The sequence below is a fragment of the Pseudoalteromonas sp. TAE79 genome, assembly GCF_000498015.1.
Classification (GTDB): Bacteria; Pseudomonadota; Gammaproteobacteria; order Enterobacterales; family Alteromonadaceae; genus Pseudoalteromonas.
Window position 1 is genome coordinate 1 of sequence record NZ_AUTL01000119.1, and the last position, 57,671, is coordinate 57,671.

Annotated in this window: 63 protein-coding genes (1 of these 63 running past the window's edge); 39 read left to right on the forward strand and 24 right to left on the reverse strand. The window is 36.4% G+C overall.

The features are described 5' to 3' along the window. Nucleotides 1-22: 22 nt before the first annotated feature. From L655_RS0107150 to L655_RS01000000125285, 3 genes are all read right to left on the reverse strand, one after another. Nucleotides 23-1,549 (reverse strand): IS66 family transposase, encoded by a 1,527-nt coding sequence (locus L655_RS0107150; RefSeq protein ID WP_024603932.1) that lies wholly within the window; start codon nt 1,547-1,549, stop codon nt 23-25. Between the two features lie 70 nt (nt 1,550-1,619). Beyond that, nucleotides 1,620-1,973: an IS66 family insertion sequence element accessory protein TnpB gene (gene tnpB, locus L655_RS0107155; RefSeq protein WP_024596033.1), complete on the reverse strand. Its 354-nt coding sequence runs from the start codon at nt 1,971-1,973 to the stop codon at nt 1,620-1,622. Further along, nucleotides 1,970-2,266, reverse strand: a complete 297-nt coding sequence (locus tag L655_RS01000000125285; protein ID WP_024596032.1) for a hypothetical protein — start codon at nt 2,264-2,266, stop codon at nt 1,970-1,972. The genes tnpB and L655_RS01000000125285 overlap by 4 nt, the downstream gene beginning before the upstream one ends. A 177-nt stretch (nt 2,267-2,443) precedes the next feature. Between L655_RS01000000125285 and L655_RS0107165 the strand changes: the two genes are divergently transcribed. Next, nucleotides 2,444-2,647, forward strand: a complete 204-nt coding sequence (locus tag L655_RS0107165) for a helix-turn-helix transcriptional regulator (protein WP_024604571.1) — start codon at nt 2,444-2,446, stop codon at nt 2,645-2,647. 22 nt (nt 2,648-2,669) lie between these two features. Here L655_RS0107165 and L655_RS0107170 read toward each other — a convergent pair whose 3' ends face one another. The 4 genes from L655_RS0107170 to L655_RS0107185 are packed head-to-tail and all read right to left on the reverse strand — an operon-like array spanning nt 2,670 to nt 8,236. After that, a complete protein-coding gene (locus tag L655_RS0107170) occupies nt 2,670-3,128 on the reverse strand; it encodes a hypothetical protein (protein WP_024604572.1) in 459 nt (152 codons plus the stop codon). Then, nucleotides 3,125-5,170, reverse strand: a complete 2,046-nt coding sequence (locus L655_RS0107175) for a hypothetical protein (RefSeq protein ID WP_024604573.1) — start codon at nt 5,168-5,170, stop codon at nt 3,125-3,127. Before L655_RS0107175 ends, L655_RS0107170 begins: the two co-directional genes overlap by 4 nt. After that, on the reverse strand, nt 5,170-6,918 hold the full coding sequence (locus tag L655_RS0107180; RefSeq protein ID WP_024604574.1) for a hypothetical protein: 1,749 nt from the start codon (nt 6,916-6,918) through the stop codon (nt 5,170-5,172). The genes L655_RS0107175 and L655_RS0107180 overlap by 1 nt, the downstream gene beginning before the upstream one ends. Beyond that, nucleotides 6,911-8,236 carry a site-specific integrase gene (locus L655_RS0107185; protein WP_024604575.1) on the reverse strand — a complete coding sequence of 442 codons (1,326 nt, stop codon included), beginning with the start codon at nt 8,234-8,236 and terminating at the stop codon, nt 6,911-6,913. Before L655_RS0107185 ends, L655_RS0107180 begins: the two co-directional genes overlap by 8 nt. Before the next feature lie 311 nt (nt 8,237-8,547). Between L655_RS0107185 and L655_RS0107190 the strand changes: the two genes are divergently transcribed. The 25 genes from L655_RS0107190 (at nt 8,548) to L655_RS0107320 (ending at nt 30,781) form a co-directional block, all read left to right on the forward strand. Continuing rightward, nucleotides 8,548-10,404 carry an ATP-dependent helicase gene (locus L655_RS0107190; RefSeq protein WP_024604576.1) on the forward strand — a complete coding sequence of 619 codons (1,857 nt, stop codon included), beginning with the start codon at nt 8,548-8,550 and terminating at the stop codon, nt 10,402-10,404. 385 nt (nt 10,405-10,789) lie between these two features. Then, complete coding sequence (locus L655_RS0107195) at nt 10,790-11,104, forward strand: hypothetical protein (RefSeq protein WP_024604577.1); 315 nt, start codon at nt 10,790-10,792, stop codon at nt 11,102-11,104. A gap of 999 nt (nt 11,105-12,103) precedes the next feature. Then, nucleotides 12,104-12,733, forward strand: coding sequence for a hypothetical protein (locus L655_RS0107205; RefSeq protein WP_024604579.1), 630 nt, complete (start codon nt 12,104-12,106; stop codon nt 12,731-12,733). 121 nt (nt 12,734-12,854) lie between these two features. Then, entirely contained in the window at nt 12,855-13,043 is a 189-nt protein-coding gene (locus L655_RS0107210) for a hypothetical protein (protein WP_024604580.1), read from the forward strand. Nucleotides 13,044-13,052: 9 nt separating this feature from the next. Continuing rightward, entirely contained in the window at nt 13,053-13,310 is a 258-nt protein-coding gene (locus L655_RS0107215; protein WP_024604581.1) for a hypothetical protein, read from the forward strand. 250 nt (nt 13,311-13,560) lie between these two features. Next, nucleotides 13,561-14,211, forward strand: a complete 651-nt coding sequence (locus L655_RS0107220; protein ID WP_125825544.1) for a hypothetical protein — start codon at nt 13,561-13,563, stop codon at nt 14,209-14,211. Nucleotides 14,212-14,313: 102 nt separating this feature from the next. Beyond that, nucleotides 14,314-15,492 (forward strand): AAA family ATPase, encoded by a 1,179-nt coding sequence (locus L655_RS0107225; RefSeq protein WP_024604583.1) that lies wholly within the window; start codon nt 14,314-14,316, stop codon nt 15,490-15,492. Nucleotides 15,493-15,927: 435 nt separating this feature from the next. Next, complete coding sequence (locus L655_RS0107230; protein ID WP_024604584.1) at nt 15,928-17,307, forward strand: DUF3150 domain-containing protein; 1,380 nt, start codon at nt 15,928-15,930, stop codon at nt 17,305-17,307. A 95-nt stretch (nt 17,308-17,402) separates the two neighbouring features. Continuing rightward, on the forward strand, nt 17,403-19,397 hold the full coding sequence (locus L655_RS0107235) for a VWA domain-containing protein (RefSeq protein WP_024604585.1): 1,995 nt from the start codon (nt 17,403-17,405) through the stop codon (nt 19,395-19,397). Between the two features lie 105 nt (nt 19,398-19,502). After that, on the forward strand, nt 19,503-19,766 hold the full coding sequence (locus L655_RS0107240; RefSeq protein WP_024604586.1) for a hypothetical protein: 264 nt from the start codon (nt 19,503-19,505) through the stop codon (nt 19,764-19,766). A 102-nt stretch (nt 19,767-19,868) separates the two neighbouring features. Further along, nucleotides 19,869-21,029: a toprim domain-containing protein gene (locus L655_RS0107245; protein WP_024604587.1), complete on the forward strand. Its 1,161-nt coding sequence runs from the start codon at nt 19,869-19,871 to the stop codon at nt 21,027-21,029. Nucleotides 21,030-21,932: 903 nt separating this feature from the next. Further along, entirely contained in the window at nt 21,933-22,418 is a 486-nt protein-coding gene (locus L655_RS0107255) for a hypothetical protein (protein ID WP_024604589.1), read from the forward strand. A gap of 82 nt (nt 22,419-22,500) precedes the next feature. Continuing rightward, the gene (locus tag L655_RS0107260; protein ID WP_024604590.1) at nt 22,501-22,824 is read left to right on the forward strand and encodes a hypothetical protein; all 324 of its coding nucleotides are present in this window, start codon (nt 22,501-22,503) and stop codon (nt 22,822-22,824) included. A gap of 16 nt (nt 22,825-22,840) precedes the next feature. Next, on the forward strand, nt 22,841-23,125 hold the full coding sequence (locus L655_RS0107265) for a hypothetical protein (protein ID WP_024604591.1): 285 nt from the start codon (nt 22,841-22,843) through the stop codon (nt 23,123-23,125). After that, nucleotides 23,118-23,591 carry a hypothetical protein gene (locus tag L655_RS0107270; protein WP_024604592.1) on the forward strand — a complete coding sequence of 158 codons (474 nt, stop codon included), beginning with the start codon at nt 23,118-23,120 and terminating at the stop codon, nt 23,589-23,591. The genes L655_RS0107265 and L655_RS0107270 overlap by 8 nt, the downstream gene beginning before the upstream one ends. 316 nt (nt 23,592-23,907) lie before the next feature. Beyond that, a complete protein-coding gene (locus L655_RS0107275) occupies nt 23,908-24,468 on the forward strand; it encodes a hypothetical protein (RefSeq protein WP_024604593.1) in 561 nt (186 codons plus the stop codon). Between the two features lie 512 nt (nt 24,469-24,980). Further along, complete coding sequence (locus L655_RS0107280; RefSeq protein WP_024604594.1) at nt 24,981-25,301, forward strand: hypothetical protein; 321 nt, start codon at nt 24,981-24,983, stop codon at nt 25,299-25,301. A gap of 74 nt (nt 25,302-25,375) precedes the next feature. Then, a complete protein-coding gene (locus tag L655_RS0107285; RefSeq protein WP_024604595.1) occupies nt 25,376-26,098 on the forward strand; it encodes a hypothetical protein in 723 nt (240 codons plus the stop codon). A gap of 74 nt (nt 26,099-26,172) precedes the next feature. Further along, nucleotides 26,173-26,970, forward strand: coding sequence for a hypothetical protein (locus tag L655_RS0107290; protein WP_024604596.1), 798 nt, complete (start codon nt 26,173-26,175; stop codon nt 26,968-26,970). Between the two features lie 105 nt (nt 26,971-27,075). After that, nucleotides 27,076-27,618: a hypothetical protein gene (locus L655_RS1000000126235; RefSeq protein ID WP_024604597.1), complete on the forward strand. Its 543-nt coding sequence runs from the start codon at nt 27,076-27,078 to the stop codon at nt 27,616-27,618. A gap of 77 nt (nt 27,619-27,695) precedes the next feature. Further along, the gene (locus L655_RS0107300) at nt 27,696-28,538 is read left to right on the forward strand and encodes a hypothetical protein (RefSeq protein WP_024604598.1); all 843 of its coding nucleotides are present in this window, start codon (nt 27,696-27,698) and stop codon (nt 28,536-28,538) included. 271 nt (nt 28,539-28,809) lie between these two features. Further along, the gene (locus L655_RS0107305; protein WP_024604599.1) at nt 28,810-29,283 is read left to right on the forward strand and encodes a hypothetical protein; all 474 of its coding nucleotides are present in this window, start codon (nt 28,810-28,812) and stop codon (nt 29,281-29,283) included. Nucleotides 29,284-29,357: 74 nt separating this feature from the next. Next, entirely contained in the window at nt 29,358-29,795 is a 438-nt protein-coding gene (locus tag L655_RS0107310) for a hypothetical protein (RefSeq protein WP_024604600.1), read from the forward strand. A gap of 251 nt (nt 29,796-30,046) precedes the next feature. Continuing rightward, the gene (locus L655_RS0107315) at nt 30,047-30,433 is read left to right on the forward strand and encodes a hypothetical protein (protein WP_024604601.1); all 387 of its coding nucleotides are present in this window, start codon (nt 30,047-30,049) and stop codon (nt 30,431-30,433) included. 84 nt (nt 30,434-30,517) lie between these two features. After that, nucleotides 30,518-30,781 carry a hypothetical protein gene (locus L655_RS0107320; protein WP_024604602.1) on the forward strand — a complete coding sequence of 88 codons (264 nt, stop codon included), beginning with the start codon at nt 30,518-30,520 and terminating at the stop codon, nt 30,779-30,781. A 69-nt stretch (nt 30,782-30,850) separates the two neighbouring features. Here the strand turns inward: L655_RS0107320 and torS are convergent, their stop codons facing one another. The 3 genes from torS to L655_RS0107335 all read right to left on the reverse strand — a co-directional run bounded on the left by torS (nt 30,851) and on the right by L655_RS0107335 (nt 35,273). Further along, complete coding sequence (gene torS, locus L655_RS1000000126240; protein WP_024604603.1) at nt 30,851-33,706, reverse strand: TMAO reductase system sensor histidine kinase/response regulator TorS; 2,856 nt, start codon at nt 33,704-33,706, stop codon at nt 30,851-30,853. Between the two features lie 17 nt (nt 33,707-33,723). After that, nucleotides 33,724-34,455 (reverse strand): two-component system response regulator TorR, encoded by a 732-nt coding sequence (torR, locus tag L655_RS0107330; protein ID WP_024604604.1) that lies wholly within the window; start codon nt 34,453-34,455, stop codon nt 33,724-33,726. Between the two features lie 125 nt (nt 34,456-34,580). Beyond that, on the reverse strand, nt 34,581-35,273 hold the full coding sequence (locus L655_RS0107335) for a DUF2913 family protein (RefSeq protein WP_024604605.1): 693 nt from the start codon (nt 35,271-35,273) through the stop codon (nt 34,581-34,583). 110 nt (nt 35,274-35,383) lie between these two features. Here L655_RS0107335 and L655_RS0107340 point away from each other — a divergent pair, with 110 nt between their 5' ends. Further along, a complete protein-coding gene (locus L655_RS0107340; RefSeq protein ID WP_024604606.1) occupies nt 35,384-35,635 on the forward strand; it encodes a hypothetical protein in 252 nt (83 codons plus the stop codon). 3 nt (nt 35,636-35,638) lie between these two features. Here L655_RS0107340 and L655_RS0107345 read toward each other — a convergent pair whose 3' ends face one another. The 4 genes from L655_RS0107345 to L655_RS1000000126245 form a co-directional block, all read right to left on the reverse strand. Next, entirely contained in the window at nt 35,639-36,184 is a 546-nt protein-coding gene (locus L655_RS0107345) for a hypothetical protein (protein WP_024604607.1), read from the reverse strand. Nucleotides 36,185-36,236: 52 nt separating this feature from the next. Continuing rightward, a complete protein-coding gene (locus L655_RS0107350) occupies nt 36,237-37,349 on the reverse strand; it encodes a hypothetical protein (RefSeq protein ID WP_024604608.1) in 1,113 nt (370 codons plus the stop codon). A 12-nt stretch (nt 37,350-37,361) separates the two neighbouring features. Beyond that, nucleotides 37,362-37,637, reverse strand: a complete 276-nt coding sequence (locus tag L655_RS0107355; RefSeq protein ID WP_024604609.1) for a hypothetical protein — start codon at nt 37,635-37,637, stop codon at nt 37,362-37,364. Between the two features lie 76 nt (nt 37,638-37,713). Further along, nucleotides 37,714-38,676 carry a RecT family recombinase gene (locus tag L655_RS1000000126245; protein WP_024604610.1) on the reverse strand — a complete coding sequence of 321 codons (963 nt, stop codon included), beginning with the start codon at nt 38,674-38,676 and terminating at the stop codon, nt 37,714-37,716. A 247-nt stretch (nt 38,677-38,923) separates the two neighbouring features. Here L655_RS1000000126245 and L655_RS0107365 point away from each other — a divergent pair, with 247 nt between their 5' ends. Next, complete coding sequence (locus tag L655_RS0107365; RefSeq protein WP_024604611.1) at nt 38,924-40,072, forward strand: cache domain-containing protein; 1,149 nt, start codon at nt 38,924-38,926, stop codon at nt 40,070-40,072. A 7-nt stretch (nt 40,073-40,079) separates the two neighbouring features. Here the strand turns inward: L655_RS0107365 and L655_RS0107370 are convergent, their stop codons facing one another. Beyond that, nucleotides 40,080-40,919: a recombinase RecT gene (locus L655_RS0107370; RefSeq protein ID WP_024604612.1), complete on the reverse strand. Its 840-nt coding sequence runs from the start codon at nt 40,917-40,919 to the stop codon at nt 40,080-40,082. A 19-nt stretch (nt 40,920-40,938) separates the two neighbouring features. Then, nucleotides 40,939-41,607 carry a hypothetical protein gene (locus L655_RS0107375; protein ID WP_024604613.1) on the reverse strand — a complete coding sequence of 223 codons (669 nt, stop codon included), beginning with the start codon at nt 41,605-41,607 and terminating at the stop codon, nt 40,939-40,941. Between the two features lie 273 nt (nt 41,608-41,880). On the opposite strand from L655_RS0107375, the gene L655_RS0107380 reads away from it, so the two are divergent. From L655_RS0107380 to L655_RS01000000125300, 8 genes are all read left to right on the forward strand, one after another. Then, nucleotides 41,881-42,570 (forward strand): LPP20 family lipoprotein, encoded by a 690-nt coding sequence (locus L655_RS0107380; protein ID WP_158000945.1) that lies wholly within the window; start codon nt 41,881-41,883, stop codon nt 42,568-42,570. A gap of 9 nt (nt 42,571-42,579) precedes the next feature. Further along, complete coding sequence (locus tag L655_RS1000000126250; RefSeq protein WP_024604615.1) at nt 42,580-43,140, forward strand: metal-dependent hydrolase; 561 nt, start codon at nt 42,580-42,582, stop codon at nt 43,138-43,140. Between the two features lie 2 nt (nt 43,141-43,142). Next, complete coding sequence (locus tag L655_RS0107390) at nt 43,143-43,634, forward strand: hypothetical protein (protein WP_024604616.1); 492 nt, start codon at nt 43,143-43,145, stop codon at nt 43,632-43,634. A gap of 264 nt (nt 43,635-43,898) precedes the next feature. Next, on the forward strand, nt 43,899-44,492 hold the full coding sequence (locus L655_RS1000000126255; RefSeq protein ID WP_024604617.1) for a DUF6012 family protein: 594 nt from the start codon (nt 43,899-43,901) through the stop codon (nt 44,490-44,492). Nucleotides 44,493-44,852: 360 nt separating this feature from the next. Further along, entirely contained in the window at nt 44,853-46,424 is a 1,572-nt protein-coding gene (locus tag L655_RS0107400; protein WP_158000944.1) for a DUF1566 domain-containing protein, read from the forward strand. Then, entirely contained in the window at nt 46,421-46,954 is a 534-nt protein-coding gene (locus L655_RS0107405) for a DUF1566 domain-containing protein (RefSeq protein ID WP_024604619.1), read from the forward strand. Before L655_RS0107400 ends, L655_RS0107405 begins: the two co-directional genes overlap by 4 nt. 76 nt (nt 46,955-47,030) lie before the next feature. Beyond that, nucleotides 47,031-48,815 (forward strand): protein-disulfide reductase DsbD, encoded by a 1,785-nt coding sequence (locus tag L655_RS0107410; protein WP_158000943.1) that lies wholly within the window; start codon nt 47,031-47,033, stop codon nt 48,813-48,815. Between the two features lie 100 nt (nt 48,816-48,915). Beyond that, the gene (locus L655_RS01000000125300) at nt 48,916-49,632 is read left to right on the forward strand and encodes an endonuclease (protein ID WP_024604620.1); all 717 of its coding nucleotides are present in this window, start codon (nt 48,916-48,918) and stop codon (nt 49,630-49,632) included. A gap of 198 nt (nt 49,633-49,830) precedes the next feature. Here the strand turns inward: L655_RS01000000125300 and L655_RS0107420 are convergent, their stop codons facing one another. The 4 genes from L655_RS0107420 to L655_RS0107435 all read right to left on the reverse strand — a co-directional run bounded on the left by L655_RS0107420 (nt 49,831) and on the right by L655_RS0107435 (nt 52,285). Next, complete coding sequence (locus L655_RS0107420; RefSeq protein WP_024604621.1) at nt 49,831-50,373, reverse strand: hypothetical protein; 543 nt, start codon at nt 50,371-50,373, stop codon at nt 49,831-49,833. Between the two features lie 143 nt (nt 50,374-50,516). After that, nucleotides 50,517-51,302, reverse strand: a complete 786-nt coding sequence (locus L655_RS0107425; protein ID WP_024604622.1) for a hypothetical protein — start codon at nt 51,300-51,302, stop codon at nt 50,517-50,519. 161 nt (nt 51,303-51,463) lie between these two features. Next, on the reverse strand, nt 51,464-51,985 hold the full coding sequence (locus L655_RS0107430; RefSeq protein ID WP_158000942.1) for an H-NS family nucleoid-associated regulatory protein: 522 nt from the start codon (nt 51,983-51,985) through the stop codon (nt 51,464-51,466). 108 nt (nt 51,986-52,093) lie between these two features. Continuing rightward, entirely contained in the window at nt 52,094-52,285 is a 192-nt protein-coding gene (locus tag L655_RS0107435; protein ID WP_024604624.1) for a hypothetical protein, read from the reverse strand. Between the two features lie 133 nt (nt 52,286-52,418). On the opposite strand from L655_RS0107435, the gene L655_RS0107440 reads away from it, so the two are divergent. After that, complete coding sequence (locus L655_RS0107440) at nt 52,419-52,703, forward strand: HU family DNA-binding protein (protein ID WP_139016272.1); 285 nt, start codon at nt 52,419-52,421, stop codon at nt 52,701-52,703. Nucleotides 52,704-52,972: 269 nt separating this feature from the next. Here L655_RS0107440 and L655_RS0107450 read toward each other — a convergent pair whose 3' ends face one another. Both L655_RS0107450 and L655_RS0107455 read right to left on the reverse strand, forming a co-directional pair. Continuing rightward, complete coding sequence (locus L655_RS0107450) at nt 52,973-53,458, reverse strand: lytic transglycosylase domain-containing protein (RefSeq protein ID WP_024604627.1); 486 nt, start codon at nt 53,456-53,458, stop codon at nt 52,973-52,975. Beyond that, nucleotides 53,451-53,864: a hypothetical protein gene (locus L655_RS0107455; RefSeq protein WP_024604628.1), complete on the reverse strand. Its 414-nt coding sequence runs from the start codon at nt 53,862-53,864 to the stop codon at nt 53,451-53,453. The genes L655_RS0107450 and L655_RS0107455 overlap by 8 nt, the downstream gene beginning before the upstream one ends. Nucleotides 53,865-53,949: 85 nt before the next feature. Between L655_RS0107455 and L655_RS0107460 the strand changes: the two genes are divergently transcribed. Continuing rightward, a complete protein-coding gene (locus L655_RS0107460; protein WP_024604629.1) occupies nt 53,950-54,597 on the forward strand; it encodes a hypothetical protein in 648 nt (215 codons plus the stop codon). 282 nt (nt 54,598-54,879) lie between these two features. On the opposite strand, the gene L655_RS0107465 is transcribed toward L655_RS0107460, so the two are convergent. Beyond that, entirely contained in the window at nt 54,880-55,728 is an 849-nt protein-coding gene (locus tag L655_RS0107465) for a hypothetical protein (RefSeq protein WP_024604630.1), read from the reverse strand. 774 nt (nt 55,729-56,502) lie between these two features. Here L655_RS0107465 and L655_RS0107475 point away from each other — a divergent pair. Then, a complete protein-coding gene (locus L655_RS0107475) occupies nt 56,503-56,787 on the forward strand; it encodes a hypothetical protein (RefSeq protein WP_024604631.1) in 285 nt (94 codons plus the stop codon). A gap of 233 nt (nt 56,788-57,020) precedes the next feature. On the opposite strand, the gene L655_RS0107480 is transcribed toward L655_RS0107475, so the two are convergent. Further along, nucleotides 57,021-57,671: the 3' portion of a DUF945 family protein gene (locus L655_RS0107480; RefSeq protein ID WP_024604632.1), read on the reverse strand. Its footprint extends 633 nt past the window's final position; the window shows 651 of its 1,284 coding nt (coding positions 634-1,284); its start codon lies beyond the right edge, outside the window — the gene reads right to left on this strand; its stop codon occupies nt 57,021-57,023.

The following is a 57,671-nucleotide window of genomic DNA, read 5'->3' on the forward strand; positions in this document are numbered from 1 at the left end:
GTAAACGTCCGGTGATCATCACCTAGATATTGATATTCCAAGGCAATAATTGTTCTATGTCTGGCTCAGGCTGACAAAGCTCATCGAGGCAATGCATGATGTAATCAAATGGCGTTAAGCCGTTGGATCTTGCTGTTTCGATGATGCTGTATAGGTGAGCGCTTGCTATTGCGCCGCGTGAGGTTTGGCTAAACATCCAGTTCTTACGGCCAATAACAAATGGTTTGATAGCACGCTCGGCGCGGTTATTGTCGATATTAAGCTGACCATTTTCAAGGTAAACTATAAGTTTATGCCATTGATTAGCGAGATAGGTTGCTGCCTCTGCTAACTTGGTTTTCCCGACTAAACGTGGCTGGTTTTGCTCTAGCCATTTATGCAGTTTATCGATAATAGGTTTCGCTTGCTCTTGCCTTATTTCATGCTTTTGTTCTGGTGTTTTATCGTTGAGTTTTGATTCAATGCCGTACAGTTTTTGAATAAGACTCAAGACTACGTCGGCTTTGCCTGTCTTGTTTTTACCCTGCACGTGTTTTGCTTCTATAAATTTACGACGTGCATGGGCCCAGCAACCAACTAGTGTTGATTGCGTTTGTGCATACGCTTGATAACCATCAACCTGTAAATAGCCCGAATAGCCATCCAGATAATTAAGCACACAGGAAGCTGCCCGACTGTTTTGATAGTCGTAAAGCACAATGTTTGGTATTGGGTTGTGTTTATTTATAGCCGATGGCGAATCCGTGCCGGTACAATATAGCCACATGTAACTTTTTACTTTGTCGGCGTTGACCACATTGACCGTCGTTTCATCGGCATGTATCGCAGGCTGTTTAAGTAACGCGTGTTTCAGTCGTTGTATCAGCGGTTCAAACAAGGTAGCGGATGCGACGAGTACCCAGTCACTCATGGTTTTACGGCTAAGCTCAATGCCGTATTGCTTGAACATCGACTCTTGTCTGTGCAGTGGCAGTGCATATTGATATTTGCTGGTGATGATTTGACTTAACAAACTGGACGTGGCCATGCCTTTGTTGATGGCCATGTTTGGCATCTTGGCTTGTTTAATACTGTTATTCGACCCTGACTTATCACATTCACGACACGCGTACTTTGGGCGAATATGCTCAATGACTTTTATCTTTGCGGGGACGAAGTCGAGCTTTTCGCTGACGTCTTCACCCATTTTATGCAATTCATTACCACAGCAGTTACACAACTTGTCTTCTTCGGCAATGTCATGAATCACTTGCTCACGGGGTAAGTCTTTGGGTAATGGTTTGCGCTTTGGTGTTTTGCGAGTGTAGCTAATCTCTTGCGTAGCAAGCTCATCAGGTTGCTCAATGATGTCTTCGGCTTCATTAAACAATTCACCTTGTGCGTCAAAGACTTCGGCACTTTTACCAAATTGTTTTTGTTGCGCTAGGCGGAATTGCTCCTCTAGATACCGGTTTCTCGCAGTCGCTTGCGCTAACTTTTCAGCGTGCTCTACCAACAGCTTTTTAAGCAACGCCGGATCGTTTGGAAGGCGGTTAACATCAATATTCATCCTTTTATTTTATAATGTTTTTTACCGTAAACTAGCTTAATGCGATGGTTAATATTGATCCCGCGACGATCTAAATAATGCTAGCGTTTTCGATGTTGATTTGTTGATGCCCTATGACATCATACCCAGATAATAACCAGTGTAATTGTTGCTCGGTTAAGTTTAGGGTGTCGGCGCTGAGGTTTTTCGGCCATTTAAATTTGTGCTTATCGAGGCGTTTATACCACAGGGCAAAGCCTGTGTTATCCCAATACAATATCTTCAGCTTATCTCGGCTTTTATTACAAAAAACAAACACGGCACCGGATAGCACTGACAGTTCGAGTTCACTTTCAACAATGGCCGCTAAGCCATTAATGGATTTTCTGAAGTCGACAAACTGATTGCAAAGGTACACGTCGGGCACATCAATAAACATGTTCATGCTTGCAGCGCCTTTATTAAATTAGCCACCCATGTAGGCTCAGATGAGGTTGGTATAGTTAAATGAGTTTCACCATGAGATAACGTGATTGAGGCATTCACTTTATGGGGAATGGCTTTGTTTTGCACTTTCACCAATTTAGGTGCTTTTGCAGCGTCTTGTAACTTAGACCGATATTTATAAAAGTTTGAAGTGGGTAACATGTTTTCTTTACAAAATGCGACAATAGATAAGCCGCTGGTTTGTTGCTGCTCAATCAATTTTTGCCAGTCATTAAGGGTTCTTTTTTGCATAATACCTCCAGTAGAAACTGACGGCATTTTCAATTAATTAAATCCACTCTGCTAGGTGTCGTTGCTCGGACGCTTACAGTATATATCCATTTGTACTAAACGTATCAAGAACTAATTTTCTAGATGGGAGAAGGCGCATTTATCAAACATGACATGGGCTAACATAGGTGGCCAAGAATGAATCAGTATGAGAAAGGGAAGCATACACCGGATGCTCAAACCTTGAAGTTAATTGCTGATGAGCTTGGAGTGCCATTGAGCTACTTTTTTTGTGAGGATGTTGATTCTGCAGAGCTTGTCTGCTTGATAGATAAGTTGAATGAGGCCGACAAGAAAAACCTTATCGACCACATTAAGAAAAAGCTTGAAGGTATAGAGTAAGTTTTAATACACCTCTTCAACGTTACTTAATTGAAACAACCTTACTTCGCTTTAGTTGAGCTAACTCTTCACGTAATTGGGAATTTTCAAACTCCAAACCTTCTATATGAGCCAACGCTTGAACCAACTTGTCGTTAAGGTGGTGCTGTGAAGCTGCGAATAGGGCTAGTTTCTCTCTCTCAGCCTCATACTTAGCCTTAAAGTTTTCCTTGATACGTTTCTGTTCTTTGAGCTTAGTGCGTACTGTCTGTATCTCTGGCTGGATGATTTCACCTTTTCCTGCCGCAATCTCTGCTTTAGTTTGCTTCACTTTCTCAACAAACTCAGGGTAGTAATAGCCGCTGCCATTACCTAGGTTAGCTTCTTCCTCAACCGCTCTCACACTGAGCTTACGATGAGTAGGGATGCGCTTAGGCTTGCCTTGTTTAATTCTTTCTAGGGCAGCCTCTAATGCTAGTCGTGTATTTTCGCTCTTACTCATAAATTCGCTACCTTCAAATCAGGTTCAAAAGGCGTGAAGGGCATATCAAAGTCAGCCATGACTTTCTCTGCGGCTCTTACTTGAGTGACATAGTGGCTATGTTCACTTACTGAAATATCTTCGCCAGATTCCATGTAAGCAACTAGACTGCGGTGCTTTTTTCGCCACCATTTAGCCTGTCGTTCGTCAATGATGCTACTACCAGAGCCACAGTCCACGCAGAATTGGGGGGTGACCACACCATCCATATCGCAATCATAACCTGACTTACAATAACTGTGCATGGAACCATGAAGCGTTAACTTTCCATCCTTGACTGCTTTGTATATAACGTCCCAAGAGCTATAAATGGTTGGTACATCACCACGCATTTTCATGATCGCTTTGCCATGAGTGCCTGATAGCGTTTCATTTGTGTGCCATTGTTTGAAGATTTTATTCGCGGTGGTTTCTGCATTGATTTCATCGAGTGCATTTTGCACTTGCTCGTCCACTTTTAGATCCCGTAGGCTCGCTAGCTTCCCACCATTGGTGTACCACTCGGTCATCGCGAGGTATAAGTGCTTGAACTGTTGCTTGAGCGCTACCAATGTTCCTAGACGGTTCTTAATGCAGTAAAAGGCCAAAGTGCGCCTAAACTGATGAGTTGTTATGTGCCAAGGATTTCCAACCGTTACATCTTTTTTCACACGGTTTAATGAGCGAGGGTTTGACTCAAGGCATTCTGCGAAATCCTCTTCAGTTACAATGAAATTGAACTGCTTACAAAAGCGCTGTAGTCGGTGATTCCAGCCTGTAATCAATGCGGGGGGCTTGGAGCGATATGTTTTATTTACCCAAATGGAGTCTTTGTATTTTTTATCTGGGTAAGTGACTTCTTTGCGCCATTCTTCAGTTAATGTGGTCATTAACTCTATTGCAGTTTTGGACGATGAGGCTGTGATCCATGTTTCTCGCTTATGGCCTAACTTAAAAGTGTGAGATTGCAGCAGGTGAAAATCACGTCCTTCAAAGCTATCCTTGTAATAACTTTTAGGCGTTAATTTATCGATTTCGGAATCTCGCATACCACTGAAGCCTCCACAAACGATATAGCAAGCATTAGTTAGTTGACCCCAGTAGCGATTAAAGTCCGTTCCATTTTTTAGTCTAATACTTAGTACTTTAGCTGCTAATGGAGCGACAAGGTCTTTAACTTTATGTGGTTGTAATTCTTGAGCTGCGGAAATGTATTTTCGCTTATCAATGCTACCGTCCTCACCCATGAAGGAGTAACGATTCCCTTGCTTTATTTTTTCTTCAAGATTGCGCACCCCCTCTTCATAGTTATGCTGTAGAGACTTCTCAATATCCAAAATTAATTGTCTATGTGGGTGAGCACCGTTGACCAGTTCTATAGCTTTTCCATAAATTGCATCACATAGACGTTCAGGTATAACAAGAGTTTGTTGTGCTTCATTTGAATTTATCCGTCTTGCTTCAATATTTGACTTTATTGGATTAAGGCCAAGCTCAAGTTTGTGCCATGACTCATCATTTATGGCGGTATTTATTGCCACGAAAGTCGACTCGATGGTTCCTTGGGCATAGCTACATTTTTGCAAGAAGCGCTCAAACTCAGCCCAAACAACAGGTGAGCCAAGATCTTTCAATGAATTATAGTTACTCTCCATCAAGAAACTATAAGCTACCTTTATACTACTTAGTCGAGTGCGAACACTTGAGAACTTTACTGCTTTTTTTTGTTTAGGGCTTTTATTGAATAACCAGCCAAAAGTCAGCAACTTAAGCTCTCGCTGTAATTTAGGAGCACATTTGAATTCCTTTGTGTTTAGATTGTTTTTATCTTTCTTTCGAGAGAAAGGAAAGCAATCCCAATTGTTTTGCCCGAAGGTAGCAGTAACGTTGCCCTTTTTGTCTTTGCAGATGACGACTGCATCTAACTCTTCAAATCGTCCCTCATGGCAGAGTGTAACTACATCAACGTCTTCAACTTTATGTTGCTGTGGAAAATCGGGTAAATAGAGTTTAGATGTATCCATTACCCTACCTCGGCCATTGATTTTGGAATTAACCCTAAAACGGACTCACTGTCATCCCAAGCGGGGTGGTAGCCATCATCGTCGAGCTTGGTTTCTGCCAGCCTCAATAACCGTTTATTGATATTCGGCAGTATCTTTTGCTTAATGAACTGTACGATATCCTCAAAGTTTTTTCGGTAATGGCGGGCATCTAAATGAAGGTACAGTGACTCCTCAATGCAGGCCTTGAAGGAGAGAAGACACCAGATATCTGAGACCGACTGCACAATGATTTGGTCAGGGCAGCCAAAGCACCCCAGTAGATCGGCACAGGCTAATCGCTCCCCCTTCTTGGCAAGCCCTTGCGCTTGAGCTTTCTTGGTATACTTTCGTGACTTTTCACCGAATGGGGCAGCGCAGCTACCACCATTAGAGGTACGGCTTAAATTGGGATGGTTAATCTTGTTCTCTTCCTCTATGACCAGTACCTTAATATTAAGGTTTTCTTGTGCTTGCTGAGTACTAACTCCGCTCTTGATCTGCTCCTCCCGAATTAACAGCGTATCTTGCATCATGCCGTTATTTATCTGCTTATTTCCCTCGCTGTAGTGACGTCTGCGGGTGTTGGGCGTATTGTTAAGCATGAGGTTATTAACCATTTCTCCTTGATGATATGAGGTTAATTGAGAGCCTGTCTCTCTAAAACGGCTAATGACAGGACGTAATCGTCGTCCTAGTTGGTCGGTAAAGCTAAAGTGCTTTTCAACCCAGATTTTTGTGAAGGCTTGTAGTGTTCTCGATGTTAAGGGTTTTGCTTTTTGGAAGGTCACTGTTTGGAGCAGTGTGGCGTCGTTATTTGCATTTATTATTTTTGAAGCATTAATTAGCTTATCGAAAAAATCTAATGCATATTTGGGTACTTCCAACTCATGAGCTCCCATCTCAACTTGGATAGTTTTAAAAGCACGACGCTTGAATGCTGGCATGGTGTACCATGCATCCCCCGTAGACATTGAAGCGTTATTTGGTTGTTTTAGTTGAAGTAAATTACTGGTGTTAGTATAGGTGTAATACGCCAAAAGATATGTAGCTGCACTCATCATTTTTGAAATACCGGCACACAAAGGATAAACCTCGCCTTTCCACTCAAATGTCATCGTAGGAACGACTCGCCATGCATTAATATGTTTGTCAGGAGCTTCGATAAACTGCTTGTAAGTCTGTTTGAAGACTTGCCTTAAAAAGGGGAGAAGTTTGTTTAAATCACTGCGCGTATACGATTCAAAAGATTCAGTATCTCTGCTATCCATTATCACTACATTATCAAAGTAGCTATGTGGTAACTCTAGATACTGAGTAAAGAGTGCGTTCATTTTGCTATGCTTTATCTTATATGTACTACTCTTTAGTACTCCTAACATGACGTTGTTTTGCAATTTAGACATATACTGTTCTAGTGATTTTTGGGTAAATGCTGGCGAATTAATTGCGTCGCATAACTTGAGGTACTGAGAGGTTTCCAAAAATATGGAGTAGAGCCAACAACTGCTACTACCTTCTTCAATTTTTTCATCAAATCGGCCTTTTACCTGAAAGATGAAACTTTTACGACCAGCATCTTCAAACTGCTCTCCTCGTTGCAACCGCTCAGTTTTGGGAACCCCTTTGAAGAAAAAACGATTGAAATCGGCGAGACAATTTTCACCCATAATGCTTAGATTAATGCATAGCTCAGGCTTCCAATTACTTAGGTAAGTGACGTTACTCATCGTCACCTCCTAGCGCTTCGTGCATGATGCTATCAAGGATGCCAAATTTCACCTTGAAGGCTTCTTTGCGTTTTAAGTAACGCAAGTATTTCCAAGTGGTACTTTCGTCTTTATGTCCCATCCAGCTCATTAGCAGCTCCATGCACTCAGTTACGGGCAAATTCGCCGCTAACATATCATTGAGTCGATAAGTGCCATAAGTGGCACGTAAATCATGGAAGCGATGGGCAAATGATGGCTCTGCCCGTTTTATTTCTGCCCTGAACTCAATCCATCGAGCTTCAATGGATTTACCCGTAGCAGGATTACCTTGTTGGCTGACAAAAAGTGGTTCGTGACGATCACAACGCTCTAGTATTTCAATGGTCTTCTGGGTAAAGCTGACAGCATCGCTGTGTAATTGTTCTATTTTCTCGTTAAGCCTAGTAACACGCTTAAGGCGGCGTTCTGAAATTCGATACTCATTCAATGATTGGAGCAAGTTCGATGATATCTCGATAGTTCGAGTTTTTAGGAACTTGGTTTGTACGCCTGTAGAGCGGGGACACAATAGAATTTCAAAGCGATGTTGGCTCTCAGCAAGTGGAGTTGCAGTATCTAACGCATCTAGTGTTAGGGTTGCTACTTCTTCAACCCGCATACCTGTATCAGTCGCAAGCAAGACTTGTAAGCGTAACTCTTCTGACGTTTGTGGAAGGTGGTGCGTTAAAGTACCAAAAGCATCACGGCTTAATGGGGATAGTGGCCTGATGTTTTTACTATCGGCATCCCTCGGTACTTTTATGCGTAAATCACTGGTCTCAACAATGAAAGTTGGAGATACGTGGGCAAGCATCCCACGATTCTGAACAGAGAGGAATTCCATTTTGAATGGCGCTTCCTTCTCACTCTTTACGTATAAGTAACCATCATGCATTAGCCACTTATAGTAATTGACGATTTGGTTCATACGAACACTGGCTGTGCTATGTGCAAGCTCGCCTTGCTTTATTTTCTTGAGTAGATGGGAGCGGAACAGGTAAGTTGGCTTGAGCCGTTTGACTGGTGGGAATTTATCCCAGTTCAACCCCTTGTCCTCAAGAAATTGATAGTAGGCACGTAATGCCTGTGCGCAGGGAGATAGGTCTTCTGCCTTCTTTACGGCCTTGAGATAAAACAGGTAACTGTTGGCTTCGTGATTGAAGATGCCATCTTGCGAAAAGAGTGTTGGTAACGAACCGATATTGTCATTGGAAGGTTGGCAATGGAATGTACCATCATCCAGTTTTTGTAGCTCAGTCTCTTTGAAGACATCGCTGGAGTGTACAAGGTATGTCATAAATCATCCTGAAAGTATCACTGTCCATACATACAGTGTAGACAGTGATTGATTATTTTCCAGAGTTATTTACATGTGTAAGATGCTTTTCCTACACTAACCCCTCATGGTAACAAAATTTAATGTCCACCGACAGTAATAAGTATTTTTTAAACAAAAGTATTAAGAAAAACCATTGTTTTCTGTGACTTGTAGACCTTTTTATCTACTTCCTTAACGAGTAACCCACTTGAAAACAACAAACTTTGAACTCGTAAGTTGATGGCATTTGATGTTTAATACGCACAATTGAAATAGCAAAGGTATTTAAAATGTCAGGTTTAACCGTTGACCAACAATTAGTAGCAGATAGTGACGAACACACACTTTGTTGCGCACTTCCAGGGTCGGGTAAAAGCCATACGATGATCCAGTTAGCGGATAATCTACTTAAAAAAAACAGGTCAAATAAAGTTCTATTAATAACTTTTACTAAAGCGGCTGCAACTGAGCTTACTGAAAGGCTTGGAGCTAAGATAGCACCATCTAATCAACGTAGGGTTATGGCATCTACTTTTGATAGTCTTTTTGGAAAACAAGCTAGGAGTGCTGGTGGTCAAAAGAAGCGAACGTTAGTTGGCGGTGAGCAATATAATTTTATTGAGCGAGCTTTAAGGCAGGTAGGCTTAACAAGCATGGAAACTGATGAGGCAATGGATTGGATTAACAAATACGGTCAAATGTTGAAACCTGAGCCTATTAATGGAGACTACACTTGTCAAGGTTGGCAAGTTTATGACTCATACAGAACTCTTATGAAGCAAAATAATCTGCAAGATTTCAATGAGATTGCTAGACGTGCGTACTTAGGTGTTCAATCACGAGAAATAAAGCCTTGGGATGCAACTCATATACTTGTAGATGAATTTCAGGATTGTAGTGATATTCAATATTCATGGGTGCAAATTCATGGGGAGTTAGGAGCCAAGATTGTTTGTGTAGCAGATGATGATCAAAGTATTTATTCGTTTCGAAATGCCCGAGGTTATGAAAATTTACTTCAATTTCAGCGTGATTTTAATGCAACTGGCTACATATTGAAAAGCTGCTTCCGATGTAAGCCTGAAATATTAAGCGCCTCAAAGAGGCTTATCGAGTTTAATGAGGACAGGGTTTATAAGGAAATGCATTCAACTCATGAACCAGGTGGAACGGTTAATGTATTGGGCTACCTTAGTCAGGCTGATGAGTATCAAGCCATAATTCAGGCTATAACGTCAAATAATGAAAATTGGGCTGTATTGGCAAGAACGAACAGAATATTAGATGAGATAGAGGGTTACTTAAAGCTACATAACTTGCCTTACAAGCGTTTGGGTGGCAAAAACTTTTGGGATGATAATACCGCTAATATTTGTCTTAAATTCTTTTGGAGCTTAGTAAGACCTAGGGATACTCGTTTTATAGGTGAGATATTAGGTTGGTTAGGTGAGCAAGAGGAAGTAATTACATTAATCAATAACAGTATAATGCAACAACGTGTGCCCTTTGTTCAATATATGCCACCAGCATGGATTGATTGGCACCAAGCGACAGAACAACTTCATCAAAACTTTTTAGAATGGGGGAGTGATATTAATGATAGCTCTTCTATCTCTACGAGAATTACTACACTTGTAGAATTCCTTAAAACAGCGAGGCTAGCAAAGGGAAAGGAAGCTAGGTTAATTGAAGTAGTTGGGGATATTTTACAGGGATTGAAAATTGATGGTGGTTTCGTAGACCGTGTTGAAATGATTTCAAAAAACCTTGCTCCAAATTCGAGAGACAATGATGAACCAGAAAAAGGAGTTGTAACCCTTAGCAGCTTACACTCATCTAAAGGCCTGCAGTGGAAGCAAGTATGGATTGCAGCATCTAACCAAGGAGTTTGCCCGTCTAATAAAGCGTTGGAAGGAGAGTCTAGCGGCGGAGTGCCTGAGGAAAGGCGGTTGTATTATGTAGGAATGACACGTGCGGTGGATGAGCTAAATCTAAGTTTTAATTATGGGCCTAGTACAACAGGGTCTAGTAAATCAAAACCGCCATCTCAATTTTTACAAGAGACGTTCCCAACGGAAGTGTCTGAACAATTAGCTAAGGTGCAGAAAGAACTGGAAGCTCTGAAAAATAAAAATGATGATGAATAATTAATGCGTTGATTATATACCCTCATATAGTGCTACATAATCGTCACTTAGGGGGTATTTAAGCCTGACTTTTGATGTGTTTTTAAGTATTATAATTATGAAAATTTCTTCTTTGACTTATGTCCTTATTATCCCACTTACCTTCACCGGTACTTGTTTTAATATTAGAAGAGTTGTGTTTTTTACTCCCAACTGAATCAAAAGTAAGCTCGATTAATATCTTTTAATTGTGTTTAAACCAACTGCCAATTAGTTCTAAACTTTTCGGTAGATTTAACCAAATTTTTATCCTAACAGGAAATACAAATTTTTCCTGATGGGAATTATATATGTGTTTCTTTAGTTAGTTTAAAAATTATTTTTAAACCACTCGGAGGAAATACCTATGTTTACATTTATTATTACATCATTTGTTGTTATCGGTGCTATTAACTTTACTATTCATTTTGCTGCGAAAGCTCACCATGAATATAAAACAGCTGATACACCAATTGAACTTAATGCCAAGCCTATTAGTAACCAATCACCTTTACTTTCTTCATATAATGAAAATAGTACAGTTAATTTTGGTATGCACGCAGGTAAATTATGGTCAGAAGTTCCAACATCATTTTTAGAATTACAGGTTAAAAAAAATACAATATATAAATCTTTATGTATTAAATTATTAAAATCTCGTAAGTCTGAATTTAAAATATAACTATTGCTGCTCAATATTAAATTTATGTTTTAACCTAATTATTAACATTCATTTATATTGGCAGCATCGTGTTTAAATTATTTTATTCATGATCATCATATTCAATAGCGGCTAAATAGAAACATTAAGTAAGTAAAATTTTTTTGCCTTAGGCAGCCAAAGTTTACTTTTCGCTATTGAATATCCCAGTCAGATCCCCCTTCTAAATCTATTTAAGTTTAGTAGCTTTAGATGGTGGATCTGAACTAACTGGGAAAAATGATGAATAATAATACTGCAGAAGATGTTTGTGGCTTGTACGATGTTGAATCTAACGTTGTATATTTTGACACTGGAAAGGTGATTAAGCTACGAGGTCAATTGCTCCGAAATTTACCAAACCAATCGATTATTTATGAAAAACTCAATAGATGGGCTCGTTATAGAGGGCACACTAGAGAGGGTGAGGTTATTGGAGTTTATTAATTCCATGAACATAATCATATAGTCCTATTTGTAATTAATTTTTCAAACAGGCAGCTACTGCAGAGATCACCCTCCTAGGTAGTTTAAAATTTTTTTTGTTGAATATCTTCAGCAAATATATATCTGGCAGAGATGAGTAAGTCCACGATAAATGAATTTCAACCAGCACTTTAATTTTTTCGTTTACCTTTTTAGGTCTTTCACCCAATTCCTTTTTGGTTATGAATTGTCGAAATTATTAAATGCTACCCGTGACCAGCCTTACCGGATTATTTTCCTCTTAGGCCCAATTACTCTGTAATTGTTAAAGTCACACCCAAGTAGCCCTCACTACTCTAAAACTGAGAAATCAGCCCTAGACCATCTGTTAAATAATCGGTCCTTGTTATCTGTTTAAATGAATTTACTTTCTTTTAGATAGTTTTATTTCCCGAACGGGTAGAGCAACACTTTACCCTTCGGGATAAAATGTACCAGCTCTGCTTACGCGTTCAATTAATGTTGTTAATAATTAAACCCTGTGGAGCTATACAAATGATTAAAACAAATGAAAATACAGTTACTTTTGGCGGTACTTTAGGAAAAGATTTAATAGTTAAACAAGGAGAAAAAAGCTTTGCTTATACATCTATTGTTCAAACTACCTATTGGCCTAAACCAGAAGGACAAAGTGGATTTAATGAACGCCATACTTGGATGAACATCAAATTCAATGAAAATCTTCTTAAAAAAATCAACAGTAATGGTGGTTTTTGGAAAGGTGATGAATTAGTAATAAAAGGATATTTAACACAAAGACAAGTAGGTAATGAAGGTCATATGTTAACTGAAATACAAGTCGAGTCTATTATTTCTCATACTCCGTATTCAGTTAAAAAACTAGTTAGACAAGCAAATCAGAATCAAACTAGTCAACCTAACCATCCCAATCAATATCGAGCTCAAAACACTCAAAGCAATGTTAAACCAAACTCTAATAATCATGCTATGCAAGGTAATCAGAGTCAAAATTCGCAATATGCTCAAAGTACACCGCAGCCCGAACATTTTAATGCCCAACCACGTAGTAATCAGCCAAGTTCACAAACTAACGCTAATTATGAAGTGCAGCAGATAAATGAAACTTGGAATGGAGAAGAATTTTATGGGAGCAGAAATCAATAATTTATTATTGTTATCAATCTTTCTTTAAAATTTTAATTCAATACTTACTACCCATCGGGAAGCCATTTTGCACCCGTTGGGATGTATTTTTGCCTCTCGATTTTTACCTTGAGGTTATTATATGTCTTTTACAACAAACGATTCTGATTCAAAAAATATTAAACGCACTTCTGCATATTTAAAACGCCGAGCTTCAAGATTAAGACGAAAGTCCGCTTTAGCTCGCGATAATTCTGAACGTGATTGTTTATTATTTTCTTCTGAAAGAGCACTAAACCTAGCCAATGAACTTTACTTTGCATCTTGTTAAGGAAAGCTCATGGCAAGCTTACATTTCAGATTAGCTCAGATAAGCAAAGGTCCAATCTTACGTCACCGAACTGTTGGTCATCGACTAGCTTCAAAGCGTATGCATATTTATTTCTCAATAGGTAGCAGACAACGTTTCATCATGACTGAAGAAAAGACTAAAAACGGCCGAAAATTTACAGAACTTAAAGAAGATGATTTAGGCAAAAGCTTAATTCAAATCGAAGGTGAATGTGAATTGAAATTAGGCATCAACGAAAACAACTAAACCATTAAAAAACCAATCTGCCAAGCAGGAAATTACTTCCTGCCTACCGGTAGTTTGTGTTTCTTGCTTTCGCAGTAATTATTCTGTGGAGGAATTAAACATGCAACAAACTAACGGTACTTATCAAATAGATCTATTTTCAAATACTCAACCTTTAGCTGCTAATTCAAAATCAGTTAAGAAGAAGGTATTTAGTTCAAAGTTAAAAACTACTCCAAACTCAGTTTCTTTGAACAATGGAAAATCTAGTGTGTCTCTTGCATCTGATGGAATTACTGTTCGTCATCATAATGCTTCTGAAAATCTACCTAATAACATACTTATGTTTAATGATGAGTATGATGCTAGTGCAGACGATTTAGTCATTAATTGGACGGATGAAAATGTATTGGACCTATGGGACGGTATGTTGAATGAACATTTAAAGATGCTACGTCAAACTAAACCAGGTACTAACACTCGTTTAGAAATATTGGAATGGCAAGAATCAGAAAGCTTTAAAGAGCTTTGTGCTGCTATTGCATATAGACCAGATGATATACGTGATGGTGTTCTTGCTGCATTAAATAACTATGATTTTGTAAGCCAAACTCGTGACGTCATTACGTTACTTACTAAGCTTGATGAGTCTGTTATTGCACTTGTAGCGGACGCTAAATTAACTCGACGTGAGTGTAACTCTCGTCTATTTAAAGATCATTTAGCTGATTGGTTCCTATCTTCATTTCGAAAAGCTTCTACAAGCAAAGCGAAATGGGATAAAACTTTTGATTTATTACATTCTGAAAAACTAGATAACTTAGCTAGCGAGATTGGCTTAGATATGTCAGGTGTTATTAATCGCATTAAACCAAAGTTGTACTTTATTCAGAATCCTTCTGAGTCAGAGTTCGACATTTAACTTTTAAAATAAACCAACCAACCCACAAGGGCAGAAAATTAACCCTTATGGGATAGTTGTTTGTCCTTTTCGGGTTTCTATAATTCCGTGGAGGAAATACTTATGAATACAGCAACAAACACTCAACCTACTGCAAAAACTAACGTTATTACTCGTCAAACAGCGAGTCAAATGTCAAATGAACAGTTAATTAGTCTATTGGATCTTAAAAACCCAATGATTGAAGACATTGTTTACAGCGACCCTCGTTGGAGTGAAATGGAAGAAGTGGATGCAGGAGTAGCATTTTATCCTCATGTACCGAAAGGTTTAATTAAGGTATTACGCCCTAAACATCGTCACCCAAAATGCATTAAAAGTAATCCGAACTACATCCCTCAAAGAGATGTACTAAGACCACTTTTGGCTTGGTGGTGTGCTGGTACTCGTAAACTTTCAATGTTTATGTTTGGTGAAACTGGCACAGGTAAAACAGAGATGCTTCTTTGGTTTGCGGATCGTATGAACTGGCCTGTTACTTTAACTGCAGTTAATGAAAGCTTAAGACCAGAAAAAGGTCAGGGCTCTTATGTATTGTTTGGAGATAAAACACCGTTTCGTTATGGTTCGGTTGCTAAAGCTATGAAATATGGTTGGGTTCAGATAATGGATGAATGTGATAAAGGTTCAGGAGATTTCTTGAGCAAATTACATACGCCCGCTGAATACAAGCCATGGGAATTAGATGATACTGGTGAAATTATTGAACCTCATAAAAACTTTCGTTTTTGCGCTACTGGCAATACGAATGGTGGGGGAGATTTAACTGGGCGTTATCATACAAGTCAGCGATTAGATGAAGCATTTAGACGCCGATTTGCATTTATTGAATGTGATTACCCTTCAGAAGCTATAGAAGATAGTATTATTTCTGCTTCTTATTCTGATATTTCGAAAAAAACCCGTCATCGTATGGTTAAACTAGCTAAGGAAATGAGACAGGCGTTACGTGCACCTCAGCTTGAAGCTGAAGCAATGACACCTGAGGATTTGGCTAAACTTAAACTACCTACTGAGCGTTTAGGATGTGCATTTTCAACACGTGTTTTAATTGCATGGGCTGATTATATGACTATCTTTGGCGCTAAATCTGTACCAATCAAAGAGTCATTCGACTTTGTTTTTGGAAACAGCCTCGATGATGAAGATAAGCCAGCAGTTCACTCTATCTGTTATAGAATTTTTGGTGATGATTTTAAAAACCCAGATTTTGACAGTAAGGCAACAACTGCGGGAAAGTAAGTAAGGGAGCTACATCAGTTGCGGAAATAGAATATCGTTCTTCACCTGAGCAAGATGTTTCTTCTGTTGTTTTTACAACATTAGAGGCACCTACTGGAAATAGTACTACCAAGTTATGGTCTATCGGTTTAGATAATCGTGGCGTTCATACTTGGTATACAGAGCCTAATGGTTCCCAACTTATTTACTACCACAAACCTTTAAGCACCGACTTTGATGGCTCAGCCGAAAAAGCCGAAGTTTATATATCAAAAAAAATACGCGAAAAGATAAACAAAAAATATATAGACACTGGTAAGTGTTTTTATATTGCTGCTGATCGCAAATTTACTTAAAAAACCACTAACGCCCTATAGGGAATACCTACATTATTCCTTTAGGAGTAAATGTGTCAGGTATTCCTTTGGGGTAAAACTACCTATCGGAGGAATACCCATGTCACAACTAACTACTACACCTAATGTAATCGCTACTGATGCTGCTGATGCTACAACGAACATGTTGAATCAACATGAACAATTGAAACAAGGCTGCTCAATACTAGGCTACGAAATTCGTAACTGGTCAGGCAAAAAAACATTTAGTGAAGGTAAAGTTACTGCGTTAGATACTTCTGGAGCGAATGTAGAATTGCCGAGTGACTTAGTATCGCCAGGCAGAAAATCGCTTTTAGATACTAAAACTCATTTGAGTTTCTGTAATCAGTTCGCTTCACGTATGAGCCGCTTATTTAATAAGTATGGAGTTAAATTTTTTGGTAACTATCTAGTAGCCGATAACTTACTACCTGAACTATTTAAAGAGGCCGAAGTACATGTTGCTGAATACGAAGTAAAAGTAGATGATTTTTGTAACAAGTATGAGCAATTAATATCTGAATGGTGCGATTCACATCCAGGTCTTGAAAGTGTTATTCGTGATGGTTATATGAGTGTCGAAGATGTGAGATCACGTTTTCGTCTGCGCATTTATAAGCCAATGCGTTTTACGCCACGAGTTGAGGAAGATCTAACTGATATGGTTGGTGAAGCTGCAGCTCAATTATTTGAAGATATTTCTAAAGAAGCTCAAAGCTTACTTAAGGACTCTCTTACGATTAAAGATGGCGCCTCTAGCGGTTCACTAAAAGATGAGTGTACTCAGGACATTAAAAGACCCATTCGTCGTTTAAGAGACAAGGTGTTTTCTTTGTATATGCTTGATAGTGTTTTTGAAGGGGTTGTCGATGTATTTGATGAACTTCTAGATAAAGCACTTCCTATGACAGGCAAAATAAGAGGTACCCATTTCTCTGTGTTAATGCAACACATTATGATGATGACTGACCCACATAAACTTAAGTTACATGCTTCTGGTGTTAACCAAATAGCGGCAAAAGTAGCTGAAGTTGAAAGAACTCAGTTGGAACAAGACGCTTTAATTGCAGCAAACCAAAACCCTGAAGTTTTAGATGAAGAAGCTCAATTGCTAGCGCAACTTGAGGAGATACGTCGTAAAAAAGCTTTAGCTCAAGAACAACAGCTACTGGCTCAACAAAATAACGTTGATATAGTAATTGATAATAGTAGTGAAGTAGTGGCCTCTGAACCTAGTTTCGAAGCTACAGCTACTGAATCAACTGATGTAAATGAGTTGGTTGATGATGCTTCATATGAAGTTGAACAACCTCAGGTTACTTTTGATAGCGAATCATTTATTGCAGATGAAAATGAAATTGTTCTTGATGAACAAGGAAATTTTGAGTCAACCATCCAAGAGGAAGTAAACCCGGTGTCAGTGTCACAGACAGTAACTACCAGTGGTTTCTTTTTCTAATTTAAACTAAAAACCAAACCCACTAGGGGAAATTCATTTCCCTTTTGGGGTATGTATTTCTCCCAGTGAATTTATACCATTGTGGAGGAATACATATGACTACTTTAAAAGCTGAACCGAAACTAACACCCGCAGCCATTGCAAGAAAGAAAAAAGCGCTTTTGCGAAAATTCACTCTTTTGCAGAAAATGAATACGGGTGCAGCTTCAAATATTAATATTCAAGGCACACAAGCTGCTACATCAGGAAAAACAACTGTATTACCTCTTGGCAACTTTGAAGACCCTGAATACCTAGATATGTTAGAGGGTATGATTGACCATGAAAATGGCCATTGTAAACATACTAATTTTAATCACTGGCATTCTATAACCAACAAACTAGTAAGACAATTAACTAACATCTTTGAAGATGTTCGTATTGAAAAATTAGTCGGTAATGAGTATCCAGGAGCCAGAGCAAATCTAGTTAAGTTAGTAAACATTTGTATTAAGCGCGGATTGTTTTCGGTGCCAAAAGAAAGTGATGTTTTGATTACAACATTACAAAAATACCTTTTGTACACCGGACGCTTTAAGCATTTAGAACAAATCACCCTAGCTGATTTTTCTACTTTAGCTGGAATACAGTTAAAAAAGAAAGTACCTCAGTTATTCGATCAACTTGAAAGTATTGTAATTAGATGTGGGCGACTACATTCAACTAAAGATGCGATTGAGTTAGCTGAAGAAGTGTTAAAGCTTCTTAAGTCTGAAATCGATAATAAAAAAGATGAAAAAAAACAGAATGATCAAAAGAAATCTAATTCTAAAGATAATTCTGATAGTTCAAAAGATGATAGTGATGCCGACTCTAACGATGACGCTGATACTGACTCCAATGATAATTCTGATAGTTCAAAAGATGATAGTGATGCCGACTCTAACGATGACGCTGATACTGACTCCAATGATAATTCTGATAGCTCAAGTGAACCAGGCAACGAAAAAGATGATAGTGAAGCCGATTCTGAAGATGATGCTGATACTAACTCAAATGACCATGCTGATGCAGATTCTAATGATGATGCAACTGATTCTAATGAAAATTCTGATTCTAGCTCGAATGACAAAAGCGATACTGATTCACATAGTGATGAAGCATTACCTGAGTCAGTAGATAGTGAAGATTTAGAAAAGGCTATTCAGGAACTGGATGATGCTGTTAATGCAACTGATCAAGACTTGATGAATGATATGCATGATGACATTCGTAATCTTATGGAAGAAAAAGCTGAAGAGCATTTGGAGGAATATCATGAGAAATTTGATAACACCTTTATTGAACCCTCGCTACCATTTCATTCTATTAAGAGCGATAAAGCTTGCGGTTTACCAGATTGGGTACCGGAAGCAAAAAAATTGTCACAAGGCGTGAAGATGACGCTGCATAGCATTGTTTATGGACGCAACCGTGTTAAACGCCACTTAGATAATCAAGGCTCTGATCTTAGCGCGGGTTCTTTGTGGGGTGTTAAAGCTGGTAATTCACGAATATTTCAAACTGAAAATATCTCTAAGGCACCTAATTCCGCTTTTTCTATTTTAGTAGATAAGAGTGGTTCTATGGGTATTACTGAAATGCGTAAAGCAAATATTGCCGCGTATGCCATAGCCCAAGCAATAGAGTTTATAAAAGGTAGCGAATGTGAAGTGTTGTATTACCCGTTTTTCAATGAAGAACGAGTGGCATGTAACCACATAGCCAAAGCTTTTAACGAAAAAATGAGTGCTGTTACAACGAAAAGCTTCAATGTTTTGTGCGAAGGAGGAACACCAACCCCTGAAGCATTGCAAGGAGCTATGGCAAGACTTTCTGTTAGAAAAGAAACTAAGAAAACTATTTTTTTAATAACAGATGGAAGAGCAAGTGAGGCCCCAATGAGAAACGCTTTAACCGAGTGTGACTTTTTAGGCATCAATGTTATTTGTATTGGAATTGGAACCGGCCGTATTGGGGGTTTCGAGGATAGACCTTTTGTAAGAATTAATGAAAGTGCCGAATTAGCGAAAGCATTATTTGGTTTCTTAAAAGATTTTTATAGGGGTTAAATACTAAAATTTAAATTTAAAAAACCAAACCCAGAGGGGCGACTATCTACCCTCATGGGTCAGTGTAGTCCTTCTCTACTAAAACCAATTTGTGGAGGAAACAAAATGTTAGTGACTATTACTGAGACTATGAAAAATGGCGTTTATCTTAAAGCAGCAACTACTGTTGTTAACGGTCAGAAAAAAACTCTTTCAGCTTACATGATTTTCGGTGGCGAATTTCGCAATCGATTGAGTGTTTTAGAAGATGGTATGGAGCGCTCTATGACAATTGAAACAACGGAAAGTACGTTTACTTTGAAAGGAACGTTAGGTTTAGGTACATCTAATCTAACTCCGATCAATCAAAAAACAGAAACAGTAGCTTAGCTACTGTTTCTGTTACTTCGCCATAGGGACTACCAAAAATTCCGATGGCGGGGTTTTTGGAGTCCCTGTGGGGTTTCCTATTTGATAATTCGGAGTCAGATCATGTATTCACAAAATACTTCAAAAGTAACAAAAGTACGTGCTTTAGCTGACGGAAAGTGGGATATAGTTTTTTCTGCTTATTCTCAATTAAACACGGCAATTTCAAAAGCACCAAGACAAGTACCTTGTCCAGTGAGTTATGGCAATAAATCCAGTTCTACCAAGTTTCGTCTTTTTAGAGATTGGGTACAAACTGGAGGCGCTTATCATAATGATAATGGAGCAATGCCAGATGGTATCGAGGTTGTTGCTTGGTTAGAAAATTGTAGTAAGTCACAAGCAATGGATAGCATTATTGGAATACTAGGAGGCGATATTTCCTCAGTATCTAATAAAGATATTCAGATTAAAAATATTCAAATGAAGAAGGTTAGTGAGGAATATTGTAGTGAGGAAGATAAGGTAAATCGTATGAACAGAGTTCGTGCGGTTGCTAGAACTACCATTCCTGCTGCAAACGCACCTGAAATACATTCTTATTTGCGAAATCGTGGTTTAAAAGGTGATTTTAATAAATTACCAAACTCACTTCGATACCATAGCCGATTGCGTTACCCAAGCTCATTTAGAGAGGAAGGTGATAATAGAAGCCCATGGTATTCAGCACTTCTTGGAACATTTAAGGATAAGGACGGGCATAACACTACTTTGCATCGTACTTTTCTTTTGAATGGTCAAAAAGCACCTGAAAATAACACCAAGCTAATAATGTCTCCACCTTTTGATATAAGAGGCGGTTACATTGATATGGATCAACCAGTAGTTTTCGAAGTTGAAGGAGAAAAGAGAGCTTTAATTGGATATTGTGAGGGGATCGAAACAGCATTAGCTATTCGTGAAGCAACCGGTGTACCGATGAGGCCTCATTATTCTAGTTCACTTCTAAAAATGGCTCGTGGTATAAGTGTTAGTGGCATTCCTAAAAGTAGAACTTATATCCTCTTATGGGGTGATAAGGACCGCTCTATGGATGGTCAGAATACAGTAAACGAACTAGCGGAAAGGTTTGCTAAAGAAGGCTTTGTACCAATCGTATACGTTCCCGAAATGGACATACCTGAAAATAGTAAATCAGTGGATTGGTTAGATGTTTATGTAAATCACGGAGCTGAAGGTTTTCCTGTAGAACTTGATAAATCAGTTGCAGTAGATGTGTTTTAATCAATTGCTGAAGTTAAAGTGGAGATGCGAAGTCTTTATGGCTTTTCTCTTCACTTAACTTAAGTTGACCAATATACATATTATTAATGTAATAGAAATTATTACCTCGCCCTTACTCCTTGCATTAGCAAGGAGTTAGGCACCACTATGATTTATTCAATATATCATTAAGGTGACATACTGAATAAACCATCCATAAATTACCAACACCATCAATCTTCTCATTTATAGCTCAGCTATCTTAAAAACCAAACCTTTTTTGGAATTTTATGATGTTTAGATTTATGGCTTATTAACTTTAATATTTTAATTCTATATTAATATTTTAAAGTTAAGACCAGTAGAAAAAAGCACTACTCAAAAATAGCTTTGCCTAAGGCCTCTAACTTCTTGTTACGCCTCTTAATCTGCCTGTATTTACCCACAGCCAGAATTGTCTTTATGAAACCATCATATTGATAAATTAAAAACCAACCTTGCCAGCAAGTCCATCCGCTTCTGGCGCATGTGATTTGTCTGGCTTTTTCGGAGGAAACACATGTTAAAACCATCAATTGTAGCGAATGTAATCTTGAGTATTTATATCCCGATTTTTATTTGCTGTTTATACCTAATTAATAATCTTTACGGCCTTACTGAAACTTTCATTTTTACACTAGCTGTATTTGGAAGTTTCTTATATGTAAAACGACTTTGGCTAAGCAATTCACTTAACTAAAGAAAGAACATTAATAGGATAACCTTTGATAATTTAATGTACTTATTTATATCAACGATAAAACGTCTGATTACTTAAGTAAATAACTGAAATAAAGCAACTTAAACCACTGCTTATTTTTCTAACCCTTTCGGGCACAACTTGCCCATTAGGGTGTTGTGTCCGATTTTTGTGGAGCAACAACTATGAAATTTTACGCTAACCTAAACCCAAAAAGCATTAACACTAAAAATACTCAAATGAGCATTTTAAATTTTAATATTTGGGAAAACACCTGGTCTCATGAGGAAAAAATATTTGATACTTCTGCAGCAAACAACCCGGTTCCAATCAGTACTGAAGCTTACAAATGTCTTAATGGTCATTTTTTAGTTGAAGTTAAAGATATTAATGGAGTTAAGGGTTATTTGAAGCTTTATAGCAGTGACGATATTGTAACTTATGGACGTAAACTGCACCCAGGTATCAAAGTAAATGAAGATGAAGCAGTACGTGATTTAAGAGAAGCAGGAATGATTGAGCCTAGTTTAGGATTCGATTATATAGCCGAAATTATCTCACTAAATTTCAACGAAGGATCAGAGCTTGAAGGTGATTTAGAATTATACCCTCAAATCCAATCTGGTCTCGACGGAGAAATTGAAACTAAATTTACTTGGAAAATTCTTTAACTTTAAATAATACCAACCCCTAAGGGACTTAATGACCTTAGGGCCATTATTGTTCCCTTTAAACCGCCTGTGGAGGAACAACATGGAAAACGACCCAAAAGTACTTATTGAATTAATTAAAGCTGGTGGAAACATTTTAACTGCAACCATTCCTAGTGTTGTTAGTTTTTATCTTGGCCGCAAATTAATTAAATCATCAAAACTTAAATCAGACTTGAAAGTTGCACTAAATGATATTCGCTTTTTACTTGCCGTTGAAGATTTGCATTGCAGAGAACACAGCGAGCTAACGAATAAAAGTAAACGCCATACAATAAGAAGTTCAGTTAGATCAGAGCGATTATTGAATTGGTCAGGTAAATTTAGCCTTTCAAGAGCAATTAAATACATCGAAAAGATTAAATAACCCATTCGGAGAACTCATGTTAAAAACATTAGCGCCCGAATATAACATTTACCTTGTGACAATATGCTTGAACGAAAGCATGATGATCATAGGTTCAGGTTCAGGGTTAACTGATACTTTTCATAAGTACGTTATTGCACAGAACTATAATGAAACTGAAAGCATCATTATGGAAAACTTTGGCAATAAATTTGATATACAGATGATTGATATTTACCAGGTTAATAAAAGGCTTGTTTCATTAAACAAAATTAGCGCTTATTTAACTTCAGTTGAAAGGGATGTGTTATTCAATGATTAACATTACACCCATAATTAAAAGTAGTTTAACAGCTACGGCAACACGATTATTTCGCAAAGGATGGTTAAAGCAATCATTTACGGATGCATTTCTTGCCCTATGGACCAACAACCAAAGCCTCAAACAAAATGAATTGATTGCAAAGCAATTTGATGATTTTAACTGGGACTTACATTGTGAGTTATCAAGTATTGCTAGTATGCTGAAGTTAAGAACTGGACTTTTAGCCGGCGATTTCTTTGCTCGTATCGTATTCACTAAAACACTTACAACGGTTGATCCAAATAAATGGGATTTATTGGAGCAAGTATCATGTTTAGATGAATATATAGGTATGACTGTTAAGCTTTATCAATCCCAAATATATCCTGAAAAGATGACTGTAGTTTTTATAACTGGAGCAGGCGTTTCAGGAAAAGCATATTGGGATTTTGAAAAATTAGAAGTGTTTTCTGAGGAACTTTAAACTGAATAATGTGTTTTTAATCAAAATACTACATGTTCATTGTTTAGCGTTATTAATGATCGACCTTTCTTGATTTTTTTAGTATGATAATTTTAATTAAATTACATTGTGAAAGTAAGTTTTCATATTTGTAATATTCAAATAAAAACGTTCAGACTTGATTCTGATATATCATTTTTCTATATAGCGGTTAGCTATATAGAAAAAATTGATTTAAAACTAGCGGTAATTTTAAGTTACCGACTATATAAACCCATAAGGGCAATTCATTGCCCTTATGGGATAGTGCTTTGCCTTTTTATACAGGATAAGCATTATGAATATAAAAATGATTATAAGAAGTTTTGCACAAACCTTAGTAGAAATAGACACTGCGATTGCTACAAATAAAACCATTGATTTTAAAAGTTTTATTAACGATACAGATGATTTAACTTGGTTTGCAATAACATCCGGTAATATTGTTCCTGATTTATATGTCAAGATGATAGATCAAGCTCTAGGTGAGTTATCAATTGATTTAAAAGGTAAATATATCGCTGCTTATAGTAGTGCCTTAAACCTTTATAACAAAGAGCATGCAAATACCGATATTATTAGCATAATTTCTGAGTCAGATTGGTATTGTGAAGATGACAGAAGAGAAGTGAAAAACTTTATTGGTTTAAGCGATAAAGGTTATCATTTTGGTTATCTTGATGACTTTCCTGAATCTGAGATATATTGGGATGCTGATGGTTACTCATCGATTCTTGAAGCTCAGACAGCTCGACATACTCAATTAGAGCATATTGAGAAGTTAAAAGATGAGGCTGCATCATTGGTTTTAAGCAATTTACCTGTTTATGACTTTGACGATGAGCTAATACCTTTCTGAAATAATCATTTAGAGCCTCGTTTAAGCGAGTCTCTGACCTGAATTTCCACCCACTTACTTTACCTTCATTCTAAGCCTTTTAGCTTTCATTTATTTCCATTCTTTGGATTCTAAATGTGATTTTAAAGTAAGTTTTCAACTACCACTTAATAAGATACTTTTCTATTTTGTTTTAGTTGATACCCCAGTAGAAGAACGCTACTTTAAACCCCGTTCTGGTGACTTGTTCAACACCCACCTAGAACCCTCTGTTTTCTCGTTAACCGATTAAATAGATTCACTACATAAACTAGCAGCTTTATATTTCACCCCGAAATATTTAGCTCTTATTGATTTGATGTTTAATATTTTTACACGCAAATCTGTAAGTTTACTTACCTTTAGGATATTCCTTCAGGCCCATTAATTCGTTATGAATTTCTGGATTAACCATTAAACCAAAATTTATATTCAACCATCGGGTTCCACATTTCCCGTTGGGTTGTGTTACCTGTTTTTTTCGGAGGAACACAATGTTTATAAAACATTTCACAAACGCACTTATTTCAATTTTTTCTAAACCAAAGAAAGTTTCAAAACCTTCTTCTAGGTTGAGCACTACTAATTCAGGTAAACCTCAATGGAAAAAATTAAATACCAATTCACCAAAAAATATACGCGGCCTTTTCGATAGTATTGAAAATTGCGTTTATTTTGATACAGGTGAAGTAATTCAGTTCAGAGGTCGATTTAATAAAAGAGTTACTAATAAATCGGATGCTGAAATTGAACTACAAAAATGGGCAAGGTTTCGTGGATTAATTAAATCTGATGAATACATTGCAGTACGTTAACTATTAAAAACCCTACCGGGCATTACTCCCGTTAGGAGTCTTGCCTCTATTAAAGTCTGTGGAGGACACATAAAATGATTATTACAACTACTAAAGGCAAATTTGATACTTTTAACTATTCTCTTACTGGACTAGATAAAGCAATCATTGAAATCTACGATACTTTCGATTTTGAAGATCAAAACTATTCTATGTCCAAAGCTGTAGCTATCTTTATCCCAAAAGATTTAGTGCCAAATAACTTGATACATTCCGCTATGCCTTACCGTCGTACTGTAGAAAATTCATTTGTTTCTTATCGTTTAGATATACACGCGCATGAAGATACTTATGAATTTAAAGTTAGTTTCAATTACTTTTTACATCTTAATAAAAATCGTAGTGATGCTGGAAAGCAGAAAGTACGGGATAGCGTTAAAGATGCATTTAATGATGTTAACTTTTCTAAAGTCGCCACTAAAATTACTGAAGAACACTTACAAAACTTAATCAATCTCGCAAATGAGACTGAGGAAGCAAGGGTTAATCAGTATTACAGAGTCAATGCAGTTACTTTTTCAGAAGAGTTACTAATTGAAAGTGATAATGAGGAATGGAAATATTTAACTAAGCAAGAACAGCAATTAAATCAATTATTAGCAGATTTAAAAGCTCGTAAAGCTAAGTTAAGAAAAGAAGTATTAGTTAAACAGTTAGATTCAGATAAAAGACCATTTCCTGAAAACATTAACAAGATTGTCGATGACGTCCTAATTAATGCTGATGGAGTTGAGCCAGTTCGTAATAGATTTTATTAATAACATATAAACCTTCGGGGTATTTCATACCCGAAAGGGCATGTAATACCTCACAATACTACTGTGGAGTAAACATGAATAATCAAGCTATCAACCTAAACAAATCTCACTTCATTTCTGATGTGAATAGCATTTTAGTGGGCACACAAATTGAATTAACTTTTAATGATGAAGTGTTTTCCTTTAAGAACAAATCACCATTTATTGAATTAGCTAATGTAACACCTTCAAAAGTGTTAATTGGTAAAATCAAAGAGCTTTTTAGTTTATGGTTCAATGGCTTCATACCAAAATTCAACAATTCAAATAGTTGTTTCTGGCCTGAAGTTGGGTATCGTTTCGCAGTTTGCATTTACGATATTGAACGCCAAGTGCACCGCTATAAAGTTATATCTTCAGATAACGATTCATCGCCATCATTAAATATAATCTTGCCTGCTTTTGGTTATTTGAATAGCAGCCGTTTTAAGGTAATTCGCTTTGTGAAGGTAACTTCCAATCAAATGCCTGAGTTATGCTTTGATGATATGGGGACTGAATTATGGAGTGCGATATTAAACAACAGTGACAAGTTTACTGTTGAATTCGATTCTAACCACGAAGCTACCAAGTTCACGTTAGTAGATGATGCACAGCGTTTTTCTGATGAAAATAGATCTACTGATGATTTGAATTTAATTGCTGACATCATTCACACTGAAGTTCAAGCTTTTAAAGATAAGAACATCGTTGATTGGGAAATTCGTGAGCCACTTTTAGCTGAACTAAGAATAAAGATCCGTAGAAAAATCAAGTCTCAGGTTAAAACAACATTAGAGCCTAATTTTGCTGTTCTCCTTGATAAGTTGTTACAAACTGGATTGGAAGCATAGCATCTACGTTAATGTAAATTACTAAAACAAACTTAAACAAACCTTAGGGGTATAACTATCCCTTTGGGAGTGTTATCCCCTCAAAACCAACTGTGGGGAATAACCATGAAATCACTTGAGCAAACAAAAACTGTATTAAAAGCACTTTCTGAAAAATTAAATCTACCTATTCATTATAAAGACGATGTTTTGTGTGATTTGAGAATTTTGCAGAAGTACGGAAACATTAAGTATGTGTGGATGTTAAGAGAGTCGGGTAGTTTGCTTTTTCCTTTAGAGGTTGGCGCAAATTCGCAGTACTTTACTTACTATATCCAAAATGACTCTACTGCGCGTTATTTCTTCTTGGATGGTTTTAATTCAGCCGGACTTACAGAACTGAAAAAAGACGCAGTAACTCGATTGATAGAAAAACCACCTTTCGATTTTTCGACTATCACTGAACCAAGTGTATTAGTTGATAGAGTTATGAATCTGCTTAAAGATACAACTGTTACATCATCTATTTTTGAAACGCCGGTTTTTAATCCAGAACCTAGCAATTGGGAACAATGGTTAAATTGGTTTACTGGAAAAAATAAGATAATGGAAAATATTATGCAACGCTCTATTAAGATGCTTTCCGATTTTAATAATGGCGTTTTGTAACTTTTAAAAAACTAACCCAAAGGGGAACATTTCCTTTTGGGAGATAGTTCCTCTTTTTATTCTGTGGAGGAATTATTATGCAAAATACATTACATGAAATCGTTACTGCTTACATTACTGGCTCTATGAAACTCGATTTTCCTGAATTCTCAACATTAGTTGAATATTTAAAGGTTGATATTTCAGAGAGCAATAAAGTAAGCATAAGCTTTGTTTCAGATAAACCTATCATTTTAAGTGAGGACTCTAAGCTTGAGCACATACGTGCTACTTATGCTTACTTGCTTAAGGAACAGGTTTTATCTGAAGCTCATAACTTTGAAGTAGTGATAGGCCCAGAACTACCAGAAAAAGAAAATACGAAATGTAAATTTCAATTTTCTAACTTAATAAATGAGTTGAAGAATGGCTTTTTAATTGAAAGATTTGAAATGTTCGAAAGGCGCTTTATTGGTCGATTTGATTTCATGATGAGTCTGTTTAAGAAAAATGCTAATCAGCTTATAAAAAAGGTACTTTCATATTCTGAATGTCACGGACAAACTCAGGTAATTAAAAAAAATAGTATTGGCCGATGTAGCTTAGTTATCTCAAAGCAATATCGTCATTTCTGTTTAAGTGATTGGCCTAGCGAGAAACGCTTACAAAAGGCTTTGCAACACATTATCAATGATTATTCAGAGTGCTTTACTGGCATATTTGAATTGCATTGGGAAGGTGAGTGTATTAGTTCAATTTCCATGGAAGGGTATTTACTAGAGATTGGTAAAAATCCAATGGAAATTTTAGGTAAGTCTTTACGTTTAATGGCCAAAGAAGTGATGTTTATGTCCCGATTTCGTCTAGAACAAAGCGGGGCAGTGCATTCTCATGAAATTAAACAGGAAATGAAACTTTATAAAGGTATGAACCTTAATTAGTTTTAAATAGTTAACCAAAAACCAACCCAACTGGGGCAAAACTCCAGTCGGGAGAATTGCCCCAAAATATTTGCTTTGGAGGCAATCATGGAAATTTTATTAGTAGTAGCTTGTGCACCTATCGGTTATATCGCTTCACGTCCAGTAATGGCGATACTTAATCTTTTCGGTATTCTTTAGCTCTAATATAAATAATTTATATAACTAAACCCTTGTGGGAACTTTCCCACTTAGGGGCTGTTCCTTCTTTTTATTCTGTGGAGGAATAGCAATGTCATTAAAGCAATTTATCAAATTATCACATGGACTTAACCCAAATAAATTAAGTGAAGTCACTGTAGATAGTATGAATGAAACACTAGCTAGTATCGCCAGCAAAACAGTTAAACAAAATCGTTGTTATGATAATTGTTTACAGTTGGCTATGCGATTAGATGCTTCGTATGTATTAGGTATAGTTCACCACTTGATCCCGATACAACATGCTTGGCTCAAGATAGGTAATGTTTATTATGATCCTACCCTTGAAGTGGTGTTGGATACTGTACCTGAAGGTAAGTATTTCGCGCTATTAGAAGTGCCGGCAGATGAGCTCATCAATTTTATTACTGAAATTGATGAAATCTCAAATGAAGGTGTATACCCGCCAATGTTCGAAACAGTTAAGCATCACCCTAAATATAGTGACTGCTTTTTCTCAAATGACTATTTGAGACAGTTTATTAGCAAAAGTGTAACCATTTAAAAACCAACCCTAAAGGGCATACTAAATGCCCTCTAGGGTATTTGTATGCCTTCATTATTTCGTGGAGGAATATCATGCAAGTAGTAAAGAAAAGTTTATCTAATAAGGCGAATTTATTGGTGTTGAATAGAAATTTTAACAACCCAATGCCAGGAGATTTTGTTTTAGTAGGTAATTCGTCTCAATCTAATGTGCCAACAGGTACTTTTGGTGTGATTTTAGGCTCAAAAAATAACTTTAAAGTTGAATATAACGTTTGTTTTAACCCTGTACCCTGCCCTTGGGGAGGTAGAGCATCAGATGCTGACGTAACAGCAGCTGGTGGCTCAACTTATCCAATAAGTACGTCATTGTTAAAAGAAACAGCTTTAATTTTAGAAAAAGAGTTTTTATCAATATCACCAAATCTTCATTCAGTGAGTAGAAACGTTAAGGTCTGGCAATTAGATTTAAATATCTACATTAAATCTGGTGCTCTTACTGCGTTTGTAAAAAATAGTATGAAGGTTTAAAGAAGATAGAAGATGAGAACTGACAGGCCCAATTAGGTCGCAGTTCAATATAAGTAAAACTAACATTTGTTGAACACATTCAATGTGGACTGCAAAAATATAATGAGCGTATTAATAGCTATATTAATTCGTAATTAAATCGATAGTGATAAGACACTTGAGCAATCAAGGTCAAACTCATTTACAACAACACCCTTCTGGGAATCAACTCCAGTAGGGGGATTTTTTCGGTAGGGTTTAGGATAAATATTATGGAAATCAAATCATCTAAAATTTTTACTACTAAGAATGCGGTTATATGTTCTTCCATTGTTGTTTTCTCAACGGGAGTTCATGGATCTGATGTTTCAGGTACGGTTGCTAGTTCTTCAGTAATATTAATTTTAATGTCAGTTCTATTGGTAATTACGTTTTATATGCCAGCAATGGTTAAAAGCATAATGTCTAAAGCATCACTGAGTTTATTCATTCCACTAGTGGTTTTGAGTATTTTAAAAGCAGGTTTTTCTGTTGATGCTGAGCCTATGTGGACAGTTCTTTGTATCGGTGTTTTAACAACTCTGTTTTTTCAGATTGTTGCTGATACAGTACAGGTTCTACCAGGGCTCAGAACGGTTCTATCGTATAGTTCAAGTTAATAAATAAACTCAACCCATTCGGGCCTAAAAGCCCGAAAGGTGTTTTTGCGCTTGATATTTGGGTTACTAAGATAAGGTAATCATATGGCGTCTAAAAAACAAAAACGAAAAAATCGCCTTTTTGTCACTACAAGTGAAAAGGTTAAAGTTATAAAAAAACAAAAAGCTCATCAGAAACAGAAAGATGATGTAGGTGCTTTTTTAAGTAATATCGCTGCAAATACAACAGGTGCAGGTTTATTAAGTATCGCAATGTCTAAGGGTGAAACAACTCCAGCACTTATCGGTGTAGGGTTAATAGCTCTAGGCGCAATACTTCAATTAATCTCACTTCGCGTTAAGAAGTAGCTGAAAAAAACCAAGGGGGTATCGAAAGATGCCAGTTCGCTTATGCGTTCGCCCTTGGTTTTTTTTTGCTTAAAATACAGCTTTTTTTAACGCATCTGCAGAGCGATCATATAATGGAAGAATTAATAGAATTTGTGACTTGGCTTCATCTATGCCTGGTTTTGTTAGGCACAATTTTTCTAAAGTCTCGCAATGTTCCCTCAATGAAATTAACCCAACTGTCCCAGAAGAGCTCTTAAGGCTATGGGTAAGGTCTTTTATCTCATTGATTGACTCAGCCTTGGAAAGTTTGTTTATTAACGTCAGAGTGTGATTTAGGTACGTATCTATTACATCAATAACAGTTTCCTTTCCCAAAATTTCCATATCATCCTCAATAATGCTTGGGTCGAAAAGATCAAATGCATCCATTGGAAGTTTTTCTTCCTTTATTTCGTGCTTATCAAGAGCTAATGTTGTCGAAGCATGGCCTTGATAGTAAACCTGCGACAGAGTCTTTGCCATAATATCTAATTTAACAGGCTTTCCTAGGAAGCCATTAAGACCCGATTTTATATAGGACTCTACATCTTGCCTGAAAACATGAGCCGAAAAAGCTATAGTAGGGATTTCCCGGCCAGTAATTTTTCTAAGTTTATGCGTGAGTGATACCCCATCGGTATCTGGTAGGTTAATATCCATTAAAATAATGTCGAAGTGTTGCTTATCTTTAGCTTCAATTGCGTCAGTAGCTTCTTCACCAGAGTAAGCAACAGTGACGTCATGGCCAAGTTTCTTTAGAAAACCAACGGCAACTAAAACATTCGTCTCATTATCTTCTACTAACAATACGTTTAGCGGTGGTGGCTCTACAAAATCATTAAATTTATGTCTATTCTTAGTGCCAGGAACTCCTGTCAGAATTGGCAGGTCAAAACTAAAGCAAGTGCCATCTGACTCAGAGCTTTTAACAGTTAATGCACCGCCAAGTATTTTAATGAATCTATGACATATGGCCAAACCTAACCCAGTACCACTGTTATTATTATTTGCTTGTTCGAATGGCTTAAATATATTTTTTAATTCACTTTCAGCAATTCCGATCCCGTCATCGATAACAGAGAATGAAATTAATAATTCGTTGCTACCAATGCTATTTTTAGTATCGACTTTTACAGTTACAAAGCCTTCTAGCGAGAACTTAATTGCATTGCCAACTAAATTAACTAAGATTTGAGTTATTTTGCCGTGGTCAGCATATATCCAGTCAGGGCATCTGCTACTGACTTCTGATTTTAAATCTACATTTTTTTCTTTTGCTCGAGCTTGGAGTATATCTAGCACATCATCAATTAAGTCCTGTAAGCAGAAACTACGGTCACTTATCTCAGTATAACCGGCCTCGATTTTGGAATAATCTAAAACGTTATTTAAAATCCCCATTAATATTGAGCCCGACTTAGCAATCGTTTGAGTGTATCTACTTTGGCTACTATTAAGTAATGTATCCTCTAGTAAATGAACGGTGCCTACAATACCATTCATAGGTGTTCGTATTTCATGGCTCATATGTGCTAAGAATGAAGATTTAGCCTTGTTAGCATCCTCTGCTAACTGCCGTGCTTCATTGTGTAGAGCAACCTCTTGTTCTAGTTTCTCATAGGCTTTAGTAAGCTCTTTGGTTCTTGCGTCTACCAGTAGTTTGAGTTCGTCTTTGTGCTCTTTAATTTGCTTTGAATTTTCTTTAAAAGAGTTCAATGCCACACTCAATTCAGTTACTTCGTCAGCACCCGTACTGGGTATTTCCACTAATAAATCGCCCTCAGTTAATCGTTTAACCACTTTGGTTATCTCGTTTAATCGTAGGATGATATTTTTAAAGATGTAGTAGATCGCATATCCAAAAATGGCAAGAAAAAATAGAGTCAGATAGATTTGCAAATTATAGGTATGGTCAGTTAATTTAGACACTTCAGAAAAAGAGTTTTTTGAACGCAAATAAGTATCTTCAACTATCGAATCAACTTTTTGATTAAGTATAAAGAAGTTGTCTAGTTGTTCGTTTCGTAAGGTCTTCAAATCATTTTGTGTATTGATCCGTGATTTAAGTAGAAACACTAAATGTTCATGGCTTTGTTCAATAGCGGCTATTAAATTAGTCAACTGATGGAATTTATGATCAGTATTTATTAGGTTGTTAGCAGTGTCAATTCTAGCAAGTAAAGTAGTTATTCTATCGTTTATATTATTTAGATTATCTATATTATTAGTAATGACGGCTTTGGCTAATTCATCATTAATAGCTTCAGTATAGTTTGTAATAGATAATGCTAAATGAGATTTCACAATGTCTATCTTAAAGAATAAATCAAGATTCTCCTTTAATTCGTCTTTAGATGAGTCACTATCTATCATCGCGCGTAAAGTATCAGCAGAGGTGTTTATTTTACTAATTAAATTATTTTCTTGAGAGTTCGTAATATCTGTAAGCTCATTCAACAGGGGAGTGAATTTCTTAGTGTGTTCTTTGACTTCAGATTGAACTGTAACCATCTTGAGTGAGCTTTCAATGTAGCTGTCTAGTGAAATGACTATAGTATTATACGTATCGCGTAATTTTAAGCTGCTATAACCAGGTTCTAATTTGCTAATGTGCTGCAGTAAGCTGGCAGTATGAGTCTTAATTTCAGACTCATACTGTTTTAATTTACCCAATTGTTTAACGGATGCCATATTCTGTGCAATAAAAAGAATTTGGTTATCTAGCTCATTAACTTTTCTTGCGGTTAATAGGTCTGGCAATGTATCGTCAATTATCATCACTTCTTGTTCATTGATAATTGTAAATGAATACCACCAAACAGACAAAGAAATACCATATATAATGAAGATAGAAATAGCAGGGATCATCAGTCTAGGACCAATATTAAACTTTTTATTAAGCAAGTACTAAGGCCTTTAGTTTAGTTAACTTCAGGTGTAAACAAATATCCTTCACCATGAGAAGTTATAAAAATTGAAGGGTTTTTGATGTCATCTTCCATTTTTGACCGTAATCTTCTAATTAAAACGTCTACGGTTCGATCACTTGGAGTATCAACTCTGTGTGTTATCAGGTTTAGAAGCCTTTCGCGGCTGAGTACTCGGTTTGGATGTGTGATAAATGCCACCAGCAATTCATATTCGGCACGAGTAACCTTAATTGTCTCATCATTCTTTTTGAGTGTACGTTTTTGAACATCAAAACAAAAATTAAGGAATTTAAAAGTAGAATCATCTTTTTCAAGCTGTGCCCAAGCCGCATCAGCTTGTTCTTTAGCATCGCGTGTTAATTGTATTCTCCATAGAAGGTTTCTAGCACGTACTAAAAGTTCACGCATTTCAACAGGCTTAGTTACGTAATCATCTGCGCCCATCTCTAAGCCTATTAATCTGTCTATTGTTTCAGAACGACCCGAAACCATAATAATTGCTATATCAGAAATTGAACGAAGGAATCGCGTTAATTGAATTCCATCTTCACCGGGAAGATTTACATCCAGGCATATTAAATCAATCCTGTTCTTCTCAATAATAGCTCTCATGCTAGTGCCATTGTCCGCTTCAAATACGTGATAACCCGCCTCTTTGAAATAATGAGCCATTTTCTTTCTTAAAACTGGATCATCTTCAACTAGTAACGTTTTATATGACATACTATCCCTTATGCTTATTTAAAATTGATACTCGCAGGGTCAACTGAAACGAATACGCAACTTATCTTAATTATTGACTAATAATCAACAGTATACCGATGATTCAACTGGCGTAAACTATATTATTAAGATATTAATTTTTCTATTTTGGCAGGTTGAAGATTGTCTGGAGCTGAATTTTTAGGCCAGATTGAGAATTTATATTGCTGTTTACCGTCAATGACATTGCTAGCTTCAAGAAAAAGTAAAATACCCGTACTGTAAAAAGCCTCAATAGCTTCAGTTTTATTGTTGCTGTTAATGACTAGCGATATTGGGTGTTCGAAGCGACCAACGTTATCAAAAATATCCATGTGTTCTTTTAATATAATAGCTGTGTTTTCAGCTGTACAATTATACTCTCCGTCCTTAACCCAATCGCGCTCTAAGCCTATTTGAATATCCCAATTACCTTTTTCAGAAAGTAGTTTACTTGCGTTATCAATTCTTCGTTTGAAACTTGCAGGGAACTCTTTGTGAGATTTGAGCAACTTAAAGTATGAATCGTAAATATGCATTAGGTTTTGCTCTAATTTAGCTACCATAGCGTTTTTACTGCCATTACTGATCCAAATAGCCAACTCACTATTCATAACTAACCCAAACCGCGTCTCTCTTTGAGCTTTTAATGCCCAGTGTGCGATAAACTTATTAACTGCTATGCGGTTGTTAAGTTTCTTACTAGGGTCACTTTTAGCTATGCTAGTGGCAATTAATGCACTCCAAGCCATGTGACCTAGTTGTTCAGCTGTATTTGTTTGCTTGTATATACGTTTCATAATTTAGCCCTCAATCTGTTTTAAAAGCTTATAATACGCTATATTATAAATGCGCAAGCCCACTGCCATTTTAAAGAAAAATTGGTATAAACAAAATAAATAGGTGAGTAATGAATATAAGTTTATTGGTTGCGGCACTAAGTTCGTTGATTATCTTTATTTGCTACTTTAAGCAGCAAGTAAAGTTCTTAAGTCATTTGAGTTTTATGCTCATTTTTGGTGGATTAATTGGATTGTTAATTAACTATCTAAGTAGAGAAAGTGCTATAGAAGTAGGCCTCATAATGCCTTTAGCGTTGTGTATAGCTTTTGGAATAATATCAAAATTAGTTGAGCAATCTTTAAAAAAGAAAGCCAAGTAAGTGCTACTTGGCTTTTTCTTTAAAAACGACTTCATCCGCGCCATAATCATCTTTATCTAACGCGTCTAAAACCTCACTAACCAAACGGTCGCTATTGTAGTAATCCTGCTTCGGTATATTTATTGTATGGATGCCAGCATCAGAAATACTCTTTAAAACTGAAATCCCTTCACTTTGCTCATGAAACCAAATCAATCCACCTGAAGTAAGAAATATGGCCAATACAGGGGTTAACGTGTTTTTTTTGCATATTAAAATATCTACCTGACCTTGAAGAGCTTCAGACGAACCTGCAACACTAACCACATTGGCTAAGCTTGTACCAAATTGAATATGATAATAGTCTCCTAGTTCTTTAAGCACACTGAGATACAACTTACACTCAGAGTCTTCTTCAGGTAATGCCCTTAGTAAATATTTAGTTTTTTTACCTGTCTTACTTATACCGTTATGTTTTTTATACCGGTAGTACAATTTATTAGAAAAATAAAAGCTAAGTATCAATATTCCTATTGCTAAGTAAAGATTGTTATAAATTAAATTTATCATTTTAATACGCTCTATGTTGAATGCGTAGTCTATCGCAGCGCCTCAAGTAAATCTATCGTTTCAATTGAACGACTTTAGAATGATTTGTGTAGCTTTCTTTATATGATTTAGAATAACCAAGCAATGATGTAAGCTCGTCATTACTAGGTATATCTAGTGCATCACTTAGTGACGTAATATCAACATTCATAAGTTGTCCACTTGAGCAAAGAGAGGTGTACGTAATATCTACCAAGTCTAATGTTGATAAATTCATGGTTGATCGTAATTTAACTGTCGCAATTTCAATTGGAACGCCTTCTACTTTCATACATAAAGTTGCTTTAGCCGTTAGTTCGTCTATTGCTGCAACCATAAGAGTCGCCTTTTTACTTAAATTCATTAATAACCTCTCTTGATTATCTTCATTGAACATTATTGGTGATATGTTTATCAAATGACCGGAAGCCTTGGCAGATTCAACCATCATTACCTTTTCTTTATGGGTGCAGGCATAGTTTATTAGCTTAATGCCAGTAGGTAGCTTCTTTTCTATCTGTTCGAGCTTCTTATAATGATCGGTAAAGGTATTACTTAAACTAGAGTTTATTCCAAACTTTATATCTGCTATTTGTACCTCACAGTCATTTATGAAAACTACCTCCAATATAGCCTGTTCTTTTATAATGTGACTCAATCTATAAAGAATCGATACAATTTCGACTGGTACTGGAAGAGGTGAGCTATCTAAGCCATAAACTCCCAAATCTCCTACTTGTCTCTCATTTATAAGAAGCAGTGCTGTTATGCCTACACTGACACTTTTAAAAATGTAAGATTGATTACTTAGATACGACTTAGATTCATCGTAGTTAACAACCTTAGTGTCACAATGGTTTAATTTGGAATTAGGTAAATCAGCAGACACTAATTTTATAGGTGTATTTGAGTGAGTTATTTTCAAACCTTGCTTTACCAGCTCTAATACTTGATGTGTAAATTTAGTCATCAAAATTTCTGGTTCAAATGTTTGGGTACCAAAGCATCCAAATATCCTTTCTTCTACTCCTTCCGCGCATTTAACTAACTCTATTACATGACCAAGCCGGCCTTCAATAGTATTAACTATTGTAGATTCACCATTTCCATTACGTAAAACAGCCTGATATTTGAATTTATTTACCATGGGCTTCCTCAATTATTGAATATAACTTGGTGTTCTGAAAATATGTTCTTGGCCACGTTCAAATCCCACTGCAGCGAATTTCTGTTTTGCCTCTGAAGCGCTAATAACACCATTGAGCATCGATATTGATGTATCATGGTCAATTAAAGTTTCAACTGACTGTGTTGCAACAGCTACCAGTTTATTTAATACTTTTTCAGCATCTGACACCGTTTCAACACCTGCTTTATTTAATAATTGCTTAATCATTTGCTGTACTAATAATTCTGTTTGATTGTTATTTTTCATTATTTATCTCTCAGTTATATGAGCTGCTCTTAGCGCAGCTCCTTAAGGTAGTAGGAAGAAATCAGACTTAATTTAATTAATAAGTTAATTCATTATTACTATCACTGCTGTCATGCTGTATTTCAGTAGAGTGTTTATCATTGAAATTAATGTAGGACTGTAGGGCTTCAGCTCGCGCAACCATTTGAGGGTTTGATCCTCCAATTGGCCAATCTTTAAAGCCCTGACGTATTATTGTTTTAAGTGCCATTTGCTCAAACCAAACACCCCATATACCACCTTTAGATAACCCCTGAACTTTCGTAAGCATTTCAAGTGTTACAGGACTGCAGATAAAACTTCCGTCAGTACGTCTCGCCAAACAGTAACCACCTCTGAGGTTGCCTCTAGCTGATTTAAATGGGTCAAATCTATGAATCGGCTTAGTGAACTTGTCCGCCCACTCAAAATCATCTGTGTCATAAACAAGCTCGGCCGTTACAGAGTCGATTGCGCCTGAATCAATTCCAATACGGCGCAAGCCTTTGTATGATGGTTCTAAATGACATTCAAGAACTCCGGCTTTAGAGTTCCATCTCGGCACCAGATAAGCGAGCTTAAGTTGAGGGTTTAGAGTCAGCCCGCTATTAGCTACTAGGATAAGCGCATTTCTAATTGAGTCGGGTGAAGCAGAAGCAAGTGAGTAACTTTTATCGCGGGTATTGTTGTAGTTAGCTTCAATTAACTGCTGCGCGTAAATAGCTTCTTCAAAAAACTTAATTTGTAAGCCATTTGAGGTGACTATATTTTCGAAATCTCCCTTACATTCATCTAATATTTTTCGAATAACAGTAAAGTCCGCTTTTACTACAGCGCGATTTTGTTTGTTATTAGAATTATCATTGCGAGAAGGTGCCTTGTCGTTACGAGACCTGTTTGATTGAGCTTGAATATTGGTGCTGTGGCTCGGCATGTATGCAGGATGGCCGGGACCAGGAAGATTATTATTATTGAACGTGTTTTGATTGTTATTTGATTGATAGTTAGTACTCTGTTGCATAGCGTTAGCCCTCTTTAATACCTTTAAATAGCAGTGTTCACTTTAATAGGTTTAGAATGAGCCCATCGTTCAATCGCGCAACCCCCAAAAAGACCAATTAATAAGACTTCTATTAATATTTTTTCACACATAATAGTGAAAACGTTTTTCTGTTAACATTCTTACATTTTATTCTACAGGTGGTCTATTGTGATAAATAAGATTTAGTATTAACTTAGGGAAGTTAATACTAAAATTAAGGGCACACATGCAGGGTCGTAAATTGCTATGGTTACGTGTAACTTTAATAGTTAGTTTTATTATTTCGGTAATATTTATTTGCTATTCTTTACTTGTGTCTGGTTTGAGTTCAGTCAATGAACATTCTTTAATTAGTAATGAAGAAATGATTGATAGTTCATATACTGAACAATCTCAAAAGCGGATGACATTCGCGACTCAGAGATTAAATAAGCAAATCCTCGAAGCAAAAGAGAAGGCAATTACATTACAAACCCAAGTAATGAGTATTCAAAGAAACGTTTCTTTAAACGAATACCAAAAACGCACATTAATCTCAGAGTTTTCTAAAAGTATTTTACACTCAAGCTTAATGATTTTAGGTGTTTATACGACGTTTGAAAAAAACGCTCTCGGGGATGATGCACTCTTTATTAATAACTCAGAAAAACTTGGTAATGAAGTAGGGCGCTATTCTCTGTATTACTCACTAGCCGATGATGGAAGCACATACGTAGATCTAGTTCCTGAATACCTTATTAAAATGGATAAAATGAGTAAGTTGGGTAATCCAAGAAACAGTTGGTACACCTGTCTTTTTGAGAATCAGGGAACGTGCTTTATAGAGCCTTATTACGGTACAGTGCAAAGCAAAGACAATTTAATATTTTCCTTTTCAATGCCAATAATCGAAAAAGATAACCCTATAGGTGTAGTTGGAGTAGATATTGCGATTAGTAGTGTTACCGGCACACTTAATTTAATCAAAGATATTACCTTTGATAGCAATGCCAGGATTACACTAGTAAATCCTGATGGGTTAATGGTAGCCGACACTGAGAATAACAATGTCTATGGTTACACGCTTGAAGATAAATTTAAAAGTGATAATAATTATAGAAAATTGTTAAATTTAAAATCACCTGGCTCGATAAGAAATGCAGATGGAAGCATTTTATATTACTCACCAATTCTAGATATGGGAATCCCAATTTTATGCGTCTTTGCACTTGTAGAAAAAAAAGATACAAGAAGAGCTGGTGGAATAAAAAAAGAGCACGAAGATTTTTCAATTAATTTTTCATTTTTTTATATTTTAGAAGCGTTAATGGTCTTAGCTCTTTTCCTAATCCAGTATTCAGTTTACCGCCATTTTTTTCCAAAAACGAAAAAATAAAAAAAACTCAATTAAGTAGTTGAGTTTTGTTTAACTCAGTCGGAGATTTGAAATGCTGTTCAGCACGTGTTCCTGGTACTGGCGCCGCAGCATTTTGCCTGCAATGGTTGAAGTGTTTTTTTGGTTTCGTTTCAGTAATCGCCTCAGTCTCTTCATATAGATCCATATCATCTTCACTTAAATATTGAGCAGCGCTACTTAAGCGGCCATGATAAGTTGAAGCAACTGTGTTCAAAGCCCTTTTTAATACTTGTTTCTTCCTAAACTCGTTCACAAAGACACTATCCCACCCACTATTCCCACTCATGGATGCAATGTTATTTAATTCATCAATTTTCATATGTGTAGTTAAATAATCGCCATTAGGAACCATTATTGTACACATTGCTCCAACGACAGGACCGCGATCGCCAAACAGGTTTTCTATTTCAATATTTGGTTTTGTTGTAATGTCATTTGACAATTGAACTCTGTCATTTTTATGAATGACCCAACTCGATACGGTGGAGATTGCACCGGCTTCAAAGCATAAATGAAGTAGCCCTTTGTAGGTAACATGAAGTTTAAAGTACGCTGTACCGCTACTTGAGTATTCTATACTTAATGCTGTATGCCCTAAAGGAGGGTATAGGGTTAATCCAAGTGAGCAGGCAGTAAATAATGCGTGATTAAGACTATTGAGGTCAATTTTATTTATAGGTATTTTTTTTTGAGTTAAAAGTTTATCAGCCATTCGATTGATCAACTTAGATTCCACATTAAATTTCAAGAATGTGTAGTTTTCTTGTTTTGCTTTAGCAGTATAAAGTTTTTCTAGTTTAAAAAGATTTTTTTCAATTAGAGACATTACCAACACCTTATAAAATTTAATATTGATGGAATTTAGCGTATTGCATCGTCGTTAAGATGAATTTCAGCTCTGCTAAATGGGTTCCATATCCAGCTGAGATAGTTTTAAATGCGCGTGTTAAAACGCATATTTGGGCAAATTCAGGCGTCAGAGTTTTGTTCTTATCTTGACCCAGAAGTTCTTGCGTTTTTTTTAACTCATCCACAGTAACCATTGTTATAGCTATATCACCTTTAAGTTTAAGACTGCAGATAGCGCCGTTAATACTTGCCGTTGAACTATCATTATTATTTCTATTTATAACAATGGTATTGTCTTTTATTGAGTAAGAGTTTTCTAAATAGCAGGTTTTAAGAGTTAGGAGCTCAAGCTCACTTATCGATGCTATAATTCCCTTAATCGCAGGCAAACCCAATGATAAAGTAAATTCCTCTGACCCCTGTATTTTCATTAATGAGCAACTACCGTCCTTTGGTATAAAGCTAAGTTTAAGTTTTACGGCAGTAGCTACAGCTCGTTCTATTGAGTGTAAACTTGATTGCTTTAATGCAGACCCAGCACACGAAGTAACGATGTAATTTTTAATGTGAGTAAGTTGTTCCTCTACATGATTTTGATCACTTGTATTATTTATTATGAAATGCTTTTTTAAGTCATCTATGAACTGGCCGAACGAAAAAATCATATTGCACCCGTAGTTGATTAGTTATTAAATTCATTTTTCCATACCTTACAAATCCCGCAACATCCTAAATCTGATTTAAATTAATCACCTTAGTAAGTTTCTGTTCATAAGTTTTCATATTTGTTTATTAGGTGTTCTTAAAAAGAATGCATACTTACTTAAATAAATTAAAGCTTTGTCCCAATCTTTTTTTTGAAAGGTACATATTGGGGGTTGCGCGTTTTCAGAACTGAGTAGAATGAGGGAGTAATTTAATTTATGGAGAGTTTAAATATGTTCAATACCTTACTTTTAAAAAAAAATACCGTAGCTGCTGCTGTTGTATCTGTAATATTTATGGGCGGTTGTTCAAGTAACGCTGCTGTTGATGATTACCAAGCCCACCAGCAAGAAGTTCAAGCAAAGAAATTCGAAGCTCAGGAAGAAGCTTTTCAAAGCATACCTGAATGGTTTTTCAAACCGCCACAGAATGATAGTTCTGGTGTGTATGCAGTAGGTACTGCTTCTTCTACAAACTTACAGTTTTCAATGAACCAAGCTAAATTGAATGCAGAGTTTTCAATTGCTAAGACTTTAAATCAAGAAGTATCAGGTCGTGAGCGTTCATTTATGAGCTCTGATAGTAAAGGGAACGTACAAACGGATGCAGAGTCAGTAGTAACTAAATTTGTTGATTCTGCTGATATTGTAGGTGTGAGCACAGTTGATAGCCATTTTGAACACCACGAAGGTAAGTATACAGTTTATACGCTTTTACATCTTTCATATGACCAACAAGCTGAGATTTTATCTCGCAAAGTTAAAAGCGAAACGAAGCTTAGTGCTAAAGAAGCATATAAAGAGATTGAAGCTGAATTACGACGTCGTTCGTTGGATCGCAACTCTGCAATTGAAAAGCTTGAGCAAATAAAAAAACCAATTACAGCTACTCCTGACGATTCAATATCTGTTGGGAAGTCATAAGACACCATTATGTTAGGTAGAAATCATGCAGCTTCTGCTTGCGCGTGCTGGGTATTAACTAAAAATTTGTTTTTAGAATATGAACTAGATTTTATAGAAAATTCTTTTCTATTTATTATCGTAGGTTTTGCTGCATTACTACCAGATATTGACCATCCCGATTCATTATTGGGGCGTAGGGTAAAGTTTGTTTCTGTACCTCTTAGTTATTTACAGGGAGACAGACGGCTATTACCTTGGAGTGAGAATACTCATAGTCGGGGGATTACTCACTCTATTTGGCCATTAGCTGGTTGTCTTTACTTAATAGCGGGCCAACAAAGTATAGCGATTGCATTTGCGTTCGGATTTTGTGCACATATTTTAGGTGACGCACTTACACCAGCCGGCGTAAGATTTTTATGGCCTCTAAGTACTGTAATTAGAGCGCCTTTAACTTTTCGTACCGGTGGTCTTGTTGAATATCTAGTAACAATGACTTTAGTAAGCACTGCAGCAATGCATGTGCTTGGATTTAATATAGCGTATGAGATTGAGGGGTATCTTGACGCGTTTCACTTAGGGATTTAGATATGGAAAATAATACTGTAACAAGCGAAATAAAAATAAGCGGGATTTTACCTGAACTTGCCGTAGAAGAATTTGATGCTAACGCATCGTTAGATGAAGTGCTTCCACAAGAAGTAGCCACTCTATTTCAAAGTGTGGTACCTGAATTTAGTGATCAAAGTTTCACATATAATATTGTTGATGAAAAAAATGTTTTAAATTTCGATTTAGAGAATATTAACGCAAATATAACTGTTATCAACAATAGCCCTTGGGTTGCTTGGGATTACACTTCTAAAACTGACAGTTTCATAATTCGTACAGTTTTACCTGAGACGATTAGTTATAGTGATTCGGAAGTAATGGGGTTTAATAAAATTCACCCAAGCCTGAAGTTTTACACTGATCAAGGTCATGTGGTTATAGAAGAGCCTTACTATCTTGGATACGGTATCCCAGTTCTTAATATCATGGACAGATTGCAAGTTTATCTAAAAACTATTATATCTTTTTAATACGTTAATTTAGTTGAATATTTTAAAGTTTATTGGATCTATTTAGCTGTAACGGAAGATAGCTAATTAATTTTAAAATTTCTATTTATATCTGAAATTCAATAGAAAAACCGTATTCAATTACGGTTTTTTTATGCCTACGCAAAGCTTCTATTTATATAAGCTCTTATTAATTACAATTATCGGATGCAATTAATAAGGCCTATTCAAGAATAAAAGTGTTTAGCATCAAAGTTAAGAATAATTTATATTGGAATGTCGAATATGAAAGTACACCTAACACCAAGTATTTATAATCAGTATAGCGATGTGCATGTTGAGTTAATTGACCTTGAATTTCCTGAGCTTAATTTAGTTCTAAAGCAGGGGATCGATGTCGTGGCATGCACTCCTTATCCGAACAAACGTATTAATGTAGTTAGGCGCAAAAAAGGTCGTAAAGCTATTAATGGTTTTTTTGTTGATATTCCCGAAGATATGAAAACTTTCACGTTAAAAACAAGATGGTCTGTAGATGCAGAGCGAATATTAGTTCATACGGTTAACTATAATCTAATTGACTCAGATTATGATTTTGCTACTCAAGATCCTACTATGTGGTACGCAACTTATGATGGTAGCCAAGAAAGCAGAATGCCTTGTGATGGCATAACACCTTGTAATTACAACGCCCGAATGGAAATAGTTTTTAATGCAAAAGAAACACGTAAGCAAGGTGATTTCGTAGACTCTTATCAAGATAGTATGCTTGTTGCTAGAGTTGAGAACTACCCTTTACCGACAATTAAAGGGTCACATCTATTTGGAAAATACAACTCGCACTTAGCTCGCATGCCTAGTGTAGACGACTCATTTTAACGGATCTGTAAATTGAAATTTAAGATGGAATATTTATGAAAGACTCTCATAAAATTGCGTGGTATGAAGGGGAATTTTTAGAATTAGTGTGCAATAGCCTTTTAGAATAACAACCTTATATCTGTGCAGTAAATAATAGCCCTAAGTCTTAAGAAGGTTTTAGATGGTGCTATAGCTAAATATGAGTCAAGAGAGCTGCAACAGCTCAATAGTGGTTTATCGAGTGATGAACGCTAAATGCAATCTTAGTTAAAAAAACCAGACCAATTTTACTGCGGTTTCAATGTATAGTGTTAGAATGCTACTACGATATAAACGTAGAGCGGTTTTAACATGATATTGAAAAAAAGTGCTGTAACTTTGGCGGTATTATCCTCACTTGTTCTTAGTGGGTGTGATGAAGAGCTAGATAATGAGCTTAAAGGAAATGACGATCAGAAAGTTTATCTTTCAGTTTCAAAAAGTAAAACAATTACGGAACCTGAGAATGGAAAGCTATCCGGTTCGATAGAAGTTACTCTATCTTCGACCTATGAAAAAGATATTTCTTTTGCTTATGATTTCACTCCTATGAGTGCTAAATCAGGGGTCGATTATGAAGCTTCAGGAGGTCAAGCTGTAATAAAAGAAGGGGCGCGTTCTGTAACCTTACCTTTTGAAATTCTTGGTGATGTTCTTGATGAAGATGACGAGACTTTTTCAGTTACCATCAGCGACCCAAAAAATGCAAAGGTCAGAGATAATTTTGAAACAAGCGTTATCACCATACGTGATGAGGATGAAGATAGTAAAATTTCATTTCTAACTGATTTTGCTACCGTTACCGAAGGTGCAGGTAAATACACCGTAAAAGTACAATTAACTACTGCCTCTGAAAAAGATGTGAAGATACCTTTTACTGTGGGTGGGCTTGCTACAGAAGGGCAGGATTATGAGAAAATAACTCAAAGTCCGATAACAGTTCTTGCAGGGGCTAATCTAGTTGAAATAGCGGTAGATTTCTTACCAGATACTATTCCTGAGGGTGGTGAGTCTGTCGTAATTAACTTAGAGTCGCCAACTAATGCTTCTTTAGGTGAGCTAAGTACAATAACGTTATTAATACCTGGTGAAGTAGGTTTGAATGATACGGGTATTGATACGTGGTTTGATGGTGAAAGCTTCGCCTCAACTTCTGCTAATTCTGAATATCCAGGCCAAGACGCTGAATATGGTCGAGATTCAACTAACCAACCTTCGTTTGATGGTCCAGTTGCTTTTTCATTCACTAAGCTTGATGACTCAGGAAACTCACTACCAAGTAATGCACAGCAGTTTTCTTGTGTGCAAGACAACCGAACTGGCTTAGTGTGGGAAGTTAAAAATTCACAACAAGAGCTGCCTACCTCTTCTGGTAAAACATTAAAAGAAGAAATAAATACATCCGTTAAAGAAGGCTCTTATAAGTACCATAGCGCACATGCGAACTGGAGGGCTTCTAATTATTCATATTACTGGCTAAATGCTGACTCGGCTACTAATGGAGGGTCTGAAGGTTCAAGTGGAGAGAATTTCACGAGTACAAGTTACCCAATTAGTTCTGTTTGTGCTTTTCCCGAAAGAGATGCAAGTAATTACATGGCATCTATGAAGTCTTGTAACACCTCATTATATCAAGAAGCAATGAATACCCTTGCTGTTTGTGGGTTCAAAAACTGGAGATTACCTAGAACAAGCGAAATCGCTTCTCTGCACAATTATAGCGTAAGTACACCCAGCGCGGATTCAGAAGTTTATTTTCCTAACAGTCAATCTGGTGATTACTTAACTTCTGATCCATCAGCAGATGGCACAGGCGCTGTATGGTGCACTTCATCAGATACAGGGCATTCAAAACTTTGTAATAAACAAACTCCTAATTTAGTTCGCATGGTTCGAGGTGGTGCACAATGAAAAAGCTAATAATTTCACTTTGTTTAACCAGCTTAATAAGCGGTAGTGCTTTAGCTCAAACCTGTAAATTTGATTCGATCGCTCCATCACAGCCTGAAGGTCAGTTTTTAGATAATAATGACGGGACAGTTACTGACATAGTTAATGGACTAGTTTGGACTAAGTGTTCTATCGGTCAGGCATATACTGACGGATTATGTAAAGGTACTCCGTTCAATGTAAGTTCGTGGCAGCAAGCTCTAACGACAGTTAGAGATAATGAAGAATATTTAGATTCTACTGGCTGGCGGCTCCCAAATATTAAAGAGCTAGGTTCCTTAGTTGAGCGTGCGTGTGTAGCCCCTTCGATTAACTTAAACATGTTCCCTTCAACACCGTCTGCAGCTTATTGGACTAACACTTTCGATGCTCAAAATATCAATCCTACTCAAGGAGTTGATGGATTGATCGTAGATTTTAGCGATGGTAGTGAGTTTTTGACTGATGTAACTACTCATAAACTTATAAGAATGGTTAAAGATCTCAACTAAGGCAAACACATAGAATTATATAGGCGCTATTTTATGGCGCCTATATTTTTTAAAGTATTTAAAACATGGTGAAATAGTGAAGTTACTCAAACTTATTTTAACAGCGGCCATCATCTTTACTTCAGTTTTATCAGTGCAAAACGCGATAGCTGATGATTTTAATGTTGATCTGATCTCAAACAATTCTAAATCTTCAATAATCGACTTTAGTTACCAAAATAAAGTTATACCTGCTAGTGAAGCTTTTCAACTAGATTATACACTTGATGAAAACCAAGTTTCTTTATCTTGGGAAGTGAAACCAGGGTATTACCTTTATTTAGATAAAATAAAATTTAATAGCAATCATTTTCAAATAGGCAATGCAGTTTTTCCACCAGCAAAAATACATGATGATCCAAATTTTGGAAAAGTTGCAGTGCTTGAAGGGTTCATTTCTGCAGAATTACCATTTAAAAATACAGGTTTAGGTGGGAATGTTGAAATTACATATCAGGGCTGTGCATCAGCAGGGTTATGCTATCCCCCGGAGACTGTATCAATAGAAGTTCCTCAATCCAATGTCACACTAAATAGTGTTAAGTCAGTAGATGTGCCAAACAGTGATGAAATAGTTGAAAATGAAGAAAAATCCATTATTGATTTTGCAAATAAAAAATCCATATTTATTACTCTGTCTCTAGTCTTTGTTCTTGGCCTAGGTCTTTCGCTAACGCCGTGCGTTTTTCCTATGTACCCTATATTATCAGGTATTATTGCAGGTCAAGGGCACAGCTTAAGTGTTAAAAAAGGGTTGGCTCTATCATTTAGTTATGTTCAAGGTATGGCAATCACGTTCACTTTATTAGGTTTGGTTGTCGCTTCAGCAGGCATGAAATACCAAGCAGCACTTCAGCAACCGGCAGTAATAATTTCAACGGCTATTCTGTTCTTTATTCTCGCTCTGTCAATGTTTGGTCTATTTCAATTTCAGGCCCCTGCATTTCTTCAATCTAAACTCACTGGAGTAAGTAACGCACAGAAGTCAGGCTCATATGCTGGAAGCTTTATCATGGGTGCGATTTCGGGATTAATAAGTTCTCCGTGTACTACAGCGCCATTATCTGGTGTTTTATTGTATGTGGCTCAAAGTGGTGACTTGTTAGTAGGAGGTGCAACCCTTTACGTATTAAGCATAGGTATGAGCGTCCCACTTCTAATAATTGGAGCTGGTGGCGGTAAACTATTACCAAAAGCGGGTTCATGGATGAATAAAGTTAAGATTTTCTTTGGTATCGCGTTACTTGGGGTTTCTTTAGTTATGCTAGGGCGGGTCTATTCTCAGGCAACTGTTCTATTCATTGCCTATGATGTTCTAATCGTATGTTGTTTAATTTATGGTTTATATAAAAAAAGGTTACAACTAAATAAAATCCAAAAATTTCTTTCTGTAACCGTAGTTAGTATCCTTTTGTTTATATTCGCTTACCTTCAGGCTGCATATGTAAAATCAGAAACAGGAACACATTTAAGTTCAGATATTACAACTATTGAGCAATTGCAAGAAAGGCTTTCTGATATTAAGGATAAAAACAAGCCAGTGGTAATTGATCTGTACGCGGATTGGTGTACAGCTTGCCTGGAGATGGATAAAAACACGTTTAGTGATCAAGTTGTACGCGAACGCTTAAACGAAATGGTTTTTCTAAGAATAGATATGACGGCCAATTCTAAAGAAAACCAGAAAATACTTTCCCATTTTAATGTACTTGGTTTGCCAGCTATTATTCTAATAGACAATAAAGGGAACGAACTAAAGTCGAAACGAATAAGTGGTTACTTAGGGCCAAAAGCGTTCACAGATAGATTGAATTCACTTTAGCGGGTGCTTGTATATAAACGATAAAGCTCGGTAATAGGGCTTTATCGTTCTCAAAACCTATAAATCACCCTTCAGATTGTCACTAAATTATTGGAATTTTATGATTAGATTAATAATAATCACTAACCTTATACTTTTATTAAGCGCACCAGGGGAGGTAAATGCATACGATACTAACCATGTGGTTAGCTTTACAACGGCAAAAAATAAACTCTATAAGCAAATCTATAATAACGCTGGGGAAACATTTTATTGCGGTTGCGATTGGTCAAATAGAAAAACGAATCTCCAAAGTTGTGGTTTACAAAGTTTTTTTTCAAAGAAAGAACGTAAAAGGTCCTTGAGAACTGAAGCTGAACATATTATCGCAGCCTCTTGGTTATTAAAAGTTAACTATAAACTTAGAAAGTGTGCGATAGATTCAAAGAAAACAAAAGAAAGTGCTCGTGAGTATTGCCAGAAGCATGATATTGATTACAAACGGGCCCACAATGATTTAGTAAACCTTTTTCCGGCAGTGGGAGCTATTAATCAAAATCGTTCCAATAAGCCATTTGTTGAGCGCGTTACGAATAAAGTCAAAACTTATGGTAAATGTAATATAGAAATAGGTTCAAGAGGAATTAAACCCCCAACAGATAAAAAGGGCGATATAGCCCGCGTTGCTTTCTACATGGCGACCACTTACCAAGTTACATACTCAAAAAGGCAGTTAGAGCTTTTTAAGAAGTGGGATAAAGAAGACCCACTATCACTTGAAGAAATTAAGCATAATAATCGCGTGATTGCAGTACAAGGTTATGGGCAAAAATTTTAAAAGCATATAGGAGCCTAGTGACGCTAAGTTAGGTCACTAGACTGTCTGCTTAAATAAATATGTTATTGGTAACTACTATGGAAAATATTCAAAGAAAAAACATATACTTGAAACTAACTATTTTTGACTCTATGTATGCATGTAAATAGGGTATCTTTAGCCGTATACCCACTATTCACGCGCGCACAAATAAAGCTTTTACAGGGAGCTAACCATAGGTTGACGGAATAGCCCAGTATTAGTGATGTAGCTTTTAACTAAAGCTGTTGTGTCATTATTAATGTCAACACCGCGAAACACTTTCTCTCTAATTGTTTCACTCCTGACTATACTTTGCTCCGACAATCCCATTACGTTATATCTTCCATCGATACGGTGATAATCGCTTAATTTAGTCACCTTTGATAGCTCATCAGGACCAACTACCAATGTAATTTCATGGCCAATAAATTCATTCGCAATTTTGTTTAATAGTTCATAGTTAGAAACGTATTCTTCATTTCCATCATTGATTAAATGTTCTACTGGGTATGATAACAAAGTGTTTATATCTAAATCTTTAACGAATAAAGACAGCATATTGCATCGCTTAGTGTAATCACGAATAACACGCCCTTTAGAGGCTGCGACAGAGGGCACAAGAAGTATTTTATCGAATGACTTCAGTCGCTTTATCAACGACTCATGACCCATGTTAGGTGGATTAAAAGCCCCGCGAATTACTGCAATTGATTTGAACATATATACCCCTACTAAAAAATAAGATAAATCTTAAGTCTTGATGACAAACCCGCAACCCTAAACGACATATGCCATTAGGGTTAAGCTAGTTAACAACAGTTTTATTACCTAGTTATCAACTGATTTTGTGGATAAGCGTAATTTCACTTGAGTTTCCAAAGGCTTCTTGGTGTTTCTCTATAAATAACTTGGCCTGCAGCGAATTTATGTGTCTGCGTACTAAACGAGTCAAACAAAACACCTTCTTTTACGCTTCCATTTGGAAAAAAAATAATTTTAGCTTTTGGTGCCAAGATAACTTGGTTAAATTGGACTGGATTCAATGCAGGGATGTAGGACTTAATATTTCCACCGGCATACCAAGATATTTCATCCTTAACGGTAAGCCCCTGTATAGATGTTTGCTTAGACAGTTTTAATCCTATGCTCTTATCAGCTTTTACATAGAAAAAACGACTGTTTTTTGGAATTAAAATGTCATGGTAATACATATCACTTTTAGTATATTCACCAAGCTCATTCTGAAGCGCTACAGTTTTGCACTGCCGACTTAGCTCGGTTTCATTATTAATAAGACACAGATTTAAAGAAGGGTCATTAGTATTGAACCCGCTACAAAATGTTGATACCTCTGTTTGGCAATAACGGTGAATTTGGTGTTGCTTAAATGCGACGTCATTAGAAGCAAGGTTTTTAATTTTTTCAGTAATGGCTTTCAGGCGGGCTTGGGGCATTATTGAGTTAGCTGTAATGTTGCTTTCTTGCTCCTGATTGGCTCGCTGCTGAAGTATCTGGTTATTAATTTCCTTCTGCCACTGTTCAGTTTGATATGTTGTGGCTGCTACACTGGTAATGGGGTGCGAAAATAGTAATAAGCTTAAAGCTAATTTCTTATAAGTGTTTCGTTGAGTTAAAGCATTACAAACCATTATTAAAACGCCTAATGTCTTACGAGTTCAATTGATTGTGTATTATGCCATAGTTAGAATTTAGTTTTGGAGGAATTTGTGAGTGCAGAGAGTAAGAAATAAACTTAACTAATAAAATTAAATTGGCAGGTCTTTAGCTTGAGCCTGCCAACCTGTAGTAATTAATTATATTTAATATCAGGGATACCTGGATGCGGGGTGAGGTTTTGTTGTAATCGTTTTTCAACGTCTCGTGCCATACAATGCTCATCTATACTTATGCCAGCTTCAAGCAAACCCTTAAAAACAGCGGGTTTATGACCCTTACCACTCCAGCGAAAAACCTGGCCATCTTTATCTATGAATAAATATTTTAGAGGTTTAGTTTTCTTTTTGGAATTAGTGACGGTTTCATCACCCATTAAAGCAGGATCGAATAGGTCAGCATCATTTAGGTTATTCTCAGCCATAATTTTTCGTAGGCCTGCTACTTTTTGTTTCTTTTCTTCAAGCTGCTTAATGACAGCTTCTTCTTCGTCTAACTTTTCAATTATCAATTCTTCTAGCTTATCTTTCATAACAAGCAATGAATCTGACGACTCATTTTTAAGGTATTTGCGCATTCTGCGTATTTTACCCATTACTGATAGGAACTGATCTTTAAATTCTTGTTCTGATTTGTTTTGTGTGGTCAATTTATACATACCTATAACACCTATTTTCATTGCATTATAGCGTAAATACTAATTCAAATTAAATTAGTGAATTGAAAAGGTTAGTAGATAAATTAGCTGGTGGGTTTTTAGTGTTATTTAACCCTTAATTACGATTTTAGGTATGGTAACACTGGAAGGTATTTTGTATTCAGCAGAACGACCATCGCTTAACGTTATTTTAGCCTCTGGAAATCTACCAAATACGTTTGCAAAAGCGGCTAACTCTTCAACCATACCAACTTCTTTAGCCAACATAAAAAATTTTCTCCTTTCATTTTCCCAACTCATCAACTACTCCTAGTTTATATTTTATACTTAATGTGAGAATGGTCACAGTTTCGAAGTAAAAGTATTTATTAATAACTAAACGCCGTTTATAGTACTTGTAAGACTTTGTAAGTATATAGTGGTTAAATTAAAAGTGAATATAAAAAATTTAAAAACCTTAGCAATAGCTATGGCAGAGCAAAATAATGATTTTGATGTTGAAAAGTGCGAAAAAGCAATTCAGATAATTCTGGAAAAAATTTCAAATGGAATTGCTAAAGGTGATAAAACAGATATTAGGCAGTTTGGCACAATAACACCTGTTGTCTACGAGCCAGCATTAAGGCGCAACCCAGCAACAGGGGATTTTGTTGCTAAAGGATATACTGTAAAAGCGCATTTCCGTCCTGCTACTAAGCTAAAAAATATGGTGGCATAACTTTAAAGATAGAGGTAAGTATGAGCTGTAGAACTTGGGTAATAGGCGCTGGCATTGCGATGTTTTTGTTTGGGCTTTTAATGGGTCCTGCAAAGTTGACTATGCACAACCCTGAAATGTCATGGGGCATACCTCTGATAATACTAGGGGGCTTGATTAGCGTTTTCGGAATTTATTTTTTAAAGAAACCTAAGGCAAAAACGGGTTGGGAGAATTTTAAAGGCTAAAGAAGTTATGAGATTGAATAGTGAGCGGGCTCACTATTCAATTTATTTTAGCCAAGACACTCTATAACCTTCACCTTGCTCTTGAGCTCTTACACGGTAAGCTTTCATAACTTTTTGTAAGTATCTCAATTTATATTTGTGTGTTTTTGAGTGATAGTTACCGACTGCATTCCAAATTGATTGAGACGGTTTTAACTCACTAATCCGCTGTTTAAATACACGACCAGCAACATCGATATTTAAACAGACGTCTGAAGATAACTTTTGCCACGTAACATTAGGATATTCTTTCTGAAACCAATTTTCTTCAAATTGAATTGTATTAATTTGGGCAGGACCTAAATCATGCGAACCATTACTTTTGTTATATCGAACAGTGCCTTTTTTACCATTTTCTGTTTCAATAATAATCTGTAAAAGTGTTTGGTCTACACTGTGTTTGGATGCCGACTTCTCAATGCATTGCTGGATTTCTATAGGTGCAATCGGAGTACCTTTAGTTATCGCTTCATCAGGAATATCAATCATTTTGAGAGTCGCTATCACTGTTATATTTAGCAACCATAATGTGTCTAATTGCACGTTGGACTATGATGGGAAACATACCCATGAAAAGCCAAAGGAATATGTTACCAGCTTCAGTAATTGGTTTTGCTTGCGCTTCTGCAGAGCTTACTATGCTCGCGTATGTGAACAAACCATAAATGCCTAAAGGGATTACTTTAGGTAATATATCAAATCCAAAAGGCTTTTCTTTATGTAGGCACATAAACAGAACAACCATATGAACCATAGCCAATCCTGCGTATTTAGTTGTTATCTCTGAGTTAATAAAAAAACATAATGTATATAAGACAGCACATACTATTACCGTTTTTAAATCTCGTTCTTTTTTAAACTTTGAAGAATTTTCATCTAATAATACTTTTTTCATTTCTCTTTTACGCTACACTTTGAACTTGCAAGAACTATAGCAAGAGCTTACGATCAACACAATTAAAGAAAACTGAGATTTAGAGATGGATGTTACTGTAAAAGAAGATAAAACGAACCTAAATAAGATACAAAAAAACAGCGCCGAATCCTTTGAAAATGACGAACTTATCAAGCACTACAATTCTGTTAAAGAGCTAACAAAGGTTGAGCGTTTTAAAAATGCATCTAAAAAATATAAGTTTACAATACCGGTAATTTTAATTGTAATAGTCGCTAATCTAGTATTTAGCGATGAAGCAAAGGATATTTGGAAGTGGATAAAATTGCATGCACAAGAAGCTATTGCTACTGGGCCAACATTATCAAATGATCCTATTGGTGTTTTTAGTCGGTCTTTTGTAAATTACACGAATGGTATTGCACCTATAGACAAAGAGAGTTTAATACCGTTGAACTTTCACTCTATCACTAGATATAAGTTAGATGCTGTAAGGTTTAAATCAGAGTTTTCAATTCAAAGTAATGGGTCAAACTGGGCAAAATGCTTGTTGATCGTCGAGGGTGCGTTAAGCAAGGCTGATGGCGGTGTTGATAAGGGAAGCTATGTTACTTATACACAGTGTCAGAACAGCAATAAAAATATAGTATTGGATGGTTATAGTCTCGTAGCTTTCCCACCAGAAACTAATAAGATGTTAGCACCGCCCGAATATTACTTATATAAAAACTAAAGATAGTGTTCAGCTATAGTAGCTCATATCCGATCTTACAGTTTAAACAACAGGTTTGGACTTCGCCTGACAGGCGGCTTTGAGCTGTGAGAGGCAAACGGTCGATAAACTCGTTTTTGGACATTAATGAGTTATGAGGGACGGAAACAGCCAAAGTTTGAAATAACTTGTCGTATATCAAAATCGAAATTGATTACTTCCTAATATGAACTCTGACAAAAAAATTTAAGTAAATCTGACAGAGTTCATTGCTAATCAGTTTTTAATTAACTATCGTTAAAATCAAACTGGGTCCGCGTTTGTAGGTGTTGTAATATTACAGATACCGTGGGCACATGTAACATGAATAACATTACCACTATTACGACTATCAACAATTGGAACGCCTGCACGCTCAGCAGCTCTTAGGAACTCCTGTACACCTGATTCACCCTGCACTGCAAAATTGAAAGAACCTGACATATAGTGTGATTTACTTTCAGAAATAACATTTCCATCAGCATCAACCCCCCCCACAAACCCATAAGTTAACTTTCCGTCAGAATTAATTCCTGTGATTTTAAATGTAGCGATAGAGTCATCAGAAAAATTTACTTCAATTACGAAGTTAACAGAGATTACTTTACCCGCAATTGATGCAACTGCACCAATATAATTTGCTAAATGTTCAAGTATAGGTAATCTTGAATTGTACTCATTGATTGTTTGCTGTTGCAAATAACTTGACCCGACTAAACCATAAGTGCTATCTGCAATAGATGTAGGAATCTCTATTTCAGACACCAATACTGAGCTATAAAGACCACCATAAGCAGATGCCAAAACAGCTAATTTTTGACTAGGAATAGCCACAAAATAAACTGTAGTTATAGCAGGTTCTCCTGCAACGTTATAACCCTCACCAACTATGCGTACTTCTTTTGCAAGGCCTTTGTTGTGGTTAAATATGACCAATTTATGATCAAAGCTTCTGATTTTGTGTTGATTTTCAAAGTTAGTTGCAGAGTAATTATAAGCAAAACTTCTAAAATCATTATCCGAAATACAAGAATCACATTCAGCATCATATGATGCTGAAAATGAAAGGTTGGATATGAATAGGAAGCCAATTCCAATTAATTTTTTAAACATTTTTATTCCTTTTAATATTTAATAAAAAAATACTCATTGCTAAATAATTAATAAAATGTTACGGTCACAATGAGCTTTTAAGTTATCAGTTGGTAAAGGGAGTGTAAATGATTAATTTAACATTATTTGGTTTTATAAGCTTTGCTAATATTTTATTATTGGTTTTTTTAACTAGTCGGTTCATAAATAAACCTACTAATTATTTCTATATTATCCTTTCAAGTTTGTTGTTTCCTATTTTTGGGTGGATTTGCTTTTTTATACTCCTCAACAGAAGTAAAGTCGAACCTCAAGGATTAGAGCAGTAGTGATATTTCTCATAGCATCAGAGTTGAATTATATGAAAGCCACCTACTATGAAGGTGACTTTCACCCCATATAAAAATAGAAGCTCTCATTTCACCTGTAAAAAAATATTATATTCACTTTTAAAATATTCAATCTCAGCCCAGATTAATTCTTCAGCTTCTTCAGCTTCTTCACAAAAATCAGCTTCAATTTGCTAGCTTTTTGCCCTTACATGCGTGCTTAAGAGAGTTATATGCTTGTTAGTTAAACCTTAGCGCATCACTGAATACACTTGTATTTTGATAACAGTTTCAGCTGGCTTTTCATGCGAGGTTTTCTTGTTGATTTCAGACAAGACAAAATGCTAGAAAAAATCATAAAAATTTAAAACATCAAGCAATGGCAACATAGGGGAGGGTTATCTCAAGGGGTTTGATAAGCTAAACTTAATCTACGGGCGTAACGGCTCTGCTAAGTCTACGTTAAGTGAGCTCTTTACTTTCCAACAAAGCAGCTGTAGAAGCGTTAAAACCTCTAGAGTCTGATGGTATCACAGCTCTATCTCTTCGAATTGGTGCTGCAAACGTAACGCTAAGCTCGCTTCAAACGCCGTTCAATTTCCAAGTATTCAATCAAGAGTTCATTGACAGTAACCTTTATATTCCTAATGCTAAAGATCGTAGTCAACTGACCAATTATTATGAGTTTTCATTAGGTAAAATATCAGTATTAAAGGATCAAGAGATTGATGCTCTTAAAGCAGGTGCATGAGATTCTGACAGAAGAAATGCTTCACAAGCTAAAGAATGATCCTGAATTGATGCTTCATCGAAAGCAAACTGTTGAGCACCCCTTTGGCACATTAAACTCTGGATGGGAACTTCCCACTTACTAACACGAGGTTTAAATAGCGTGGGGACAGAAGAGCCCTAGCAGTCAAGTCTGACAGATAAAGTTAAGACTTATTCAGTTCAGCACTTGGTTTTACCTAGTGCTGAAAAGGTTTACAGCGTTATTTCTCTTCCATTTATCACCGCAATACCTTCATTTATAGACATTTCCGTTTTAACATTTTGTTTGTCTTTGATAGCAAAACCTGTTTGTACAAGAGTATTACTAGAACCGACGCCAGTAATGCTATCTAAATCAATTAGAGGAATATCTAAGTTAAAATCACCTTCAAGTACTTTAATAACACCCATTGGGTTGTTAACCATATCGGGCATTTTTTTAGCAGGAAGTTTCAATTTAAGTGACCCATTGATCACACCATTCTCAGTTTCAGCATGTAGTTCATTTATCTGAAATGTCATGCCTGACTGTAAGAATCGCGCATACATAGAGGTCACATTATGCTTTCCATGAAAAGGGGATGCATCTGCACTTTGATTTTCAGCGAAACTTGCTTGGAATTCGTCTACAGCTTTCATATCAATATCTGATGTAACAGTATTAATAGAAAAATTTCTTAAATTGAAAGTACCGGTTTCTACTTCGGCTGCATATGTGGCTAAAGAGAAACTGTATGTATCATCTTGAATAGTCACATTAGTTTGTACTTCAATGTTAGTTGCATCAAATTTTAAACTACCGGCTTCATTGTATTGGGTAACATTGGCTGATTTAAAATTAGTAATGCCATCACACATCGTAGC

Bases quoted from the DNA above. Each gene is read 5' to 3' on its own strand.
- L655_RS0107435 (WP_024604624.1), bottom strand. From the start codon at position 52,285: ATGAGTTGGGAAAATGAAAGGAGAAAATTTTTTATGTTGGCTAAAGAA.
- L655_RS0107365 (WP_024604611.1), top strand. From the start codon at position 38,924: ATGCAGGGTCGTAAATTGCTATGGTTACGTGTAACTTTAATAGTTAGT.
- L655_RS0107265 (WP_024604591.1), top strand. From the start codon at position 22,841: ATGTTAAAAACATTAGCGCCCGAATATAACATTTACCTTGTGACAATA.
- L655_RS0107245 (WP_024604587.1), top strand. From the start codon at position 19,869: ATGTATTCACAAAATACTTCAAAAGTAACAAAAGTACGTGCTTTAGCT.
- L655_RS0107225 (WP_024604583.1), top strand. From the start codon at position 14,314: ATGAATACAGCAACAAACACTCAACCTACTGCAAAAACTAACGTTATT.
- L655_RS0107195 (WP_024604577.1), top strand. From the start codon at position 10,790: ATGTTTACATTTATTATTACATCATTTGTTGTTATCGGTGCTATTAAC.
- L655_RS0107355 (WP_024604609.1), bottom strand. From the start codon at position 37,637: ATGAAAAATAACAATCAAACAGAATTATTAGTACAGCAAATGATTAAG.
- L655_RS0107390 (WP_024604616.1), top strand. From the start codon at position 43,143: ATGGAAAATAATACTGTAACAAGCGAAATAAAAATAAGCGGGATTTTA.
- L655_RS0107465 (WP_024604630.1), bottom strand. From the start codon at position 55,728: ATGTTTAAAAAATTAATTGGAATTGGCTTCCTATTCATATCCAACCTT.
- L655_RS0107190 (WP_024604576.1), top strand. From the start codon at position 8,548: ATGTCAGGTTTAACCGTTGACCAACAATTAGTAGCAGATAGTGACGAA.
- L655_RS0107405 (WP_024604619.1), top strand. From the start codon at position 46,421: ATGAAAAAGCTAATAATTTCACTTTGTTTAACCAGCTTAATAAGCGGT.
- L655_RS0107320 (WP_024604602.1), top strand. From the start codon at position 30,518: ATGGCGTCTAAAAAACAAAAACGAAAAAATCGCCTTTTTGTCACTACA.
- L655_RS0107255 (WP_024604589.1), top strand. From the start codon at position 21,933: ATGAAATTTTACGCTAACCTAAACCCAAAAAGCATTAACACTAAAAAT.
- L655_RS0107270 (WP_024604592.1), top strand. From the start codon at position 23,118: ATGATTAACATTACACCCATAATTAAAAGTAGTTTAACAGCTACGGCA.
- L655_RS01000000125285 (WP_024596032.1), bottom strand. From the start codon at position 2,266: ATGCAAAAAAGAACCCTTAATGACTGGCAAAAATTGATTGAGCAGCAA.
- L655_RS0107425 (WP_024604622.1), bottom strand. From the start codon at position 51,302: ATGGTTTGTAATGCTTTAACTCAACGAAACACTTATAAGAAATTAGCT.
- L655_RS0107275 (WP_024604593.1), top strand. From the start codon at position 23,908: ATGAATATAAAAATGATTATAAGAAGTTTTGCACAAACCTTAGTAGAA.
- L655_RS1000000126235 (WP_024604597.1), top strand. From the start codon at position 27,076: ATGAAATCACTTGAGCAAACAAAAACTGTATTAAAAGCACTTTCTGAA.
- torR (WP_024604604.1), bottom strand. From the start codon at position 34,455: ATGTCATATAAAACGTTACTAGTTGAAGATGATCCAGTTTTAAGAAAG.
- L655_RS0107165 (WP_024604571.1), top strand. From the start codon at position 2,444: ATGAATCAGTATGAGAAAGGGAAGCATACACCGGATGCTCAAACCTTG.
- L655_RS0107230 (WP_024604584.1), top strand. From the start codon at position 15,928: ATGTCACAACTAACTACTACACCTAATGTAATCGCTACTGATGCTGCT.
- L655_RS0107315 (WP_024604601.1), top strand. From the start codon at position 30,047: ATGGAAATCAAATCATCTAAAATTTTTACTACTAAGAATGCGGTTATA.
- L655_RS1000000126245 (WP_024604610.1), bottom strand. From the start codon at position 38,676: ATGCAACAGAGTACTAACTATCAATCAAATAACAATCAAAACACGTTC.
- L655_RS0107350 (WP_024604608.1), bottom strand. From the start codon at position 37,349: ATGGTAAATAAATTCAAATATCAGGCTGTTTTACGTAATGGAAATGGT.
- L655_RS0107185 (WP_024604575.1), bottom strand. From the start codon at position 8,236: ATGACATACCTTGTACACTCCAGCGATGTCTTCAAAGAGACTGAGCTA.
- L655_RS0107345 (WP_024604607.1), bottom strand. From the start codon at position 36,184: ATGATAAATTTAATTTATAACAATCTTTACTTAGCAATAGGAATATTG.
- L655_RS0107340 (WP_024604606.1), top strand. From the start codon at position 35,384: ATGAATATAAGTTTATTGGTTGCGGCACTAAGTTCGTTGATTATCTTT.
- L655_RS0107170 (WP_024604572.1), bottom strand. From the start codon at position 3,128: ATGAGTAAGAGCGAAAATACACGACTAGCATTAGAGGCTGCCCTAGAA.
- L655_RS0107215 (WP_024604581.1), top strand. From the start codon at position 13,053: ATGGCAAGCTTACATTTCAGATTAGCTCAGATAAGCAAAGGTCCAATC.
- L655_RS1000000126255 (WP_024604617.1), top strand. From the start codon at position 43,899: ATGAAAGTACACCTAACACCAAGTATTTATAATCAGTATAGCGATGTG.
- L655_RS0107285 (WP_024604595.1), top strand. From the start codon at position 25,376: ATGATTATTACAACTACTAAAGGCAAATTTGATACTTTTAACTATTCT.
- L655_RS0107310 (WP_024604600.1), top strand. From the start codon at position 29,358: ATGCAAGTAGTAAAGAAAAGTTTATCTAATAAGGCGAATTTATTGGTG.
- L655_RS0107450 (WP_024604627.1), bottom strand. From the start codon at position 53,458: ATGATTGATATTCCTGATGAAGCGATAACTAAAGGTACTCCGATTGCA.
- L655_RS0107260 (WP_024604590.1), top strand. From the start codon at position 22,501: ATGGAAAACGACCCAAAAGTACTTATTGAATTAATTAAAGCTGGTGGA.
- L655_RS0107290 (WP_024604596.1), top strand. From the start codon at position 26,173: ATGAATAATCAAGCTATCAACCTAAACAAATCTCACTTCATTTCTGAT.
- L655_RS1000000126250 (WP_024604615.1), top strand. From the start codon at position 42,580: ATGTTAGGTAGAAATCATGCAGCTTCTGCTTGCGCGTGCTGGGTATTA.
- L655_RS0107210 (WP_024604580.1), top strand. From the start codon at position 12,855: ATGTCTTTTACAACAAACGATTCTGATTCAAAAAATATTAAACGCACT.
- L655_RS0107335 (WP_024604605.1), bottom strand. From the start codon at position 35,273: ATGAAACGTATATACAAGCAAACAAATACAGCTGAACAACTAGGTCAC.
- L655_RS01000000125300 (WP_024604620.1), top strand. From the start codon at position 48,916: ATGATTAGATTAATAATAATCACTAACCTTATACTTTTATTAAGCGCA.
- L655_RS0107305 (WP_024604599.1), top strand. From the start codon at position 28,810: ATGTCATTAAAGCAATTTATCAAATTATCACATGGACTTAACCCAAAT.
- L655_RS0107370 (WP_024604612.1), bottom strand. From the start codon at position 40,919: ATGTCTCTAATTGAAAAAAATCTTTTTAAACTAGAAAAACTTTATACT.
- L655_RS0107240 (WP_024604586.1), top strand. From the start codon at position 19,503: ATGTTAGTGACTATTACTGAGACTATGAAAAATGGCGTTTATCTTAAA.
- L655_RS0107420 (WP_024604621.1), bottom strand. From the start codon at position 50,373: ATGTTCAAATCAATTGCAGTAATTCGCGGGGCTTTTAATCCACCTAAC.
- L655_RS0107150 (WP_024603932.1), bottom strand. From the start codon at position 1,549: ATGAATATTGATGTTAACCGCCTTCCAAACGATCCGGCGTTGCTTAAA.
- L655_RS0107235 (WP_024604585.1), top strand. From the start codon at position 17,403: ATGACTACTTTAAAAGCTGAACCGAAACTAACACCCGCAGCCATTGCA.
- L655_RS0107460 (WP_024604629.1), top strand. From the start codon at position 53,950: ATGGATGTTACTGTAAAAGAAGATAAAACGAACCTAAATAAGATACAA.
- L655_RS0107380 (WP_158000945.1), top strand. From the start codon at position 41,881: ATGTTCAATACCTTACTTTTAAAAAAAAATACCGTAGCTGCTGCTGTT.
- tnpB (WP_024596033.1), bottom strand. From the start codon at position 1,973: ATGAACATGTTTATTGATGTGCCCGACGTGTACCTTTGCAATCAGTTT.
- L655_RS0107175 (WP_024604573.1), bottom strand. From the start codon at position 5,170: ATGGATACATCTAAACTCTATTTACCCGATTTTCCACAGCAACATAAA.
- L655_RS0107300 (WP_024604598.1), top strand. From the start codon at position 27,696: ATGCAAAATACATTACATGAAATCGTTACTGCTTACATTACTGGCTCT.
- L655_RS0107455 (WP_024604628.1), bottom strand. From the start codon at position 53,864: ATGAAAAAAGTATTATTAGATGAAAATTCTTCAAAGTTTAAAAAAGAA.
- L655_RS0107180 (WP_024604574.1), bottom strand. From the start codon at position 6,918: ATGAGTAACGTCACTTACCTAAGTAATTGGAAGCCTGAGCTATGCATT.
- L655_RS0107375 (WP_024604613.1), bottom strand. From the start codon at position 41,607: ATGATTTTTTCGTTCGGCCAGTTCATAGATGACTTAAAAAAGCATTTC.
- L655_RS0107280 (WP_024604594.1), top strand. From the start codon at position 24,981: ATGTTTATAAAACATTTCACAAACGCACTTATTTCAATTTTTTCTAAA.
- L655_RS0107430 (WP_158000942.1), bottom strand. From the start codon at position 51,985: ATGTATAAATTGACCACACAAAACAAATCAGAACAAGAATTTAAAGAT.
- L655_RS0107205 (WP_024604579.1), top strand. From the start codon at position 12,104: ATGATTAAAACAAATGAAAATACAGTTACTTTTGGCGGTACTTTAGGA.